Here is a 53,920-nt window from a genome sequence, read left to right as displayed (position 1 = left end):
CCCCGGCACCGGCCCCCGAAGAAACCCGCCTGCAGGACAGCCGCACGTCCTTCGCTCCCGCGGACCCCACGGCCACCACCTTCGCCGCGCTGGCCGCCGACGCCAGCGACACGGTCGTCAACAGCACCACCAGCCGCTGGGCCGGCATGCTCGGCGGGGCGCAATACCACGTCGAGGTGCCCGCCAACTGGAACGGCGAGCTGGTGATGTATGCGCACGGCTACGCCGGGGAAGGCAACGTGCTGAGCGTTTCGGAACCGTCGATCCGCCGCTACCTGATCCAGAACGGCTACGCCTGGGCGGCCTCCAGCTACAGCAAGAACTACTACGACGTGCGTGTCGGCGTGGAAGACACCAACGCGCTGGCGCTGCAGTTCACCGCCATCGCCAAGGCCAACGGCCGCAACCTGGCCCCGCCGTCGAAGACCTTCATCACCGGCCACTCGATGGGCGGCCACATCACGGCGGCCGCCATCGAGGACGAGGCCTACGCCACCGCCAACCACAAGGTGAAGTACAACGGCGCGGTGCCGATGTGCGGCGTGGTGGGCGACACCGAGCTGTTCGACTACTTCGCGGGCGCGCAGGTGGCGGCCCAGGCGCTGGCGAGCCTGCCGAAGTACCCCACCCCCAACTGGGCCGACATTGCCGCGCAGGTCGGCGCACGGCTGTTCACCAACTTCACCACCTCGCCGCCCGACATCAGCACCACGGCGACCGGCGCCAAGTACGCCTCGGTGATCCAGAACCTCACGGGCGGCCCGCGCCCGATGTTCGACCTCGGCTTCAAGTCGGGCGGCTCCTTCGCCGCCGTGTGGGGCGTGTTCGGCAGCGACGGCACGGTCACCGGCATCCTGAACAAGAACACGCTGGACACGAACCGCTTCACCTACACCATCGACGCCGACGTGCCGGGAACCAATGCGCTGAATGCCTCGGTGCTCAAGCTCACGGCGGCGACGGACGCGAACCGACTGCGCACCGACGGCCTGCGCTGGATTCCCAAGGCCAACGGCGAGTTCAGGATTCCGGTGGTCACGCTGCACACCCTGGGCGACCTGTACGTGCCCTTCAGCATGGAGCAGATCTACAACAGGCGCGTGGCTGCCAAGGGCAACAGCCAATGGCTGGTGCAGCGCGCGGTGCGCGGCATCACGCATTGCGACTTCACGGTGAAGGAACAGGTCGAGGCCTTCGACGCGATGATCCAGTGGGAGCGCAACCCAACGGTGAAGCCGGCCGGCGACGACGTGCTCACGCCGGCCACGGTGGCCGACGTGCGCTACGGCTGCACGTTCACGCGCCCGCTCGGCACGGTCGACGAAAGCCCGACGAGCTCGGCAACGCGCCCGGGCGCGGCGGCCGCGCGCCCCTGCTGAATCGGGGCGTTGGCGACTGGCACGCGAGCGGGGCCTGACGAAAGCCCGGGGCCGGCTCAGGCCCCCGCCGCACCGCCCAGCTGAAAGCGGAACACCGCGCCCTTGTCCGGCTGCTGCACCAGCCGGATGTCGCTGCCGTGCAGCTGCAGGATGCGCTTGACGATCACCAGGCCCAGCCCGCCGCTGCTGGCGCTGTCGGTGCGCGAGCCGCTCATGAACACGGGGCGCATGAACAGCGCCTTCTGCAGATCGCCGGGAATGCCAGGCCCCGTGTCGCTCACCTGCACCGCGACGCCCGCGTTCTCCTGGCGCAGCTGCACCACGATCTCGCCGCCCGCGGGCGTGTGGCGGATCGCGTTGTCCAGCAGGTTGGTCAGCACGCGCTCGATCATGCCGAGGTCGGCCGACACCACCGGCAGGCCGGGTGCGATGTCGGGCTTCAGGCGCTGGCGGCGTGCCTCGGCCGCCAGCTCGAACTTCTGGAACACGTCCTGCACGAGGTCGGCCAGCGCAAAGTTCTCCTTCTCGGGCTTGACCACGCCGTATTCGAGCCGCGCCAGCTCGAACACTTCCTGCGCCAGGCGGCCGACCTTGCGGCTCTGGCCCAGCGCAATTTCGAGGTAGCGCCGGCGCTCCGCCTCGTCCAGCGTGCCGGCCTTCAGCAGCAGCGTCTCCAGGTAGCCGTGCAACGAGGTGAGCGGCGTGCGCAGGTCGTGGGAAATGTTGGCGAACAGCTCGCGGCGCTGCTGGTCCTGCAGCGTGAGCTCGCGCCATTGCTCGGCGATGCGCCGCGTCATCTGCGTGAAGGCCTGGCCGAGTTGCGCGATCTCGTCGGTGCCTTGCGACAGGCGCTCCAGCGTGGGCGTTGCGCTCTCGAGCGACGCAATGCCCTCGGCCTCGAAGCGCTTCACCGCCGAGGTCAGTTCGCGCAGCGGGCGCGTGATGAGCCGGAACGCCGCCAGGCCGGCGAGCAGTCCGAGCAGCGCCACCAGGCCCGTCGACCAGAGCATGGTGCGCAGCACGTTGTCGGCGGCCGCGTTGGCCACCAGCACGTCGAGGTCTTCGCCCTGCAGCACCACGTACACATAGCCGGCGTCGCGCCCGCCCATGCGCAGCGGCGCCACGCTGAACACCTTCGAGCCGCCGACGCTGCGCGGGTCGTCGCCCGCGATGGGCAGCGGCGCCCCGGCCAGCAAGCGGCGAATCGGCGCCAATGCGACGCTCTCGCGCTTCAGGTGACCCGCCGGGGCGGCCTGCGCCTCGATGCGGCCGTCCGGCGCCAGCACGTACACCTCGACGCTGGGGTTGACGGCCATGAGCTTGTCGAACAGGTCCTTCACCGCCGCCTGGTCGAGCCCGCCGGGCTTCATCAGTTCGGTGTTCTCTGCGATGTGGGCCGCCAGGCCGCTCGACAGGCGCTGGATCACTTCCTGCTCGTGCAGGCCGCTGGAGCGCACCTGCAGCCACACCGACGCGCCGCAGCACACCAGCAGCAGCACCGCGAACACGGCCGAGAGCCTGCGCGAGAGCGTGGCCCAGGCGTTCACGACACGTCCTCCGCGCTGCCGGTGGCCGAGAGCTTGTAGCCCCGCCCCCACACCGTGAGGATGCGCCGCGGCTCGGCAGGGTCGGCCTCGACCTTGGTGCGCAGCCGGTTGATGTGCGTGTTCACCGTGTGCTCGTAGCCGTCGTGCTGGTAGCCCCAGACCTGGTTGAGCAGGTCGAGCCGCGAGAACACCTTGCCGGGGTTGCGCGCAAAGAAGAACAGCAGGTCGAACTCGCGCGGCGTGAGCTCGATGGGCTTGCCGTCCAGGCGCACCTCGCGCGCCAGCGGGTCGATGTCCAGGTTGCCCAGCGTGAGGCTGCCCGACTCCATGCGCGCATTGCGCGCCAGCGCGTCGGTGCGCCGCAGCAGCGCCTTCACGCGCGCCACCAGTTCCAGCACCGAGAAGGGCTTGGCCAGGTAGTCGTCCGCGCCCAGCTCCAGCCCCAGGATGCGGTGCACCTCGCTCGAGCGGGCGCTGATGATGATGATCGGCGTGTAGCGCGTCATGGCGCGGGCGCGGCGGCAGATCTCGAGCCCGTCGACGCCGGGCAGCATCAGGTCGAGCACCAGTGCGTCCCAGTTGCCGCGCTCCAGCTCGCGCAGGCCGGCGTGGCCGTCGGCGGCGTGCTCCACCGCATAGCCCTCGTCGCGCAGGTGCATGCGAAGCAGTTCGGCGATGTGGGCGTCGTCCTCGACGATCAGCACGCGTTTGGCGGTGTCCATGGGGCCGATTGTCCTGCGATACGGCTTGGGGAGTTATCACGATTAATTGAACTTTGCGTGATGAATCGGCCATGGGGTGCGCCCAACAATCCGCTCCATGAACAGCACAGCCATCGCCCCTCCTGCCGCACCGGCGGACGCACGGCCCATCCACCCGCTGTGGATGCGCATCACCCACTGGCTCAATGCACTGGCCGTGGTGATCCTGGTGACCAGCGGCTGGCGCATCTACGACGCGGCGCCGTTCTTCCCGTTCACCATCCCCACCGTGATCACCCTCGGCGGCTGGCTCGGCGGTGCGCTGCAGTGGCACTTTGCGGCGATGTGGCTGCTGGTGTTCAACGGCTTCGTGTACCTGGCGGTGAACATCGCCAGCGGCCGGCTGGCCCGCAAGTTCTTCCCGGTGACGCCGCGCGGCGTGCTGCACGACGCGCTGGCCGCGCTCAAGGGCAAGCTCTCGCACGCCGACCCGCGCCGCTACAACAACGTGCAGAAACTGGCCTACCTGTTCGTGATGCTCGACCTGGTCGTCATCGTGCTGTCGGGGCTGGTGCTGTGGAAGTCGGTGCAATTCGCGGTGCTGCGCGACCTGCTGGGCGGCTACGAATTCGCACGCCGCATCCACTTCTTCGCGATGGCGGCCATCGTGGCCTTTGTCGTCGTCCACCTCGTGATGGTGGCGCTGGTGCCACGCACGCTGCTCACCATGCTGCGCGGCCGCACGTCACAGCACCTGCCCAAGGCCTGAACCCCGCCCCCGGACCCGTCTCATGAAAATCTTCAAAGCCCCCACCCTCGCAGGCGTCGACGGTGATGCCGTGGTCCGCGAAGCCCGCACGCTGATCGCCAGGAAGCTCGACCAGCCCGCGCGCCGCGCCTTCCTGCAGCGATCGTTGACGCTCGGCGGCCTGTCGCTGCTGACAGGCTGCAGCATCAGCGACAACACCCAGGTCGAGGCCGCGCTGACGAAGATCTCGCGCTTCAACGACAAGGTGCAGGGGCTGATCTTCAGCCCCACCCAACTGGCACCGACCTACACCGAAGCCGAGATCACCCGCCCCTTCCCTTTCAACGCCTACTACGGCGAAGACGAAGTGCGCGAAGTGGACGAAGCCAGCTACAAGCTCGAAGTGACCGGCATGGTGGCCGACAAGCATGCCTGGACGCTGGCCGAGTTGCGCGCCATGCCGCAGCACGACCAGATCACCCGGCACATCTGCGTGGAAGGCTGGAGCGCCATCGGCAAATGGGGCGGCGTGCGCTTTGCCGACTTTCTGCGCCACATCGGCGCCGACACCACCGCGAAGTACGTGGGCTTCAAGTGCGCCGACGACTACTACACCAGCATCGACATGCCCACCGCGCTGCACCCGCAGACGCTGCTCACGCTGACCTACGACGGCCAGCCCTTGCCGCCCAAGTACGGCTTTCCGATGAAGCTGCGCATGCCGACCAAGCTTGGCTACAAGAACCCGAAGCACATCAAGGCGATGTTCGTCACCAACACCTACACAGGTGGCTACTGGGAAGACCAGGGCTACAACTGGTTCGGAGGGAGCTGAGGGGCTTTCACAGCCGCTCGACTGCCGAAGAAAGCACGAGGCCGAGTTCAGTGTCACTGTAACCAGGCCGATCTTTGAAACGAAATCCAAACACTACCAAGGACTCTCAATGAACAAGCTCACCGCAACCCTGCTCGCAACCTGCATGGCCTTTGCCGGCGCCTCGGCCTTCGCCGCGGACGAAATGGCCAAGGACGGCATGGCCAAGGACTCGATGTCCAAGGACGGCATGAAGAAGGATTCGATGGCGAAGGACTCCATGTCGAAGGACGCCATGAAGAAGGACTCCATGGCCAAGGATTCGATGTCCAAGGACTCGATGGGCAAGGACGCCATGAAGAAAGACGGCATGGGCAAGGACGAGATGAAGAAGTAAGCGCCCTTCCGACCGCTGCAAAACGCCATTGACGCCCGGCAGATTCGGCGTCAATGTCGTAAGAACCCGCTTTCCACTGCCCTCCCAAGGAACTCTCCCATGAAATCCATCGCACTCACTGCCGGCACGCTGGCCGCCGCCGCCCTGGTATGGCACGCGGTGCCCTCGTTTGCCGAGACCGCCCGCCGCGTGCCCGCCCCCACCGCCGACCTGACGGCACCGGCCACCGCCAGGACCGAGACCGCCGTGTTCGCAGGCGGCTGCTTCTGGGGCGTGCAGGGCGTGTTCCAGCGCGTCAAGGGCGTGAGCAACGCCGTGTCGGGCTACGCCGGCGGCGACGCCAAGACGGCGCGCTACGACGAAGTGGGCTCGGGCCGCACCGGTCATGCCGAATCGGTGCGCATCACCTACGACCCGCAGCAGGTCAGCTACGGCAAGCTGCTGCAGATCTATTTCTCGGTGGCGCACGACCCCACCGAGCTGAACCGCCAGGGCCCCGACAGCGGCACGCAGTACCGCTCCACCGTGTTCGCCGAGAACGCCGAGCAGGCCCGCATCGCCAAGGACTACATCGCGCAGCTCAACCAGGCCAAGACCTTCGGCAAGCCCCTGGCGACCACCATCGAAATGGCCAAGCCCTTCTATGCGGCCGAGGACTACCACCAGGACTACCTCACGCTGCACCCGAGCCAGCCCTACATCGCGATCAACGACATGCCCAAGATCGACGACCTGAAGAAGCTGTTCCCGGAGAACTACAAGGCGACGCCTTCGCTGGTGAAGGCGGCCAAGGCAGGTTGACCGACCGGCAGGCCCGGCAGGTCTGGAAGGTCTAGAGCAGCTTCAGCCGCTGCGCCTGCTCCGTCAGCTCGGCCCGGAAGGCCGGGTGCGCGATGCCGATCAGCTCGCGCGCGCGCTGCTTGGCCGACTTGCCGCGCAGCTGCGCCACACCGTACTCGGTGACCACATAGTTGATGTCGTTCTTGCTCGTGCTCACGTGCGTGCCGGGCGACAGCGAGGGCACGATGCGCGAGATGGTGTCGTCCTTGGCCGTCGAGGGCAGCACGATGAAGGCCTTGCCGCCGCGCGAGCGGTTGGCCGCGCGCACAAAGTCCGACTGCCCGCCCGTGCCCGAGTACGGCGCGTAGCCCAGGCTCTCGGAGCCGCACTGACCGAGCAGGTCGATCTGCATGGTCGCGTTGATGGCGACGAGGTTGTCGTTCAGCCCCGCCAGCGCCGGGTCGTTGGTGAAATTGACCGGGTGCATTTCGAGCGCCGGGTTGCGGTCCATGAAGCGGTAGAGCTTGCTGGAGCCCAGCGCGAAAGTGGCGATCGACTTGCCCGGCAGGTAGTTCTTGCGCCGGTTGGTGACCGCGCCGCTCTCCACCAGCGTGAGGATGCCGTCGCCGATCATCTCGGTGTGAATGCCCAGGTCGTGCTTGCCCGTGAGCTGCATCACCACCGCGTCGGGAATGCCGCCGTAGCCGATCTGCAGCGTGGAGCCGTCGTCGATCAGGTCGGCCACGTACTTGCCGATGGCCTCCTGCACCACGCCGATCTTGGGCAGGCCGACCTCCATCACCGGCGCCTCGTTTTCCACCAGCGCAGCCACCTGCGAGATGTGCACATGGCAGGCGCCGCAGGCAAAGGGCACGTTCGGGTTCACCTCCAGCACCACGGCGCGGGCGCGGGCGACAGCGGCCATCGTGTAGTCGGCGCCCAGGCTCAGGGCGAAGTAGCCGTGCGCGTCCATCGGCGAGGCCATGCTGAAGACCACGTCGGCCGGTATCTGCCCTCGCTCGATCTGCGCGGGAATCTCCGAGAAGTAGTTCGGCAGGAAGTCGATCCAGCCCGCCTGGCCGCCCGCGCGCGTGGCGCCGCCGAAGAACAGCGCCACGTGGCGCACATGCTCAACGGTCTCGGGGTCGATGTAGGCGTACTTGCGCATCGCCAAAATCTGCGCCACCTTCACGTCGCGAAAGTCGCGGCGCTGCTCCGACAGCGCCGTGAGCAGCGTGGGCGGCTCGCCGACGCCGGTGGGCACGACGATCATGTCGCCGTTGCGCACCTGGCGCACGGCATCGGCGGGAGCGGCCAGCTTCTGGCGGTACAGGTCCTGGGGCGTGGTCATGCGCGGTTCAATGCCTGTTATCTGTAGTCGCCGCGTCGCGCGGCCTGGTTGGCGCGGGTGCGAAGCACCAGCGCCTGCTGTGCGACCGCCACGTTGGCGGCGTCGCCCTTCCACGCATCGAGCGCTGGCTGCTGCACCGCGCGCGAGAACGAGAAGGTCAGCGCCCACGGCATGCGCGACTTGAACCTGAGGTTCATTTCGTTCAACCGGGCGGAGGCCAGCTGCGCGGACTGGCCGCCGGAAAGAAACGCGACGCCCGGCACGGCAGCGGGCACGGTGCGCAAGAGGCAGTTGACCGTGGCCTCGGCCACCGCCTCGACCGAGTCCTGCACCGCGGCCTTCTGGCCCGGCAGCACCATGTTCGGCTTCAGCAGCATGCCTTCGAGCAGCACGCCCTGTGCGCGCAGTTGCACGAAGGTCTGGTGCAGCACTTCTTCGGTGACTTCGGCGCAGCGTGCGAGCGAATGGTCGCCGTCCATCAGCACCTCGGGCTCGATAATGGGCACGATACCGGCCTCCTGGCACAGCGCGGCGTAGCGTGCGAGCGCGTGGGCGTTGACGTCGATGCAGGCGCGGCTCGGCAGGCCCGCTGCAATGGCGATCACGCCGCGCCACTTGGCAAAGCGTGCGCCCATGCCAGCGTATTCGGCCAGTCGTTCACGCAGGCCGTCCAGGCCTTCGGTAACGGTTTCACCCGGGTGGCCGGCCAGCGGCTTGGCCCCCATGTCGACCTTGATGCCGGGGATGATGCCCACGGCCTCCAGCGCCTTGGCGAAGGGCAGGCCCGCGTTCGTCGTCTGGCGGATGGTCTCGTCGAACAGGATGGCACCGCTGATGCTGTCGCCCAGCCCCGGCGCGGTGACGATCAGCTCGCGCCAGTCGCGCCGCACCGCCTCGGTCTGCGGGATGCCCAGCGCCGCGAAGCGCTTGTTGCAGGTGGCGTTGCTCTCGTCCATGGCGAGCAAGCCCTTGTCGCCGGCGACCAGCGCGCGGGCGGTAGCTGTCAGTGTCTGTGCGGTCATGTTGCGTATGCCTCTCTGGCGAGGATCGTACGCCTCGCTTCGGCCGCAGTCAGGCCACGCGCACAAGATAGTCGGGGAATTGCGGCTCGGGCAGCACTGCCAGGACCTTCAGTTGCTGCTGGGTGCGCTTGCGCGCGGCCTCCAGATGGGCCTCGAACGCCTCGGCCGCCAGCGCGAACTGCCGTGCGCAAAGATGCTCGACGATGGCCCGGTACTCATCGAGCAGCAACCGGCTCGTCGATTGCTGGAACATGCGCAAGAACGTGCGGTTGACGATCAGCGGCATCTGGCACTGCTGAAGGATGCCGAGCATCTTGGCGTTGGGATGCCTGGAGAGGCAATCCCCATGAATCTGGCTTTCGATACGCAGCAGTTCTTCCGTGCCGACGGCCTCGGGATCGCTCAGGGCGCCACGCAGGCCGAGCAGGAACTGTTCGTCGAGCTTCGGCGCGCTGTTCAGCAACGCGGCCGGCGCAAGCAGCAGCAGCACTTCGAAGTCCTGCGCGATGGCGCGCGCCGTGAGCGGGCCGGCGCGCCAGGAGGCATAGGCGCTCTTTTCGACGAGGCCGCGGTCCACCAGCCGACTCAACACCTCGCGCAGCGCCACCCGGTTCACGTTGAAGTGCTTCATGGCCCGCGCTTCGTCGATGCGAAAGTGACCGAACACCACGGCGGCGGAAATCGAACGCTCGAACTCGCCGTAGATGCGCTCGCTTTCAGAGGGGATGTAGATGGTCGCGCCCTGCGCGTCCTGCCCGAGCGAAGCTTCGTCGATGGCCAGCCGCTGGGGCTCCACCTGCTGGCCGCGCGGCGCCACCATGTAGCCGCGACCGGGAAACTTCTGCAGCAGCCCTTCTTCATGCAAAAGATGAAAGGCCTTTCGCACCGGGACGCGGCTGGTGCCGAACACGTCGGCCACCGGTCCCTCCAGCAGCACCAGCCCGGGCACGATGCGCTTGTCGGCAATGGCCTGGCGCAGCCGGTTGCGGATCACCTCGTAGCGCAACTTCCGCTCGCCGGCTTCGGCGGCCGGGGACACAGAGGGGTCGGGTTCGATGTTCGCACCCCTGTCGCTGCCTCGCGGACTCATTTGCTCTTTGTCACTGTCGTGCAGTCCTGTCTCTTGTCTCTATGGGTGGTCAGCCGCTGCGCAGGAACTCGGTCCATTTGCGCACCAGGTAGTTGTGCTCGTCCATGACGGTGTCCCAGACGGCGATGTTGCTCATTCGCTGGGTGTAGGAACCGCCGTCGCGCACGCTGCCGCGGCGGATCAGGATACTACCGTCAGGCCCCGGAAGGTCTTCGCCGGCCGGCTCGCCTTCATACCAATAACCCCACTCCGCCGCGCTCATGTGCGCGCGCGAGCGCTGCGGGTTGGAGATGTAGAAGCCCTGCCGCGCCATCGCGGCACCCGCCCAGCCCGAATGCCACCAGTTCAGGTAGCGGTAGGCCGCGTCGAGCTTCGGGCCCTGCGCGCGGCGAGCGATGCCCATGCCGCCGTACCACGCGCGGTAGCCCTCCCTCGGGCAGGCAAGCCGGTAGGCCAGCCCGGCCTTCTCGTAGGCCACGATCGACGGCGACCAGTTGCTCTGGATGGCGACGCGGGCATCGATCATCATCCGCGCGGCGTCGGCGTAGTTGGCCCAGAAACCTCGGAACAGGCCGGCCTTCTTCTTGACCATGAGCAGCGAAATCATCTGGTCGATCTCTTCGATCTCCAGGTTGCTGATGTCGCGGAACGCCATCTCGCCGCTCGCGCGCAGGGCCAGCACCGCGTCGAGCGCGCCGATGGCGGCGTCCGCCTGCAGCGCCACGCGGCCGGTGCATTGGGGCGACACCAGCCACGACCAGCTTTCCTGCGTGGTGTCGAACCACTGCGAGACCTCGCCCGGCAGATAGACGAAGCTGTCCGCGTTGTGCGTGAGCGGCAGCATGCTGATGCGTGCGCTCGGCGTGTCGCCCACGCTGCCGTCCGCCTGCACGTACAGGCGCGTGACCGGGTTGCAGCCCTGCCCGTAGCGGGAGTCCGGTGCGAGCCGGCCTGTCTTGGGCAAGGCGTTGACTTCCGGCCAGTGCGCGATGCGGTCCAGCTCGACGGCCTGCAGCGCGCCGGCCGGCCAGAGACAGTCGACGCTGTGGAACCACTGGTCATAGACGTCGAAGCTGCCCTGCTCCATCACGGCCTGGCGCTGCGCGTCGAAGCCGTCGAGCACCTCGAAATGAATGCGCAGCCCCAGGTCCGCCATGGCCCGCTTGCGCACCGCCTCGGTCAGCGTGACCGACGTGCCCAAGACACGCAGTTCGGTTCTCTTCGATGCCGGTGTGGACATGGCTACGCGCCGGCAGTGGAAGGCGCGTAGAAGCGCTCGAACGCTTGCCACGACGCGGTGACGTCCTCTTGCGACAAGCCTTGCGTGATGAAGACCAGACGAGAACGGCGGTCTTCTCCAGGCCAGGCGTCCAGGTGTTCCGGAGGGTGCATCAAGTGTCCGATCCCATGCAAGACAGTGGGTTGCCCGTGCGCAAACCCGTCGGCCGCGATGCCCAGCAGCCCCTTGATTCGAAACAGCCGATCGCCGTGACGGTGCACCAGGAGGGTCAGCCACAGGGTGAGCGTGAACCATTCTATGGGTCGCTCGAACACCATGCAGAACGAGCTTGCCTGCGTTTGCGCCATATGCCGCGCATGGTCGCCGCCAAGGCGTGCGGGCGCAAGGTCGGCGCCGGGCCGGGCCCGCAGGGTGCCCGCGCTCACGCGCGCAATCCATCTTGCGGTGTCGTCGGACGATTCATGCGCCAGGTCGTCGTGCCACGGCGTCGGCCCCGTCGGTGCTTCCAGCTGCAGCGCCAGGGGGTTGAGCCTTTCCAGCGTTTCGCGCAACGCAGCCGCCTGCTGCGTGTTCACCAGGTCTGTCTTGCTCAGCCACAGCGTATCGGCCGCCGCAACCTGCGCGATCCATTCGGGATGCGATGCCTGCTGGTGCCCGGCATGCATCGCATCGACCACCGTGGACACGAAGGCCGGCCGGAAGTGATGACGCAGCTGCGCATCGCCCAGCAGCGTGGCCAGCACCGGCCCCGGGGTTGCGAGGCCCGTGGTCTCGATCACCACGCGGCGGAACGCCGGCAGTTCCCCGCGCTGGCGGCGCGAGAAAAGGCGCATGAGCGCGTCCTTGAGCTCGCCCCTGATCGAGCAGCAGATGCAGCCGTTGTCGAGCAGCACGGTGTCGGCATCGATGGCGCCGACCAGCAGGTGGTCGAGCCCGACGTCGCCGAACTCGTTGATGAGCACCGCCGTGTCTCCGGCGCTGCCGCCGTGCAGCCAGCGCCGCAGCAGCGTGGTCTTTCCGCTTCCGAGAAAGCCGGTGAGGATGCCGACGGGCAGCACGTCGAAGGCGACTTCCGTCATGGCGTGTCCTTGTTCTGCGCCACCGGCCAGGGCATGGCCAGCGGGTCGATGGTGCGGCCCAGCAGCTGCTCGGCCGCGCCCCAGAGCGCGCTGAAGTCGGGCACCAGCACGCTCGCCCCTGTCGGCCCCAGCAGCACATACGACTGCCCATGGAAGTCCTGCAGCTCCAGCCTGAACAGCTTGAGCAACTGGTTGGCCCGCGCGATCTGCAGCAGGCGCTGGCGCCGCCCCTGCACAGAGCCGGCGGCCGCGTGGCTCCAGTGCGCCGCGCCTTGCAACAACCCGCACATTCCGCACATGGTGGTTCGCCTTTCAGGGCATCACGTCGCCGGAATTCGGACCCAGCGTCTGGCCCACGTACAGGTTGCCACCGGGGTCGGACGCGAGCAACAAGGCCGTTGGCGCCACCTCTTCCGCACGGCCGAAGCGGCCCAGGGGAAGGCTGGCTTCCTTGGCCCGCTTCCACTCGGCGCTGATGCCGTCCACCAGCGGCGTGGCAATGGGGCCTGGCGCGATGGCGTTGACCAGCACGTTGGCCGGCGCCATCTCCAGCGCCAGCGACTTGGTGAAGCCGATCACGCCCGCCTTGGCAGCGGCGTAGTGGCAGAGCTCCACACCGCCCTTGATGCCCAGCTGCGAGGCCACGTTGATCACGCGTCCCCAGCGCTGCGCGGCCATGTGGGGAATGGCCCTGCGCGCGCAGAGGAACACGCTGCGCAGGTCGACGCGCAGCATGTCGTCCCACATCTGTGTGGACATGCTCGCGCACGGCGACTGGGTCAGCATGCCCGCGTTGTTGACCAGGATGTCGATGCCGCCCAGGGCCTCCACGCAGGCGTCGACGGTGCGGTTCGCCACGGCTTCGTCGCTGATGTCGCCCACGACAACTTCGGCCCGGCCGCCGGCTTCGCGGCAATAGCGCGCCACGTCTTCCACCCGTGCGCGGTCGAGGTCGGCCAGCAACACGTGGGCGCCGGCTTGCGCATAGGCCAGCGCGATGGCGGCGCCGATGCCGCTGCCGGCACCAGTCACCACGGCACGCCGTCCTGTCAGAAGTGCTTGGTTCACAGGAAGTCCCTCGGGTTTCAGCCGGGCCAGCGCACGGTCAGGCCGCCGTCGGCGATCACCGATTGGCCGGTGATGTAGGACGCGTCGTCGCCGGTCAGAAAACGGATCAGCGCCGCCACTTCGCGCGCCTTGCCGACCCGTCCGAGCGGAATGCCGGTGGCCGCCTGCTTCAACCCCTCGGGCCCCAGCGAGTTGACGGGGTCCAGCGATTGCGGCGTCTCGATCAGCCCGGGAATCACGCAGTTGCAGCGGATGCCGCGCGGCGACAGCTCCATGGCCACCGCGCGGCACAGGCCGGTGACGCCCGACTTCGCGGCCGCGTAGTGCACATGGTTCTCCCACCCGTACACGCCGCCCGCAATCGACGACACCGCGACCATCGAGCCGCCATCGCTCATGTGGCGCGCGGCGGCGCGAAAGGTGCGCATGACGCCGCTCAGGTCGACGTTGATCACGTCCATCCATTGCACATCGCTCATGGCCGTGAGCGGCGCCTGGCGCAGCAAGCCGGCGTTGGCCACGGCATGGTCGATGCGCCCGAAGCGCTCTACCGCGACTTGTGCGAAGCGCTCGACCTGCTCGGTGTCGCCCACGTCGACCGCCACCATGGCGCAGCGGCCGCCGGCCTCGGCAACCAGGCGCTCGGTCTGCGCCGGGTCGTGCGGATCGCCCGGAAAATAGCCGCCCACCACCGCCACGCCCACCTGCGCATAAGCGACCGCCAGCGCCTGGCCGATGCCGCTCGCGGCGCCGGTGACCAGCGCCACCCTGCCCGCTCCTGATGTCGATGAAGTCATGTCGCGCGCTCCCTACTTGACGGACTTCGGATCGACGTGCGGCACCAGCATCATCACCACACCCGAAATGATGCAGGGCACCGCACCCCAGTAGACCGCGGCCTGCACCCAGTCGGCCCCGTGCGACAGCGTGTACGTCACGCCGAAGCCGGCCGCAATGGCGCCCACCTGCCCCATCGCATTGACGAACGAGCCGGCGGTTGCGCGGATGTGGCTCGGAAAGCTCTCGCCGACCAGGAACAGCACGGCGGCATACGGTCCGATCAGGAAGAACAGGCCCAGCGAGTACAGCGGCACGATGCGCCAGAAATCGCCCTGCGGCGCCTGCAGCATCATGTAGAACGCCATCCCGCCAAGAACCCAGCCGATGGCGACGGCGGTGCGGCGGCCGATGCGGTCACCCAGCCAGCCGTGGAACATGTAGCCGAGGAAGCCGGCCAGGTTCGACAGGATCAGCACCTGCAGGGCGTTGGAAAAATCGATGCCCTTGCCCGGCGTGCCGCCCGATCCGCCGAGCACCGACGTCCCCAGCACGGCGAAGATCACGATGGCGAACCAGTTGAGAAAGAAGGCCAGCGCCAGCGACAGCGTCGGCCGCAGCGAGACACCCTTGAACATCGCGGAGATGCCGGTGTGGTGCCGCGCAGCCAGGTCGATGCCTTGCGCCTGCGCGAGCCGTTGCGCCTCGCCCGTGCGTCCGCTCTGCTGCAACTGAGCGATGCGCTTGCCGGTCAGGAACTGCGGCGTCTCGACCAGCTTGCGCCCGAGGATCGCGATCACGACGGCGGGAAACATCGCGAACACGAAGGACAGCGCCCAGCCGCCGCCCATGCCGAACCAGCGCTCGCCCAGCGGGTACAGCGCCGCCACCAGCACGGCGGTGAGCACCGCGCCCACAGGCCACCCGCCCTGCACCAGCGAGTAGATGAAGCCGCGCCGCTTCGTCGCGGCCGGGTCGGTGTGCACCAGGGAGAACAGTTCGCTGAGATAGGTGGCGTTGATGCTCTGCTCGGCGTAGCCCAGGCCGGCCAGCGAGCGCACCAGGATCAGCAGCACGAAGCCCACCCCGGCCGACACGCCGATCACCCAGCCCGCAAACGCCGTCAGCCCTGAGCACAGGGCCGCGCCGGCGACGGCAATGATGATGCCCTTGCGCCGGCCCAGCCTGTCGGCGATGGGGCCGATGCCGAAGGCGACGATGACCGTGCCCAGCGTGACCCAGGTGTTGAGGTTGGTCTGCTGGTCCGCGGTCCACTTGAAATGATCGCCGAGCCTCGGCAGCAAGGTGCCGAACAGAATGAAGTCGTAGACGGCGAAGACCCAGGCGAAGAAGCACACCCAGGTGGCGTAGTTGACCTGCTGCTTGGTGACGACGGGCGGCGTCCAGGCGGTGGCGGCTGCGGCCTGGGCGGCGGCTGCTGCGGCATGAGGAGGCGTAGAGGCGTTCATGGCTGTGGTTCGCTTTCTGTAGGGGGTGCGATGCAATGCCGCTGACTCAGCCGCGCGGACTGCGGCGCAGGAAGTCGTCCGCGATCTGGTCGCAGGTCATGAAGCGCACGCCGTCGTGGGCCTTGAAATGCTCGATCAGCCGTTCGAGCATCAGCAGCACCTGCGGCCTGCCGGACACATCGGGATGGATCGTGATCGGGAACACCGCGTAGTCGTGCTCGCGGTAGACCCAGTCGAACTGGTCGCGCCACATCTGCTCGATGTCGCGCGGGTTCACGAAGCCGTGGCTGTTGGGCGACTTCTTGATGAACATCATCGGCGGCAGGTCGTCCAGGTACCAGTTGGCCGGGATCTCGACCAGCGAGGTTTCGGTGCCGCGCTCCAGCGGCTTCATCCAGGTGTCCGGGTGCTTGCTGTAGTCGATGCGGGTCCACTTGTCGCCCACGCGCACGTAGTACGGATGGAAGTCGTTGTGCATCAGGCTGTGGTCGTACTTGATGCCCTTCTTGATGAGCAGCTCGTTGGTGATGGGGCTGAACTCCCACCACGGCGCGACGTAGCCGGTCGGCGCCCTGCCCGCGAGCCGGGTGATGACGTCGATGCTCTTGTCGAGCACGGCCTCTTCCTGCTCGGGCGTCATCGCGATCGGGTTCTCATGGCTGTAGCCGTGGATGCCCAGTTCATGGCCCGCGTCGACCACGGCCTTCATCTGGTCCGGAAAGGTCTCGGCCGAGTGGCCGGGCACGAACCAGGTGGTGGTCAGGCCGTATTTCTTGAACATCTTCAGGAGGCGCGGCGAGCCCACCTCGCCGGCGAACATGCCGCGCGAGATGTCGTCGGGCGAATCCTCACCGCCGTACGAACCGAGCCAGCCGCCGACGGCGTCCACATCCACCCCGAACGTTACGAAGATTTCCTTGGTCATGTTCACTCCTTGAAGTTGAGGAAAGAAAGCACTGGCTCGAGCGGCGCACCCGCGATGAGCGAGGGCATTCCGTCTATTTTGTACTTTGATATCAAAGTACATTTTTAGGGAATGTAGGACCTTTTGCGTGCTCCTTTTTAGGTGTTAACCCTTGGTCTTCTTGCGTCAGGCAGCGCAGCGCCACCGGCGTGCATGCGGCGCCGGCCTTGGTTTCGGGAGAGGACATCCGCTCGTGCGACGCAGCTCGGTCGCAGGCGCAGTGGAGCAGCTAGATCACGTTCTTTTCGAGCAGCGGCGTGTTCTGCAGGACGCGCATGAAAGACAGCGCGGACAGATCGAGGCTGCGGTAAGCACCGAAGCAGATCAGCTCCGCCACCCCTCGCCCCGCGGCCGGACATTGCTGCAGCCCATGGCCCGAGAAGCCGTTCGCGAAGTACAGGTTGTCGCAGCTCGGATGCAGCCCGAGGATGGCGTTGTGGTCGAACACATTCATCTCGTAGTAGCCGGCCCATGCGCCCGTCATGCGGACGGCCTCGAAGGCCGGCACGCGCTCCGCCAGCGCGGGCCAGATGAAGTCGTCGAAGGCGTCGTACGCCACTTCCAGAGGCATGTCGTCGGGGTCCTGGTCTTCGGGCGGCGCGAAGCCGCAGATGAACTGGCGACCTTCCGGGCGCAGCCAGATCCCCGAGGTGTCGATGACCAGCGGGCAGCCGGGCAAGATGTGTGGGCATGAAAAGCTGAACACGCTGCGACGACGGCCACGCACCGGCAGGTCGATGCCAGCCCATTCGGCGACCTTTGCCGCCCAGGCACCTGCGGCATTGACGACGACGTCGGCCTGCAGCGCCTCGCCGTTGCCGAGCTGCACGCCGGTCACGCTGCGACCGTTGCGCAGCAGCCCGGTCGCTTGCGCCTGCACATAGCGCACGCCCTGCGACGCGGCCTTCTTGCGAAAGGCCTGCAGCAGGCTGTAGCCGTCGTACCAGCCCTCGCCCGACAGGCCGAGCGATGCCAGCGCCACGCCCTGCGTGGACATCCACGGAAATCGCGCCTTCAGTTCAGCGGGCGTCATCAGCGCCACGTCTACCGCATGCGCCTTCTGCATCGCGTGGTTCTCGCGCAGCACCTCGACGCCGCCCGGCGAGGCCAAGTAGAGGTAGCCGGGCTCGACCAGGCCGATGTCGGGCACGTTGCCACCCACACGCAAGGTCTCGCCCAGCGAGCGGAAAAACGCGATGCCGTACAGCGACATCGCGATATTGATGGCCGTGGAGAACTGCTGCCGGATGGAGCTGGCCGACAGCGCGGAGGACGCCTGCGTGTAAGAGAAATCGCGTTCCACCACCGTGACGTCGAAGGCCTCGCCCTTCGGGTCCGCGGTCAGGAAATATGCGATGGCCGAGCCGATGGCCCCGCCCCCGATGATCACCACACGACGCATGGAATGCCTTTCGTTGCTGCCCGCCCCCAGAATAGCGCCGATGAGAAAAGACATTCCCAACCTGGGCGCGTTGCAGGCCTTCGAGGCCTCGGCGCGGCTGGGGAGCTTTACCCGCGCGGCCACCGAACTGGCGCTCACGCAAAGCGCCGTCGGCCGCCAGGTGGCCATGCTCGAACAGCGCCTGGGCGTGCCGCTGTTCTCGCGCGTGCGCCGGCGACTGACGCTCACCGACGTGGGCCGCGAATATGCGGCGCGCATCCGCCACCACCTCGACCAGATCCGCCGCGACACGCTGGAGATCAGCGCCGGCCACGAGATGGGTTTCGTGCTGGAGCTGGCCGTGGTGCCGACCTTCGCCACGCAATGGCTCATTCCACGTCTGCCCGACTTCAGCCGGTTGCACCCGAACATCACGGTGAACCTGTCGGCGCGCTCGCAGCCCTTCTCGTTCCAGGAGAACGCGTACGACGCGGCCATCTACTTCGGCGACCAGTTCTGGCCGAACACGCGCGGCGGGCTGATCTTTTCCGAAGGCGAGATGGTGCCCATCTGCAGCCCCGCGTTTCGCGACGCGCACGGGCCGTGGGACGAGGCCGGCTTCGAGCGCTGCCGCCATGTACACCTGAGCACGCGCGCCCACGCATGGCGCGACTGGTACGCGCAGCAGGAATGGGAGTACACCGTGCACGCCTCGCGCGGGCCGCGCTACGAGCTCTTCACCATGGTGGTGGCGGCCACGGCGGCCGGCATGGGCGTGGGGCTGGCGCCGCGCATCCTGGTCGAGCACGAACTGCGCACCGGCGAGCTCGTGATTCCGGTGGACCGGCACCTGGACGTGCGCCAGGGCTATTACTTCGCGTACCCCGAAGGCCGGCCGGCCTCCGGGGCACTGGAGCACTTCAAGCAGTGGGTGCTGGGCCTGACACCGGCCAGGCCTGCCTGAACAGGCTCAGACCGGGTTCGGGTTGCGCTCCAGAAAGCCCTGCTGGTGCCAGTAAGGGTAGGTTCGCGGCGTCGCGCTGGCCGCGTCCAGCTCGGCGACCTGCGCGGGCGTGAGGTTCCAGCCGACCGCGCCCAGGTTCTGCCGCAGTTGGGCTTCGTCGCGCGCGCCCACCACCACGCTGGACACCGTCGGGCGCTGCAGCAGCCAGTTCAACGCCACCTGCGGCACCGTCTTGCCGACTTCGGCGCCGACCTTTTCCAGTGCATCGACCACGCGGTACAGCAGCTCGTCGGGGACCGGCGGGCCCATGTCGGCCGTCACGTGCAGGCGGCTGTTGGCGGGCAGCGGCTGGCCGCGGCGGATCTTGCCCGTGAGGCGGCCCCAGCCCAGCGGGCTCCACACCACGGCGCCCACGCCCTGGTCCTGCGCGAGCGGCATCAGCTCCCATTCGTAGTCGCGGCCCACCAGCGAGTAATACGCCTGGTTCGCCACGTAGCGCGAATAGCCGTAGCGCTCGGACACGGCCAGCGACTTCATCAAATGCCAGCCCGAGAAGTTCGACACGCCGATGTAGCGCAGCTTGCCCACGCGCACCAGGTCGTCGAGCGTGGAGAGCGTTTCTTCCACCGGCGTGCTGGCGTCGAAGCCGTGCAGCTGGAACAGGTCGATGTAGTCGGTGCCCAGGCGCTTGAGCGCGCCGTCGACCGCACGCACGAGGTGATGGCGCGACGAGCCCACTTCGTTCGCGCCCTTGCCGCTGCGGAAGGTGGCCTTGGTGGAGATCAGCAGCTGGTCGCGCGGCCGGCCCTTGATGGCCTCGCCGAGCACGGACTCGGCCGAGCCGGCCGAATAGATGTCGGCGCTGTCGAACATGTTCACGCCCGCGTCGAGGCAGATGTCGATGAGCTTGCGCGCCTCGGCCACGTCGGTGCTGCCCCACGCGCTGAAGAACTCGCCCTTGCCGCCGAAGGTGCCCGTGCCGAAACTCAACACGGGGACCTTGAGGCCCGATTTGCCCAGGTGACGGTATTCCAAAGTGGTACTCCTTCGCGCATGCGGATTCATGAAACCGGCAGGCCGACCGGCCCACCGTTGAAGGCCATTGTTTGGCGAAGCATGGAACCCTGCGCGCACGCGGGCTTTGCGGCCCGTGCTTGCGTGCTCGCGCTGCGGTGCTACTTCAGGATGCGTGCCATCGCGTCGTCGAAGGCCAGCACGTCCGATCCCACATGGGTGGAGTTGAACGACGTCTCGATGAGCTGCAGCCCCACATAGCTGCGGGCGGCCATTCGTTGGTACATCTGGCTGACCACCGGTTGATTGCAGCCGGAGGCGCAGTGCGCCAGGATCAGCGTGACCGGAAGCGGCCTGCCCGCCAGCGCATCGAACATCTTCTGCTCCAGCGCATAGAGCTCGGTCTGCTGCTGCCAGAAGGCGGCCTCGATGGAAATGAAGTAGCTGAAGACGAGGTTGTCGGGTGCCTCCAGGAAGAGCGCCGACGCCGCCAGGTTGCCGCTGGTCGACAGGCCCGTGAGCATGCGCTTCTTCGGATCGGCCCGGTACCTCGCGTCGATGTACGGAATCAGCTGCTTCACAAGGAAGGTGTGGTACGCCTCGGCGCCGGGAAAGTTGTAGTCGTCCTGGCGGCGCGCGGTGTTGCCGATGCCGATGAGGATGGCCTTTGCCGAGCGCTTGACCAGCACGTTGGACAGGTTCACGAACCGTGTCGAGTTGAGCCCGTTGGTGGCGTCCCCGTCGAGCGCATAGATGGTGGGATACGCATCGGTGTTCGCGTCGTAGCCCGCGGGAATGTAGATGCTGATCGGATAGGTCACGCCCGTGGTGCTCGACGTCAGGCTGTCGGTCACCACGCGGCTTTCAGACGAAGGCGCCGGCGCCGGCGCGGGTTGTGCCGGCGCGGTGCCGGCCGGCGGCAGTATCGGCAGCACCGCGCCGCCCCCACCGCCTCCTCCACCACCCCCGCCGCCACATGCGGACAGGCCCACGCACACCACACAGCAACCCAACACCGCGAGCGAGCGGCGAACCCATTCCAATCTCATGTCGGTCCCTCTTGTTATGCGGTGCCAGGCGCACCGAGGCGCATGCTCACAGCAGACGCGCAGGGTGTCAACCGGCCGATGACCCACGCGGCAGCCGCATCGCGCAGGCATGAAAAAAGGGCGCAGCACAAAGTGCTACTGCGTCGACCAAGCGACTTCGGTGCAGCTGCATCGGCTCAGTAATATCGGGCGATGCAGATCTCTCTTGAAAGCCCCGACCAGCCCGACGTCATCCAGCTCATCGACGACCTTGATGCGTACCAGAAGCCGCTGTACCCGCCGGAGAGCCACTACGGCATCGACATCGCGGCGCTGTCCGCCGCGAACGTGCTGTTCGCTGTCGCGCGCGATGAAGAAGGCAAGGCCATCGGCTGCGGCGCGATCGTCGTTGGCCCCGAGTTCGGCGAACTCAAGCGCATGTTCGTGCGGCCCGAGAACCGGGGGCAAGGCGTTGCCGCGAAGCTGCTGAAGTTTCTTGAAGCGCAAGCCGCAGCTGAAGGCTGCACGACGTTCATGCTGGAGACGGGCCCCAGCCAGCCCGAGGCGCTTTCCTTCTATGCACGATCCGGGTACGAACGGCGCGGGCCGTTCGGGGGGTACCGGCCGGATCCGTTCAGCGTGTTCATGGAGAAGGCGGCGGTTCGGTAGCGATCTTGTTCGGGGTGCGTGCTCAGGTTTTGGCGTTCCTTGCTCGCGGAGCCTTTGGCACCTTCTTGTTCTTCTGCTGACCGACTTTCGCGCCCGCCTCTGCCGCCCGCAGGATGCGCCTGAACTTCGGGCATTCCATGTGGCTCGGCGCTGAACACACGGCGGCATGCCGCAGGCCGTCGCGCATCACGCTCAGGTTGCGGATCGTCCTGTCGAGTTCGTCCGCCTTGGCCGTGAGCATCAGCCGGTCGATGCGCGGCTGGCCATCGGCGCCGAACATGCGCGCGATCTCCTCCAGCGAGAAGCCCGCCGTTCGGCCCAGCGCAATCAACGCCAGCCGCTCCAGCACGCCCGCGTCGAACAGGCGTCGCAGCCCGCGCCGGCCGGTCGAGACGATCAGCCCCTTCTCGTCGTAGAACCGCAGTGTGGAGGCCGGCACGCCCGAGCGCTGTGCCACCTCGCTGATATCCAGGTGCATCACCCTCTTGACCTCAAGTCGACTTGAGTTTGCATAGTGCGGTTTCCGCCTTCGCAAGGCAAGCCAAAAAAAAGGAAACGAACATGACCACCCCGCAGCCATCCGGCCACGAGCAGGCCAGACTCTGGAACGGTCCCTCCGGACACACCTGGGTCGACATGCAGGCGACGCTCGACCACCTCTTCCAACCCTTCGAAGACCTGCTGGTCGAAGCGGTCGCGGACACCGGCGCGCAGCGCGTGCTCGACGTCGGCTGCGGCACGGGCGGCACCACGCTCGCCATCTCGCGTTCGCTAGACGCCGAGGGCCGCGTCACGGGCATCGACCTCTCGCAACCCATGATCGCCACGGCCCGCGCGCGCGCCGAGCGGCAAGGCACCCCAACGACCTTCGTCTGCGCCGACGTGCAGAGCCACACCTTCGAGGCGGGCGCATTCGACATGCTGGTGTCGCGCTTCGGCGTGATGTTCTTCGACGACCCGGTGCGCGCGTTCTCGAACCTGCGGCGCGCCGCCACCGACCACGCATCGATGAAGTTCATCGCCTGGCGCAGTGCCGCCGAAAACCCGTTCATGACGACCGCCGAGCGCGCCGCCGCGCCCCTGCTCGACCTTCCCGCGCGCCAGCCCGGCGCGCCGGGGCAGTTCGCGTTTGCCGAGCGGCAGCATGTGCACGGCATCCTCCAGCAAAGCGGCTGGTGCGACATAGCCATCGTGCCCATCGACGTGCCCTGCACGCTGCCCGAGAAGGACCTGCTGGGCTACCTGAGCCGGCTCGGCCCGGTCGGGATGAAGCTTCGGGACGCGGACGAACGCACGCGCGCGCAGGTCATCGACACGGTCCGCGCGGCGTTCGATCCGTTCGTGCACGGCGACGAAGTGCGCCTTAGCGCCGCTTGCTGGTCGATCGGTGCGCGCGCGGGCAAAAGCGCCGCATGACCGAAGCGACACACCGGCCGGCACCTGTGCTCGCGATGCGTCTTGAACGCATCGCGATGGCGCGAGCCAGGCCGGCGCTCAGGGGCTATGCACAGCAGCGCCTTCAGTCAGCGCCGAGCGCATGGATTGGAGCGTGGTGTCTATCGAATCGATCCGGCGCTGCATTTCCTCGTTGACCAGGCGAATCAACGCACCCAGTTCAGTACGCGTTGGAGCCAGCAGCTCCGAGTCATCCAGCTCGAGCGGCTCGATGAGCCTCTCGAGGCATGTGTAGGCGCACAGCACCTCACGCAGGTGACCGGTGTCGTCGCAAGCTTGAATGGCGAGCGACTCGGGATTCGTGTCGGGGCAAGAAGAAGAAGAAGAAGAAGAAGAAGAAGAAGATGACGTGCACGAGCAAGCAGACCGGACCATGAATGGCCTCCATAAGGAACGCAGAGGTGCTTCGAGACGCCAATCTCGTGCACGCCAACCTCGGCGTGCGGTCGGCAGTCTACCTGCCTGACAAGAGCGGACTGGCCGATTTGAAGAGGCTCAGTGGCGATCCGGCCGCGGCGCTTTCAAAGCCGCGTTCCCAGCCAGATCACAGACTCCGTCGACGCCGCAACCACAGGCCCCGGCACCTTCGTCCACACATGGTCCGTGCGCACCTGCGACGCAGACTGGTCGTGACGCAACTGGTCCTCCTAGACGATCTGAGAGATGGCATCAACTGCCGCATGGTCCTTGTCGGCACGCCGCTCTCGTGTGTCCCTGATTCTGACGAAGCAGCAACATCAGGGAAATCCCTAGACGTCTTTCGTTGAAGCACCTGGGCGCACCCGCCTCCGAGGGAAACGACGCGCCTCCTCGTCTTTCAAGACCGCCACCGCGCTGGCCCATTCCTTGCAAACTCCACCAAAAATGACCGAAAATTTTCTTATCTGACTTATATTTGTAAACTGGTTTTCACAAAACGCACACTTTCGGGCACTCCGCACCCTTCATGAGCACCACCGTCGACACCCCAGGCACCACCGTGGCCCAGCGCATCGCGCAGGCGTTGCCGCGGCTGACGCGTTCGCACCGGCAGGTGGCCGACTACGTGCTGGAGCATCCGCTGCAGGTCGCCACGCTGCCGATCGACGAGCTCGCGACCGCGGCGGGCGTCTCTGTCGCCACGGCCAACCGGTTCGCCCGCGCGCTGAACTTCGACGGCTATGCCACCTTCCGCGCCGAGCTCGTGCGCGGCTTCGAATCGCTGGTCGCGCCGGTGGAGCGCCTGCGCGGCAACCTGGAGCACCCGACCACGGTGGCCGAGGTGTTCGCCACTGCGCTGGACGAGAGCCGACGCAACATCGAAGCCACGCGCCAGTCGCTCGACTACGCCGCCTGCGAGGCCGCAGTGGAGCGCATCGGCAAGGCGCGCTCGGTCTACATCGCGGGCTTCGGCGCGAGCGGCTGGCTTGCGGGCCTCTTGCAGCACGGGCTGGACAGCAGCTGCAGCGACGTGCGCCTGCTGCCGGGCGTGAGTGGCGTCACGCATGCAGCCCGCTCGCTCATGCATGCCGGCCCGAAGGACGTGTTCATCGGCCTGACCTTTCCGCGCTACCTCACTGACACCGTGCTGCTTGCGCAGATCGCGCGAGAGCAAGGCTGCGGCGTGATCGCGCTCACGGACAGGCCGACCTCCCCAATGGCGCCGCTCGCCGACATCGCGCTTTACTGCCAGACAGAAACCAACTACCGCCCCAATTGCGAGACCAGCGTGCTCGCGCTGGTCGAGGCGCTGACCAGCGCCGTGGCGTTGCAGGCGTCCGACCCGGTGCAGTCCGCACGCCGCACGCTGCAGGTGCTGCGGCCGTGGCTGCACGGCGCAAACGGCCTGCCACGCATTGACGGCATCGCCGCACGCACCGCCGGTACATCCAATCCCGCCGCCCTGAACGGCGCCGGCAAGAAGAAAAAGAAAGCTACCCGATGAAGAACACCACGCCCGTCATCGCCATCCACGGCGGCGCCGGCACCATCAGCGCCGCCACGACCAGCGCAGCGCAAGCCCAGGCCTACCACGACGCGCTCAAGAACATCGTGGCCGCCGCGCAAGCGGCGCTGCTCAAAGGCGCCTCCGCGCTCGACGCCACCTGCCTCGCGGTCGAGTTGCTCGAAGAGTGCCCGCTCTTCAACGCCGGCCACGGCGCGGTGTTCACGCACGACGAAACCCATGAGCTGGACGCCGCCGTGATGGACGGCGCCACGCTCGCCGCCGGCGCCATTGCCGGGGTGTGCCACATCCGTCGTCCGGTGCGCGCCGCGCGCGCCGTGCTCGAAGACGGCGCCCACGTGCTGCTGGCCGGCGCGGGCGCCGAGGCCTTCGCGCGCGAACACGGGCTGGAGATGGTCGAGCCCTCGTTCTTTTCCACCGATGCGCGCCGCGAGCAACTCTTTCGCGTGCGCGACACGGGCCGCGTGGTGACCGACCACGAAGGCGCGTCGATGGCGGCGACACCGGCCACGCCGCTCGACGAAGACAAGAAGTTCGGCACCGTCGGCGCCGTCGCGCTCGACATGCACGGCCACCTGGCCGCCGCCACGTCCACCGGCGGCATGACCAACAAGCGCGTCGGGCGCATCGGCGATTCGCCGCTGATCGGCGCCGGCACCTATGCCGACGACCGCACCGCCGCCGTGTCGTGCACCGGCAGCGGCGAAATGTTCATCCGCGTGGCGGCCGCCTACGACATCTGCGCCCGCATGGCCTACGGCGGCGCCACGCTGGCGGCGGCCACGCACGCGGTGGTGCAGCAGTCGCTGCCCGCCCTGGGCGGCACCGGCGGGCTGATTGCCGTGGACCGCCACGGCAACCTGAGCCTGGCCTTCAACACCGAAGGCATGTACCGCGGCCACGCGCGCGGCACCGAAGCGCCGCACACGGCCATCTTTGCCTGACAGCCTGACGCCGCGCGTTCTCCATTTCTCTCGCATTCCCATGTCCACCCCTTCCCTTGCCCTGCCGGACGGCCGCGTTCTCGCCGTCGACGACCTCACCGTTCGCTTCTCGACCTCCGAGCGCACGGTCGATGCCGTGAAGAAGCTGTCCTTCCACATCGACCACGGCGAAACGCTCGCGGTGGTGGGCGAATCGGGCTCGGGCAAGTCGGTCACCTCGCTGGCGCTGATGCGGCTGGTGGAGCACGGCGGCGGCCGCATCCTCGACGGCCGCATGGCGTTTCGCCGCCGCAGCGGCGAAGTGCTCGATCTGGCGCAGGCGCGCGACCAGACGATGCGCGGCATCCGCGGCGCGGACATCGCCATGATCTTCCAGGAGCCGATGACCTCGCTGAACCCGGTGTTCACCGCCGGCGACCAGATTGCCGAGGCCATCCGCATCCACCAGGGCAAGAGCAACTCGGCCGCGCGCGCCGAAGCCCTGCGCATGCTGGACCTGGTGCGCATTCCCGAGGCGCGCAACGTGCTCGACCGCTTTCCGCACCAGCTGTCGGGCGGCATGCGCCAGCGCGTGATGATCGCCATGGCGCTGTCGTGCAAGCCGCAGCTGCTGATTGCCGACGAGCCCACCACGGCGCTGGACGTGACCATCCAGGCGCAGATCCTGCAGCTCATCCGCGAGCTGCAGACGGAGATGCACATGGGCGTGCTCTTCATCACGCACGACATGGGCGTGGTCGCCGAAATTGCCGACCGCGTGCTGGTGATGTACCGCGGCGACAAGGTGGAAGCCGGCACGTCGGACGCCGTGTTCGCCGCGCCCCAGCACCCCTACACCCGCGCCCTGCTGTCCGCGGTGCCCAAGCTGGGCGCCATGCGGGGCACCGACCTGCCGGCCAAGTTCGAGCTGCTGCGCACCGAGGATTCAACCGACACCACGCCAGCCGAGGCCGCCACGCCGCAGGACACGGTGCGCGAAGGCGCGGGCCCGATCCTGCGCGTGCGCGACCTGGTCACGCGCTTCGACGTGCGCAGCGGCATCTTCGGGCGCGTGAAGCGCCGCGTGCATGCGGTGGAGAAGATCAGCTTCGACCTCTACCCTGGCGAAACGCTGGCGCTGGTGGGCGAGTCGGGCTGCGGCAAGTCGACCACCGGCCGCTCGCTGCTGCGCCTGGTCGAGAGCCAGAGTGGCGCCATCGAGTTCGGCGGCCAGAACATCCGCGAGCTGCCCACGCGCGAGCTGCAGGCGCTGCGCCGCAACATCCAGTTCATCTTCCAGGACCCGTTCGCCTCGCTCGATCCGCGCGTGACGGTGGGCTTCTCGATCATGGAGCCGCTGCTGATCCACGGCATCGCCAAGGGCGCCGAGGCGCAGCAGCGCGTCGACTGGCTGCTGCGCAAGGTCGGCCTTCCGACCGAGGTGGCGCAGCGCTATCCGCACGAGTTCTCGGGCGGCCAGCGCCAGCGCATTGCCATTGCACGCGCCCTGGCGCTCAACCCCAAGGTGGTGGTGGCCGACGAATCGGTGTCGGCGCTGGACGTGTCCATCCAGGCGCAGATCGTCAACCTGATGCTCGACCTGCAGCGCGAGCTGGGCGTGGCCTTCTTGTTCATCTCGCACGACATGGCCGTGGTCGAGCGCATCAGCCACCGCGTGGCCGTGATGTACCTGGGCCAGATCGTGGAAATCGGCCCGCGCCGCGCGGTGTTCGAAGACCCGCAGCACGCCTACACGCGCAAGCTGATGGCCGCGGTGCCGGTGGCCGACCCGTCACGCCGCCACAAGCCGCGCGCGCTGCTCGAAGGCGAGATTCCCAGCCCGATTCGCGCGGTGGGCGACGAGCCCGTCGTGCCGCCGCTGGTGCAGGTGGCGCCCGGCCATTTCGTTGCACGCCACGCCGTTGGCGGGGCCTTCTGATTTTTTACCCCCGCAGGCCCGTCCTGTTTTTTTACTCGAACCGACTGGAGTTCTTTCCATGAAGCAATCTTCTTCCTCCCTGCGATGGGCATCCGCACTGCTGGGCCTGGCCGCGTTGGCCGCTTCGGGCACGGCACTGGCCGCCAAGGACGTGGTGCTGTCGATCGGCTACCAGCCGGAAACGCTGGACCCGTACAACACCAACACCACCATCACCACGGCCGTGACCAAGACCTTCTATGAAGGCCTGTTCCAGTTCGACAAGGACCTGAAGGTGCAGAACGTGCTCGCCGAGAGCTACGACGTGTCGAAGGACGGCCTGGTCTACACCATCAAGCTGCGCAGCGGCGTGAAGTTCCACGACGGCACCGACTTCAACGCCGAAGCGGTGAAGTTCGTGCTCGAGCGCGTGCTGAACCAGGACAACAAGCTGCTGCGCTACAACCAGTTCAACCGCGTAAGCAAGGTCGAGGCGGTGAACGCCACCACCGTGCGCATCACGCTGAAGGAGCCCTTCGGCCCCTTCATCAACTCGCTGGCCCACGCCTCGGCCGCCATGATCTCGCCCACCGCGCTGAAGAAGTGGGGCAACAAGGACATCGCGTTCCACCCCGTGGGCACGGGCCCCTTCGAATTCGTCGAATGGAAGCAGACCGAAGCGGTCAAGGCCAAGAAGTTCGACGGCTACTGGAAGAAGGGCTTCCCCAAGGTCGACACGGTGTCGTGGAAGCCGGTGCTCGAGAACAACACGCGCGCGGCCATGCTGCAGACCGGCGAAGCCGACTTCGCGTTCCCCATTCCCTACGAGCAGGCCGACCTGCTGAAGAAGAGCGACAAGCTCGAAGTGGTGGCCACGCCGTCGATCATCACGCGCTTCCTGGCATTCAACATGCTCGTGAAGCCCTACGACAACCCGAAGGTGCGCGAGGCCATCGGCTACGCCATCAACAAGGAAGCGCTGGCCAAGGTCGCGTTCGGCGGCTATGCCTTCCCGGCGCAGGGCGTGCTGCCCCAGGGCGTGAAGTACGCCGAGAAGATGGCCCCCATTCCCTACGACGTGAAGAAGGCCAAGGAACTGCTGACGGAAGCCGGCTACCCGAACGGCTTCGAGTCGGTGCTGTGGAGCGCCTACAACAACACGACCAGCCAGAAGACCATTCAGTTCGTGCAGCAGCAGCTCGCGCAAGTGGGCATCAAGCTGCAGGTGCAGGCCCTCGAAGTGGGCCAGCGCACCGAGCAGGTCGATGCATGGCCCGATCCGAAGACCGCCAAGGTCCGCATGTACTACACGGGCTGGTCGTCGTCGACCGGTGAAGCCGACTGGGGCCTGCGCCCGCTGTTCGCCTCGGAAGCCTGGGCGCCCAAGCTGAACAACATGTCGTTCTACAAGAGCGACGTGGTCGACAACGCACTGGCCAAGGCACTCGTGACGGTCGACGAAGCCGAGAAGGTCGCGCTGTACAAGACCGCGCAAGAACAGATCCGCAAGGACCTGCCGCGCGTGCCGATGGTGACGGAGCAGAACCTGTCGGCGAACTCCAAGCGCCTGTCGGGCGTGTTCGTGATGCCCGACGGCAACATCAACATCGACGCCATCGCGGTGTCGAACTGACCGACAGCCGGCCTTTCGTTTTCCTGAATGACTGACTGTCCGACGGGCGGAGGCATGTCGCCCCCGCCCGTACGCGACAACCGCACCCCATGCTGAATTACTTTCTCAAACGACTGTTGGGCCTGATCCCCACACTGCTCATCGTGGCGGTGCTGGTGTTCCTGTTCGTCCACATGCTTCCCGGCGACCCGGCGCGCCTTGCCGCCGGCCAGGACGCCGACGAGCAGACCGTGGCCATGGTTCGCCAGGAGCTGGGCCTCGACAAGCCGCTGCCCCAGCAGTTCGTGAGCTTCTTCACCCACATGGTGCAGGGCGACTTCGGCACCTCGATCCGCACGCGGCGGCCGGTGTCCGCGGAAATCGGCGAGCGCTTCTTCCCCACGGTGATGCTCACCATCACCAGCATGGTGTGGGCGGTGATCTTCGGCATGGGCATCGGCATTGTTTCTGCCGTGTACCGCAACAAATGGCCCGACCGGCTGGGCATGACGCTCGCGGTCTCGGGCATCTCCTTTCCCGCATTTGCACTCGGCATGCTGCTGATGCAGATCTTCTCGGTGCAACTCGGCTGGCTGCCCACGGTGGGCGCCAGCACCTGGAAACACTACATCCTGCCCTCGGTCACCCTGGGCGCGGCCGTGGCGGCCGTGATGGCGCGCTTCACGCGGGCCTCGTTCGTCGAGGTGATCCAGGAAGACTTCGTGCGCACCGCGCGCGCCAAGGGCGTGCACGAGTCCGGCGTGATCTTCAAGCACACGCTGCGCAACGCGCTGATTCCGGTGGTGACGATGATGGGCCTGCAGTTCGGCTTTCTGCTGGGCGGCTCCATCCTGGTGGAGGCGGTGTTCAACTGGCCCGGCCTGGGCCGCCTGCTGGTGGACGCGGTGCAGATGCGCGACTACCCCGTCATCCAGACGCTGGTGCTGCTGTTCTCGCTCGAGTTCATCCTGATCAACCTGGTGGTCGATGTGCTCTACGGCTACATCAACCCCACCATCCGCTACAAGTGAGCACGCCGACATGACGCAAGCTTCCGGCGCGCCTGCCGACATCATTCTTCCGACCTCCCCGGTCGCCACCCTTCAAACCGTCGGCAAGGTGCGTACGCCCTGGGGCGAGTGCTGGCGCCGCTTCAAGAAGCAGCCCGTGGGCATCGTGGCCGCGCTGTTCGTGGCGCTGCTGGTGTTCATCGCGGTGTTCTCGCCGTGGATCGTGCCCTTCGATCCGGAGAACTTCTTCGACTACGACATGCTCAACAGCGGCCCCTCGGCCACGCACTGGATGGGCGTGGACCCGCTGGGCCGCGACATCTTCAGCCGCATCCTGGCGGGTGCGCGCATCTCGCTGATGGCGGGCTTTGTGTCGGTGCTGGTGGGCGGCTTCATCGGCACGGCCTTCGGCCTGCTGGCGGGCTACTACGAAGGCTGGTGGGACCGCATCGTGATGCGCGTGTCGGACGTGCTGTTCGCCTTCCCCGGCATTTTGCTGGCGCTGGGCGTGGTGGCCATCCTGGGCAGCAGCATGACCAACGTGGTGGTGGCGGTGTCGGTGTTCAGCGTGCCGGCCTTCGCGCGGCTGGTGCGCGGCAACACGCTGGTGCTCAAGCAGCAGACCTACATCGAGGCCGAGCGCAGCATCGGCGCGTCCGACTGGACCATCATCGTGCGGCACATCCTGCCGGGCACCATCTCGTCGATCGTGGTGTATTTCTCGATGCGCGTGGGCACCTCGATCATCACGGCGGCCAGCCTGTCGTTCCTGGGCATGGGCGCGCAGGCGCCCACGCCCGAGTGGGGCGCGATGCTCAGCGAAGCCCGCGCCGACATGGTGACCTCGCCGCACGTGGCGCTGTTCCCCAGCCTGGCCATCTTCTTCACCGTGCTCGCCTTCAACCTGCTGGGCGACGCACTGCGCGACGCGCTCGATCCGAAGATCGACCGCCAGTAAATTCCCGGTTCCCTGCTCCCATGTCTTCCAGCGCGCAGCACGCCACCCTTCCCTTCATCGGCCACCTGCTCCAGGGCGAACGCAACGCGATCACCGACGTGGCGGGCGTCACGGTCGGCCACCAGACGCTGAACGACGGCGGCGTGCAGACGGGCGTGACGGTGATCCGGCCGCACGCCGGCGACCCGTTCCGCGACAAGGTGCCGGCCGCGGCCGTGGTGCTCAACGGCTTCGGCAAGAGCGTGGGGCTGGTGCAGCTCGAAGAACTGGGCGTGCTGGAAACGCCCATCGCGCTGACCAACACCTTCTCGGTGGGCACGGTGGCCACGGCGCAGATCCGCGAGTGCGTGGCGAACAACCCCGAGACCGGCCGCGCGCTGCCCACGGTGAACCCGCTGGTGTTCGAGTGCAACGACGGCTATCTCAACGACATCCAGCGGCTGGCCGTGAAAGAGGCGGACTACCTGCAGGCACTGCAAGGCGCCAGCGCCGATTTTGCGCAAGGCTCGGTCGGCGCGGGGCGCGGCATGTCGAGCTTCCAGCTCAAGGGCGGCATCGGCAGTGCGTCGCGGCGCGTGTCGTCGCGAATAACCGGGCCCGGTTCCCCGGCTTCTCCGCGCGGCTGCCACACGGTCGGCACGCTGGTGCTGGCGAACTACGGGCGCCAGCCGCAACTGCTGCTCGCCGGCCACGCGGTGGGCGAGCGGCTGGCCGCACTGCAGGCAGCGCACCGCCCAGCGCCGTTGGACGAAGCCGAGAAGGGCTCAATCATCATCGTGGTGGCCACCGACGCACCGCTCGACGCGCGCCAGCTGCGCCGCCTGGCGCTGCGCGCGGGGGCTGGCCTGGCCCGCACGGGCTCGGTCTTCGGCCATGGCAGCGGGGACATCGTGCTGGCCTTTTCCACCGCCTACACCGTGCCGGACCGCGTCGAACGGCCGATGCCGGCCGTGGCGATGCTGCACGACGCGCTGCTCGACGGCCTGTTCCAGGCCGCGGCCGACAGCACCGAGCAGGCGATTCTTCATGCGCTGTGGCGCGCCACGCCCGTGACGGGGCGCGACGGCAACCACCGCGCCGCGCTGGCCGAGCTGCTGCCGCCCTCTTCACTCTCTTGCTGACCTCATCACCGACCGCACCGCCATGAAAGTCCTGATCTCCACCGACATCGAAGGCGTCGCCGGCGTCTACCACCCCGAGCAGGTGCGCCCCGGCAACCCCGAGTTCGAGCGCGCGCGCCTGCTGATGACGCAGGAAGCCAACGCGGCAATTGCCGGCGCCTTCGACGCGGGCGCCACCGAGGTGCTGGTGAACGACTCGCACGGGGGCTTTCGCAACATGCCGCCCGACGTGCTCGACCCACGCGCCCGCGTGGTGCAGGGCAAGCCGCGCTACCTGAGCATGGTGGCCGGCGTGGAAGAAGGCGTGGACGCGGTCTGCATGGTGGGCTACCACTCGCGGGCGCAGGGCCGCGGCATTTTGGCGCACACCATCAACAGCTTTGCCTTTGCGGGCATCGCGCTGAACGGGCAGGAGCTGGGCGAGGCCGGGCTCTACGGCGCGCTGGCCGGCGAGTACGGCGTGCCCGTGGTGATGGGCAGCGGCGACGACGTGTTCATCGCCGAGAACCGGCCGCTCTTTCCGCACGCGACCTTCGTGGAAACCAAGAAGGCCACGGGCTTCGGCAGCGGCGTCTCGCTGTCGCCCGAGCAGTCGCGCCGTGCCATCCGTGCCGGCGTGGAAGAAGCTCTGGCTGCGCATGCCAACGCCAAGCCGCTGGTCCTGGCGGGCCCGCAGACCGTGACGCTGCGCGCCCAGTCGACCGCGCTGGCCGACCTGTTCTGCCAGTGGCCGGCGTTCGAGCGCGTGGACGGCGTCACGCTGCGCTTCACCACCGAGACGGTGGAGGCGGCGGTGCGCATGCTGAACTGCTGCTCGGCGATGTCGTCGATGCTGCGCTGAGGCAGCACCCGGGCACTTCGCCCTTTCCTTACTGGAACGCGACTTCGCGCATGCCGATGCCGCGCGGCGCGTCCGACGCGAAGGCGCGCGGGGCATGGCCCAGGGCGGGAGCGCCCTGCCCCTGCTCCAGCTTGAACTGACCCACGATCTGCGACAGGCTGCCCGCCTGCTCCTGCAGCGACTGGGCGGCGGCCGAGGCTTCTTCCACCAGCGCGGCGTTCTGCTGCGTGGCCTGGTCCATCTGCGTGATGGCCTGGTTGATCTGCTCGATGCCCGAGGTCTGCTCCTGGCTGGCGGCGCTGATCTCGCCCATGATGTCGGTCACCCGCTTCACGCTGCCCACGATCTCCTCCATGGTGCGCCCGGCGTCGGCCACCTGGCGGCTGCCCTCCTCGACCTTTTCCACCGAGTCGCCGATCAGCGTCTTGATCTCCTTGGCGGCCGCGGCCGAGCGCTGCGCCAGGCTGCGCACTTCGGAAGCCACCACGGCGAAGCCGCGCCCCTGGTCGCCCGCGCGGGCCGCTTCCACCGCGGCGTTCAGCGCCAGGATGTTGGTCTGGAAGGCAATGCCGTCGATCACGCTGATGATGTCCACGATCTTCTTGGACGACGCATTGATCGAGCCCATCGTCTCCACCACCTGGAACACGACGCTGCCGCCGCGCACGGCCACTTCCGAGGCCGAGGTGGCCAGCTGGTTGGCCTGGCGCGCGTTGTCGGCGTTCTGCTTGACGGTGGAGGTCAGCTCCTCGATGGAGGCGGCCGTCTGCTCCAGCGAGCTCGCCTGCTCTTCGGTGCGCGAGGACAGGTCCTGGTTGCCGGTGGCGATCTGCGTGCTGGCGGTGGTCACGTTCATCACCACGCCGTGCACCTGCGAGAGCGAGCCCTGCAGGGCGCTGCGCATCAGGTCGAGCGCGCGCAGCAGGTGACCGGTTTCGTCCTTGGCGTAGCGGGATTGCGCGGCGCCGGTCAGGTCCATGTCGGCGATCGACTGGGCGATGGTCTCGGCGCTGCGCAGCGGAAGCACGATGCTGCGTGCCAGCATCCAGGCCAGCAGCGCACCGGCCACGAGGCTGACGGCGGAGCACACGATCAGCAGCGTGCTGGTCTGCGCGCGCAGGTCGTTGGCGCGCGCGGCGGCCGCGTCGAGCTGCTCGCGCTGCATGTCCACCACCTGCTGCACGCCGGCGATGTAGCTGACCGACGTGGGCTGGAACTGGTTGTCGAAGGCGCGGTTGGCGCCGGCCAGGTCGCCCGTCAGCTTGAGCTTGCTGACTTCTTCACGCGAGGCGAGGTAGGCCTTGCGCAGGCTGCCCACCTTTTCCAGCAAGGCCTTCTCTTCGGGCTTGACCAGCTTGCCCTCGATGAATTTCTGCAGCTCGTTGGTGTCCTTGATGGACTTGGCCGTGGCCGGCGCGAAGTAGTCGATCAGGCTCGAATCGCTGCTCTTGGCGATGGCCGCGGCGCGCTGCACGCCCGAGGTGGTGTGGCGAAGCCAGTCGGAGCCGGCGCGCTCGGTCTTCACGTTGTCCTGGATCATCGTGTCGATCTCCTGGCTCAGTTGCTGCAGCTTCAGCACCGCGGCCACGCTGGTGGCCAGGAAAAGCGCCAGGATGGCGCCCAGCACGATGGCAAGGCGCTTGCCAATTGAGACGTTGCTCAAGAACATGATCGGACTCCGGGACTCAAGGGAAATGGAAAGACGGCCGCCGAGGCACGCTCGGCGCGCATCGAATCTGAAGGAAGCGGCCAAGGCGGCCGCTCTCCTTGGCTGGATATCGGCAGTTCGGCCGAAAACTTGAGGGCCCGGCGGCAAACAGGCGCCGGCGCCTGCGAGGAACCCGTTCTGTTCCTAGAATTCCCCGGGCCGGCGACACGTTTCTGGCCCGCCCGGCTTATCCGGAATAAGCATCCAACCGTCCCGCAACCCGCATGGATACTGGTGAATAAGCTTATCCGCATAAGGCGCGAACCAAAAAATAGTTTGTTTCCATAAGGCCCCCTTTCAGAATCTCGGCTTCTTGCTGGGGCGCCCCGTTTCACGTTCGGCACCGCACTTCCTCAAGACACACGCACGCACGATGTACCAATACACAGAATTCGATCGCCAGTTCGTTCATCAACGAGCCGCCCAATTCAGAGACCAGCTCGAGCGCTGGCAAAAGGGCAAGCTGCCCGAGGACGAGTTCCGCCCGCTGCGGCTGCAGAACGGCTGGTATGTGCAGCGCTACGCGCCCATGCTGCGCGTGGCCGTGCCCTACGGCGAACTGTCGAGCCGCCAGATTCGTGTGCTGGCGCGCATCGCCCGCGAATACGACGAGCCCGAAGCCGAGGTCTACCGCAAGGCGCTGGAAATCCAGGGCGGCATGGGCAGCCACAAGCTGCCGACCCACTACGCCCACTTCTCGACGCGCCAGAACGTCCAGTACAACTGGATTCCGCTGGCCAAGTCGGCCGACGTGATGGACCTGCTGGCCTCGGTGGACATGCACGGCATCCAGACCAGCGGCAATTGCATCCGCAACATCACGAGCGACGAGCGCGCCGGCATTGCGGTCGACGAAATCGCCGATCCGCGGCCGTTCGCGGAAATCATGCGCCAGTGGAGCACGCTGCACCCTGAATTCGCCTTCCTGCCGCGCAAGTTCAAGATCGCCATCACCGGCGCCACCGAAGACCGCGCGGCCACCGGCTGGCACGACGTGGGCCTGCATGTGGTGAAGAACGAGGCCGGCGAACTCGGTTTTCGCGTGCAGGTGGGCGGTGGCATGGGCCGCACCCCCATCATCGGCACCGTGCTGCGCGAGTTCCTGCCGTGGCAGCAGATCATGAATTACCTCGAAGCGGTGATCCGGGTCTACAACCGCTACGGCCGCCGCGACAACATCTACAAGGCGCGCATCAAGATCCTGGTGAAGGCCGAAGGCCAGCGCTACATCGATGACGTGGACGCCGAGTACAAGCAGATCCTGGAGGTCGACGGCGCACCGCACACCATCACGCAGGCAGAGTACGACCGCGTGGCCGCCTCCTTCGTGCCGCCGACGCTGGCCACCCGCGTGCTGCAGAGCGCCGAGAAGACCGACGCCGAACTGCGCGCCCACGCCGCCGACGACGTGCAGTTCGCCCGCTGGCTCGCCCGCAACGTGGCGCCGCACAAGAACCCCGCGCTGCGCGCCGTCACGCTGTCGTTCAAGCGCCTGAAGCAGGCGCCCGGCGATGCGGATGCCGACCAGCTCGACACGCTCGCGCAACTGGCCGACCGCTTCTCCGCAGGCGAAGCCCGCGTGACGCACGACCAGAACGTGGTGCTGCCCTGGGTGCATGCCGAAGACCTGCATGCGCTGTGGCTCGCCGCCCGCGCCGCCGGCCTGGCCAGCGCCAACGTGCACCTGCTGACGGACATGATCGCCTGCCCCGGCGGCGACTTCTGCTCGCTGGCCAATGCGCGCTCGATTCCCATCGCCGAGGCGATCACCGAGCGCTACCAGGACCTGGACGAGCTCGACGACCTGGGCGAGATCGACCTGCACATCAGCGGCTGCATCAATTCGTGCGGCCACCACCACAGCGGCCACATCGGCATCCTGGGCGTGGACAAGGACGGCAAGGAGTGGTACCAGGTGTCGCTGGGCGGCTCCGATGGTTCCGCGCTCAGCGGCGCGCCGGTGGCCGGCAAGGCCGTGGGCCCCTCGTTCTCGGCGGCCGAAGTGCCGGGCGTGATCGAGGCCGTGCTCACCACCTACCGCGACACCCGTGTGTCGGGTGAGACCTTCATCGACACATTGCGGCGCGTGGGGCCAGACCCGTTCAAGGCCGCGGCCAACGGTGCGCGTTTCAAGGTGGAGGAAGCAGCATGAAGAAGACTCTCAACATCCTGGCTGCCGAAGACCACATCGACGACGGCGACCCCAAGGTGCTGCAGCTCGCCAACGACGCCGACCCGTTCGCGATCGAGGCCTGCCTGTCGGACATCGAGCGCATCGACCTGAACTTTCCCAAGTTCACCGACGGGCGCGCCTACAGCCAGGCCTTCCTGCTGCGCCGCCGCCTGGGCTTCACCGGCGACATCCGCGCCACGGGCGACGTGCTGATCGACCAGCTGGTGCAGATGGAACGCACCGGCTTTTCCAGCGCCGTGCTGAAAGAAGGCGTGGACGCCTCCGACGCGCAGCGCCAGTTCGACCGCTTCTCTGCCTTCTACCAGGGCGACGCGGTGAAGACCGCGCCGCACTTCGCGGCCGGCAACTGAGAGCGCAACCAGACCTTCGCCATGAGCATCGACCTCGCACGCATCAACACCGAACTCGGCCGCAACGCCGAGGGCCTGGTGGACTGGGCCATCGGCCTGGGCCAGCCCGCAATAGTCACCACCAACTTCCGGCCTTTCGAGGCCGTGATCCTGCACATGGTCACGCGGGCCAAGCGCGATGTTCCCGTGGTCTGGATGGACAACGGCTACAACACCGAGGCCACCTACCGCTTTGCCGACGAGGTGACCCGGCAGCTGGGCCTGGACCTGCACATCTACCTGCCGCGCCGCTCGCGTGCGCACCGCGAAGCGGTGGAGGGCCAGACGCCCGCGCTCGACGATCCGCGCCACGCCGCGTTCACCGAAGAGGTGAAGCTGGAGCCCTTTGCCCGCGCGCTGCGCGAGACGGCACCCAAGGTCTGGTTCACCGCGCTGCGGGCCACCGATACCGCCGTGCGCGCGCAGATGGACCCGGTCAGCGTCAACCCCGACGGCCTCATCAAGGTGGCTCCGCTGCTGCACTGGTCGTCCAAGGATCTTCACGAGTACTGCGTGAAACACGGCCTGCCCAACAACTTCGACTACGTGGACCCGACCAAGGGCGAAGACAACCGCGAGTGCGGATTGCATCTCGCGCACTGAGCGCCAACGGCTCACCGATTCCCAGCATTCAGCAAGCACCCCATCCGATGAACGCCCGTACCGAAACCGAACTGCTGCTGTCGCCGGCGCACCTGTCCAACACGCACCTCGATGCGCTGGAGGAAGAAACCATCTTCATCCTGCGCGAGGTGGCGGCCGCCTTCGAGCGCCCCACCCTGCTGTTCTCGGGCGGCAAGGACTCGCTGGTGCTGCTGAAGTGCGCGGAAAAGGCGTTCGGCGCGGGCCGCATTCCCTACCCGCTGCTGATGATCGACACGGGCCACAACTTCCCCGAAGTCACGGCCTACCGCGACCAGCGCGCGAAGGAGCTGGGCGCCGAACTCATCGTGCGCAACGTGGAAGACTCGATGAAACGCGGCACCGTGCGCCTGGCCCACCCGGACGAGTCGCGCAATGCGCACCAGTCGGTGACGCTGCTCGAGGCGATCGAAGAATTCCGCTTCGACGCGCTCATCGGCGGCGCCCGCCGCGACGAGGAAAAGGCGCGCGCCAAGGAGCGCATCTTTTCGCACCGGGACAGCTTCGGCCAATGGCAGCCCAAGGACCAGCGCCCCGAGCTGTGGACGCTGTTCAACACGCGCCTGGCCCCGGGCGAGCACTTCCGCGTGTTCCCCATCTCCAACTGGACCGAGCTGGACGTGTGGCAGTACATCGAGCGCGAGCACGTCGGCCTGCCGTCGATCTACTACACGCACAAGCGCGAAGTGGTCGAGCGCCGCGGCCTGCTGGTGCCGGTGACCGAACTGACCCCGCCGCGCGACGGCGAAACGGTGCAGGTGCGCGACGTGCGCTTTCGCACCGTGGGCGACATCACCACCACCTGCCCGGTGGAAAGCCTGGCGGCCGACGCCGCCGACGTGGTGCTGGAGACGCTGTCGGTCGACGTCAGCGAGCGCGGCGCCACGCGCATGGACGACATGACGTCCGAAGCTTCGATGGAAAAACGAAAGAAAGACGGTTACTTCTGATGAGCGCGACCACTGCAACCCCTGTCACGGCCGGCATTCACGGCGACACCGGCACCGCCCTGCGCTTCATCACCTGCGGCTCTGTCGACGACGGCAAGAGCACGCTCATCGGCCGCCTGCTGGTGGACAGCAAGACCGTGCTGCAAGACCAGCTGGCCGGCGTGCAGCGCGGCGGCGAAACCGACCTGGCCCTGCTGACGGACGGCCTCTCGGCCGAGCGCGAGCAAGGCATCACCATCGACGTGGCCTACCGCTACTTCTCGACAGCCAGGCGCAAGTTCATCATTGGCGACGCGCCGGGCCACGAGCAGTACACGCGCAACATGGTCACGGCCGCCTCGGCCGCCGACGCCGCAGTGGTGCTGGTCGACGCGACCAAGCTGGGCTGGGCCGCCGAAGTGGAAGACGGCACCGTGGTCTCGCGCGAGCTGCTGCCGCAGACGCGCCGCCACACGCTGCTGTGCAACCTGCTGCGCGTGCAGTCGATCGTGTTCGCGGTGAACAAGCTCGACGCCATCGCCGATGCCGGCCTGGCCTTCGAACGCATCTCGACCGCGCTGAACGCCTTTGCCGAAGCGGCCGGCGTGCGGGTGGCGGCGATCGTGCCGATCTCGGCGCTCAAGGGCTGGAACGTGGCCACGCGCCACGCCGACTGGGTCGGCTACGAAGGCCCGAGCCTGCTCGAACTGCTCGAAGACCTGCCGGTCACGGTGCAGGACGAGGCCGTGCCCTTCGCCTTTCCGGTGCAGTGGGTCGAGAAGTTCTCCTCGTCGGCCGACACCTCGCAGGGCCGCCGCGTGTTCTGGGGCCGCGTGGCCTCGGGCCATGTGGAACCCGGCCAGCGCGTGACGGTGCTGCCGAGCAACCAGACCGCCACCGTCGCCCAGGTGCTCAACCACACGCGCCATCCGCAGGCGGTGCATGCGGGCCACAGCGCGGGCATCGTGCTCGACCGCGAGGTCGATGTGTCGCGCGGCGACTGGCTGCTGGCGCCCGAGGCTTTCGAGCCGGTGCGCGAGATCACCGCCACCGTGGCCTGGCTGGACGACGAGCCGCTGGTCGCGGGCCGCGTGTACTGGGCGCTGCAGGGCCACCGCTGGGTCAAGGCCAAGGTGGCGCGCATCGTCGACCGGGTGAACATCACCACCCTCGAATCGGAGCCCGCGACGCAGCTGGAAGCCAATGCCATCGGCGACGTGGTGCTGGCGCTGCAGCAGCCGCTGGCGGTGCTTCCCTTCGCGCAATCGCGCGCGCTCGGCTCGCTGGTGCTGGTCGATACCGCCTCCCACAAGACCGCCGCTGCCGTGCTTGTGCAACCCGCCGCCGCAAAGGCCTAAAATCTGGGGTTTTCCCCGATCACATTGACGTCAAAAAACAAATGACCCACGTCGTCTCCGAAGCCTGCATCCGCTGCAAATACACCGACTGCGTGGACGTTTGCCCCGTCGACTGCTTCCGCGAAGGTCCCAACATGCTGGTGATCGACCCGGACGAATGCATCGACTGCGCCGTCTGCATTCCCGAATGCCCGGTCAACGCGATCTACGCCGAAGAAGACCTGCCGGCCAACCAGATCGCCTTCATCAAGATCAACGCCGAGCTGGCCGTCGCCGACGGCTGGAAGAGCATCACCAAGCGCAAGCCCGCGCTGCCTGACGCCGAAGAGTGGAAAGACAAGACCGACAAAGCCGGGGAGCTGGTGCGCTGAACCAGCCCACCGCTCCTGCCGTGGCCATCGAAACCGACGCCCTGATCGTCGGTGCCGGCCCTGTCGGGCTGTTCCAGGCCTTTCAACTGGGCCTGCTTGAAATTTCCTGCCACATCGTCGATGCACTGCCCGCCGCCGGCGGCCAGTGCGTGGCGCTGTATGGCGACAAGCCGATCTACGACATTCCCGGCACCCCCGTGACCAGCGGGCGCGACCTCGCGCAGTCACTGCTGGAACAGGTGGCGCCGTTCAAGCCGCAGTTTCACTTCGGCGAGCAGGTCGCCACGCTGGCGCGGCAAGCCGACGAGCGCCTGCTGCTGACGACCTCGGCCGGCAAGGCCTTCCTGGCGAAGACGGTGTTCATCGCGGCCGGCGTGGGCGCCTTCGTGCCCAAGCGCATCACCATCGAGGGCATCGCGCAGTTCGAAGGTTCCACGCTTTTCTATCACCCCGAATCGCTGGATCGCTTCGCGGGGCAGACGGTGGTGGTGAACGGTGGTGACGACATCGCTCTTGAAACGGCCATTGCGCTCACGTCCATCGCCAGTCAGGTCACGCTGGTCCACCGGCGCGACGGCTTCCAGGCCGACGAGGCGAACATCGCCGCGATGCGCGCCCTCGTGGCCGCGGGCCAATTGGCCTTCCGCGTCGGCCAGCCGACCGCCTTCGACGGCAAGCAACTGCAGATCACCACGCCCGATGCAACGACCCTCGACCTCCCGCTCGATGCGCTGGTCGCCTGCCTCGGCATTTCGCCCCGGCTCGGCCCCATCGCCGACTGGGGCTTGGAACTGGAGCGCAAGCAGGTGCCCGTCGACACCGAAAAATACGAAACGCGCGAGCGCGGCGTGTTCGCGGTGGGCGACATCAACACCTACCCCGGCAAGAAGAAACTCATCGTCTGCGGCTTCCACGAGGCCACGCTGGCGGCCTGGGGTGCCACCGCCATCGTGTTCCCGGGCAAGGCCGTTCCGCTGCAGTACACGACCACCAGCACGCGGCTGCACGAGCTGCTGGGCGTGACCCAGCGCAACCGAGCCTGATCAGGCGCGGGGCAGCAGCGCCCCGTATTCGCCGATGAAGCTGCCGATGGCGGCGACGAAGCGGTCGATGTCCGCATCCACCACCGGCAAGGACAGCACGACGAAACCGCGCGGCGAGGCATAGATGCCTTGCGCCAGCAGGTGGAAGAACAGCAGCTGGCGCAGCCGCCCGTCGACGCTGGCCAGGTCGTCGGAGCGAACCACCTCGCCACTCACGAAATGCGCATTCATCAGCGAGCCCAGGCCGGTGAACTGCAGCGCCACGCCCTCCTTCTCGCACAGCGCGTTGAGCCGCGCGCGCATCGCCTCGCCGCGCGCGGCCAGTGCGCCGGCCGCCTCGGGCGGGAACAGCTGTGTGAGCCCCGCGTAGCCCGCCGCCATCGTCATCACGTTGTTGTTGAAGGTGCCCGAGTGCGACAGCGGCCCGGTGCGCGGGTCGAACAGCGCCATCACGTCGGCGCGCCCGCCGAAGGCGCCGAAGGACATGCCGCCGCCGATGTACTTGCCCAGCGTGGTCAGGTCCGCGCGAATGCCCAGCTGGTTGGCCAGCCCGTGCGGCGCGAGCCGCGAAGTCATCACCTCGTCGAATATCAGCAAGGCGCCCACGCGCGTGGCCGATTCGCGCAAGGCCTGCAGGAAGTCGAGCCGCCCCGGAATGCAGCCGCTCGCGCCCTGCATCGGCTCGACCAGCACCGCCGCCACGTCGGCGCCGTGTTTGTCGATCTGCTCGCGCGCCGCCTGCGCGTCGTTGTAGGGCAGCACCAAAAAGTCGAACGGCACCGTCGTCGGCAGCGGCTGGGCGCCGAAGCCCAGCACGCCGCCGTGGTAGCCGCCCGAGAACACCACGATCTTGCGGCGGCCCGTGAAATGCAGCGCCGCGGTGAGCGCCATCAGGTTCGCCTCGGTGCCCGAGTTGGTGAAGCGCAACTGCTCGATCTGCGGAAAGCGCTCGCAGATGAGCTGCGCCAGCCGGCCTTCGAGCAGGTTGTGGCCCGTGAGGTTGATGCCGCTCTTCATCGCCTCGACGACCGCGTCGCGGATCTCGGGTGCGGAGTGGCCGTAGACGCCGGCCGTGTACTCGGCGATGAAGTCCGCATAGCGGTGGCCGTCGGCGTCCCACAGCGCGGCGCCCTCTCCCCTGGCGATGGTCAGCGGGAACGGGGCGTAGAACAGCACCGAGCGGCTGTTGGCACCCGGCATGTAGCGCGACTGTTCGTCGAACTGGCGGCGGCTGGCCGGGTTGCGGTCCGCGAAGCGTTGGTGGGCTTCGTGGACAGCCTGGTCGATGGCGGCATGCGTCATGGGAAATGCTCTCCGGGCAAGCGTTTACAGGTCATCGATCACCAAATTAATTGATCGATGCTCAATTAATATTATTTATACAGCCAATTCAGCTGCCGCACAATGCAGCGGATGCCGACACCGACAAAGAAGAAAGCGCCTGCCAAGGCCAGAGCCGAGCCCGGACCCGAGCCCAGGACGGCCGGTCGCCCCGCTGGCAGCGCGGCCCTGACCAAGCAGCGCATCGCCGAAGCCGCGCTCGAGCAGATCGACGAGTTCGGCCTGGGCGCCTTCAGCATGCGCGAGCTGGCGGCCCGGCTGGGCGTGTACCCGGCCACGGTGCACTGGCACGTGAGCACGCGCGAGGCGCTGCTGGCCGAGGTGGCCGCCGCCGTCATGGCGGAGGTGGCGCCGCCGCCGGGCAAGCTGGCCTGGCAGGCATGGATCGCCGAACTGTTCCGCCGCAGCCGCGCCGCCGTGCGCCGCCACCCCAACGTGGCGCAGCTGCTGGGCGCGCAGCTGGTGTCGAACGGCAGCCTGCCGATCGAGCTGGTCGAAGGGGTGCTCGCGGCGCTCACCGAAGCCGGCTTCGAAGGGGAGCCGCTGCTGGAGGCCTACAACTGCGTGATCGCGGCGATGCTGGGCTTCCTGACGATGGAGTTCTCGCCCCTGCCCGCCGACAACACCCAGGCCTGGGCGGAAGAGTTGCGCGAGCGCGTGCACACCATTCGCCCGCTCGACCATCCGGTGCTCACGCGCAACCTGCCGCTGATGGCCAACAAGGCCTTCATCCTGCGCTGGGACAACGGCACCACCGTGCCGCTGGACGGCAGCTTCGAGCGGCACATCCAGATCACCGTCGACGGGCTGGAGGCGTTCGCGCGCAGGGTCAGGGCGGGCTGAGCTCGAGCAGTTCGTAGAGCACCATGCGCGTCTGCCGGCCGCGCAGTTCGGCCAGCTCGTCGATGCGCCGGGTCGCGAGCCGCCCGCCGAGCCCTTCGAAGGTCGCCTGCGAAATGAGCGTGCGCGTGCCCAGGTCCTTGTTGGCGCCCTCGATGCGGCTGGCTACGTTGATCACGTCGCCCACGGCCGTGTACGACAGCCGGTCGCTGGAACCCAGCACGCCCGCGATCGCCATGCCGGTGTGAATGCCGATGCGGGTGCGGAACTCGCGCATGCCTTCGGCGCGCCACCGGGTATTCAACGCGTTCATCTCGGCATGCAGTTCCAGCGCGGCCGTGCAGGCGCTGTACTCCGCGTCTTCCAGGTCCGAGGGCGCGCCCCACAGCACCATGATGCCGTCGCCCATGAACTTGTCGACCACGCCGCCGTGCCGAGCGAAGATGCGCGCCGCCAGGTTGAAGTACTCGGTCAGCTGCTTCACGAGCACGTCGGCGTCCAGCGATTCCGAGATGGAGGTGAAGCCCTCCACGTCGGTGAACATCGCGGTGATGCGGCGCGGCGAGCCGCTGGGCGCAAGCGCATGGCCCTCGGCGATGAGCTGCTTGATGAGGTCCACCGGCACGAACTTGCTGAAGGCCTTGAGGCTGCGCGCGGAATCGTCGAGCGCCTGGTTCAGGTGCTGGATCTCCAGCACCCGGCTCGATGCGAGCGGTAGGTTGTCCAGCTCCAGCCGCCCGATGCGGCGCGCCACGCGCGCGAGGTTCTCGATCGGCAGGGTCACGAGCTTGGACAGCCGCAGCGCGATGAACAGCGCCACCGCCAGGAAGCTCAGCGTCAGCAGCAGCGCCAGCGCCAAGGCGCGCTGCAGGCCGCCGAGCAGCACGTCCTCGTGCTCCCAGCTCACCAGCAGCCAGCCCGTGGGCGCGATGCGCGAGGTCTGCGCCATGTAGCGCTCGCCGTCGTGCACGAACGAAAAGGCCGAGTCCTCGGCGCCGCCCACCGTGCCGTCGGCCAGGATGTGCGCGTGCAGCGCGCCCAGCACGCCGCTGTCGGGCTGCGCCAGGCGACGAACCGGGTCGGGGTGGTCGCTGCGTGCGAGCACGTGGTCGTCGGCGCTCAGCAGGGCGCTGTCGCCGTGGCCCGTGCCGCCGAACACGCGCACCAGGCGCGACAGGTGGCCCAGCGACACATCGGCGCCCAGCACCAGCGCCTGCACGCGGCCCTCGTCGTCGCGCCGCAGGCTGGGCAGTGCGTAGGTCATGTTGAGTTCGCCGCTTTCGGCATCGACGAAGGGCGCGGTCCACAGCGCGCGGCGTACCGCCAGCGCCTGCACGACCCAGTCGTTGCGCGCGGGGTCGTGGTTGCTGCGGAAGGCCTCGATGCGGGTGGTGGCGTAGCGCTCGCGCGGGTCGCCGTCGCCCACGGTGTCGGGCGTCGGCTTGAACTCCCAGGTCTCGGTGCTGAAGGCGGCATCGCGCAGCACCTGCCACACCGCGGACACGGGATAGCGCTCGGCCATCATCTGGTGCCCGTCGTCGCTCACCACGCCGATGCTGTCCAGCTCGGGCGTCTGCTCCAACGCCGCCCAGAGCAGCTCGGCCGTCTGCTCACCGTCCTGGCCCGCGGGGTGCAGGCCGGGCGTGTGGCCGAGGGCGCGCACCAGCGCCTCGGTCTTGGCCAGAAAGGCGAGCACGTTGTCCTCGACCCGGTCGTGGTTGACCTTGTGCGCCGATTCGCCCACGCGCGACACCAGCCGCTGCGCGCCCCAGTACCCGAAGGCCACCAGCAGCAGCGACTGCACCAGTGCGACCAGGCAGATGATGGTGCCGACGTCGACCCTGAAGCGCCGCATGCGCGCAGGTGGGGATGAAGAAGCCGGCGATGCCGCCCTTTCGTCCGGATGACTCAAATCGTCAGCCATGGCAGTTCCTCTCTCGTGCACCAGCGTGCCCGCCCCGTTTCTTGTCCGCTTCCTGCAGGCAGCCGATGACTGCCGCGACCGAAGATGGGCGCCATTCTGGCCCCGATCCGGCGGGGGCCGACGCATTGCAGGGCGCGTTTTGCGGCAGGGGATAAAATCCGGCCCGCACCGCAGTTCGCCGCGGTGCATTGCTAGGGGTGTCGAGCCGGAACGCGTTCCGGGGCTGACTGAGAGAGTCCCTTTGAACCTGACTGAGGTAATCCTCGCGCAGGGAAGCTGGTCCGGCGGCCTGTCGCGTTGTCTCGCGCGACGGCCGAGCCGCTGGAGCCTCGCCCACCTGCCAAACCTTTTGCACTGGAGCAAACGGATGGCACACGACAACAACGGATCCTTCCCCGCCAACGAGGCGCTCACGCCACTGCCCGCGTCGCAACGCGTGTTCGGCTGGCACGACCACGCCTCGCTGTGGTTCAGCCTGGGCGTGGGCCTGCTGGTGATGCAGATCGGCGCCTACCTGGTGCCGGCCGTGGGCACGCGCGACGCGGCCCTGGCGATCGTGCTGGGCTCCTGCCTCGGCGCCGGCCTGCTGGCCTGGACCGCGCGGCTGGGCTGCGAAAGCGGCCTGGCCAGCGCAGGCCTGATGCACGCCACCTACGGCAGCGCCTTCGCGCGACTGCCGGTGCTGCTGAACATCGTGCAGCTGGTGGGCTGGACCACCTTCGAGCTGGTCATCATGCGCGAGGGCACGCAGGCCATCGGCCAGGCGGCATTCGGCCCTTCGCTGGGCACGGCATGGGGCGGCGCGCTGACCACGCTGCTGTGGGGTGCGGTGCTGCTGGCGCTGCTCGCGGGCTCGATGGTGAAGCTGGTGCGCCGCTTCGTGAGCCGCTTCGGCCTGCCGCTGGTGGTGCTGTCGCTGCTGTGGCTCAGCTGGCAGTTCGCCACCCGGCTTCAGGCCAAGGGGCTGGACGCCTTCTGGGCGCGGCCCGGCGACGGCAGCATGGGGCTGTTCGGCGCGCTGGACCTGGTCATTGCCATGCCGGTGTCGTGGCTGCCGCTGGTGGCCGACTACGCGCGGCACGGCAAGCGCAGCGCGGGTGCACTGGGCAGTGCCTTCAGCGGCACGTGGATCGGCTATGCGCTGGCCAACGTCTGGTGCTACGCGCTGGGCGTGATGGTGGTGAGCGTCGCCGAGCCGGGCACGGAACTCGTGATGGCGCTGCTGCTGGCCCAAGGCGGGCTGGTGGCGCTGGGGCTGATCCTGATCGACGAGCTCGACAACGCGTACGGCGATGTCTACTCCGGCTCCGTTTCCACGCACAGCCTGTTGCCGCGCTGGAGCGTGAAGCGCTGGGGCCTGCTGCTGGCCGCGCTGTGCATCGCACTGGCACTGGTGCTGCCGATGCACACGCTGGAGCCCTTCCTGCTGCTGCTGAGCTCGGTGTTCGTGCCGCTGTACGGCGTGATCATCGGGCGCATGGGCAGCGGCCGTTCCGTATCGCTGGCAGCCGGGCGCAAGGTCGACGTGCTTGCAGCGCTGATCTGGATCGCGGGCATCGCGGCGTACCACGCGCTCGCCAAGTGGGCGCCGCAGTTCGGCTCGGCCCTGCCGACGCTGGCGGCGACCTTCGTGCTCGCCTGGCTCAGCCGGCCGAGGCCGATGGCGACCACGGCAGGCGGTGCATCGGCACTGGCGCGAAACCGTGGTTGAGCGGGCCATGACCGGCACCGACCTTCACGCCCGCACCGGCCGCCATGGCGCCGAGGATGTAGGCGCGCGCCCGCTCGACCGCGTCGGGCAGCGTCGCGCCCAATGCCAGGTGCGCGGCAATGGCGGACGACAGCGTGCAGCCCGTGCCGTGCAGGTTGCGGCTGGCGATGCGCCTGGAAGCCAGGCGCTTTCTTTCGCCACCGGCTTGCAGCAGCACGTCGACCACGTCGTCGCCGGGCAGGTGGCCGCCCTTGAGCAGCACGGCCTTCGCGCCGAGCGCCAGCAGTTCGTCGGCTGCGGCGTCGAGCGCGTCGATGCCGTCGATGGCATGGCCGATCAGCAGGGCCGCTTCGTCGAGGTTGGGCGTGACGACCAGCGCGCGCGGGAACAGCTCGCGCACCAGCACCTGCACCGTTTCGGCCGCGATCAGGCGGTCGCCGCTGGTGGCGACCATCACGGGGTCGAGCACCACGTTCTTCAGCTGGTAGCGGTCGATGGCCCAGGCCACCACCTCGACCACTTCGGGGGCATGCAGCATGCCGAGCTTGACGGCATCGACGCCGATGTCTTCCACCACGGCCTGGATCTGCGCCTTGAGGAACTCGGGCGGCACGCCGTGGATGCCCGACACGCCCAGCGTGTTCTGCGCGGTGAGCGCGGTGATGGCCGTCATGCCGTAACAGCCGAGGGCCGCGAAGGTCTTCAGGTCGGCCTGGATGCCGGCGCCGCCGCCGCTGTCGGAGCCGGCGATGGAGAGCACGCGTGCGTAGCGCTGGGTGGGTGCATGGGTCATGCTGAAAATTATCGGCGACTGTTTTCCCTTTCTTGCTCCCTCCCCTCCCGGGGGAGGGCTGGGGTGGGGGCAAGCGGCGTACCTGGTGGGCGCTCTGCCCGCCCCCATCCCGGCCTTCCCCCAAAGGGGGAAGGAGCAAGACCATGACGCTTCCCTTTCAATCGGCCGCCATCCTCGGCGCAGGCCTCATGGGCCGGCTGCTGGCCGTCACGCTCGCGCAGGCCGGCTGCAAGGTCGACCTGTTCGAAGCCGGCAGCCCCGAAGCCGAAGGCGCGGCGGCGCGCGTGGCGGCCGCGATGCTCGCGCCGCTGGCGGAATCGGCCGTGGCGCCGGTGCCGGTCGTGCGCATGGGGCAGCATGCGCTGTCGCGCTGGCCCGAGCTGCTCGCGCCGCTGGCGCAACCCGTGTTCTTCCAGCGCGAAGGCACGCTGGTGCTCTGGCACCGGCAGGACGCCGCCGAAGCCGCGCGGCTGGCGCGCGTGCTCGCGAACACAGGCACGCAGGTGCCCGAACTCGCGCCGATGCGCACGCTCGACGGCCAGGCCATCGCCGCGCTGGAGCCTTCGCTGGGCCAGCGCTTCGCGCAGGGCCTGTTCCTGCCCGGCGAAGGCCAGCTCGACAACCGCGCCTTGCTGGCCGCGCTGCTCGCCACCCTGCAGGCCGACCCTCGCGTGTCGCTGCACTGGCAGTCGCCGCGCGCACCGTCCGACTTCGCGCCCGGCACGGCGGGCCAGCCCGACTGGGTGGTCGACTGCCGCGGCCTCGGCGCCAAGCCCCAATGGAGCGCGCTGCGCGGCGTGCGGGGCGAGGTGATCCGTGTGCATGCGCCCGAAGTGAGCCTGCGGCGCCCCACCCGCCTCGTGCACCCGCGCTATCCGCTCTACATCGCGCCCAAACCCGACCACCTGTTCGTGATCGGCGCGACCGAGATCGAGTCGGACGACATGTCGAGCGCCAGCGTGCGCTCCACGCTCGAACTGCTGAGCGCCGCCTACGCGGTGCACAGCGGCTTTGCGGAAGCACGCATCGTGGAAATCGCCACGCAATGCCGCCCCACGCTGCCCGACAACCTGCCCGCCGTGCGCAGGCCGCAACCGCGGGTGATGCAGATCAACGGGTTGTACCGCCACGGTTTCATGATCGCGCCCGCACTGCTCGACGTGGCGATGGAACTGCTCACGACCGGTCGTTCCGCCCTCGCGCAGGGCTTCGGCATGGAGGCCCCGGACACATGACGATGAACATCCTGATCAACGACAAGCCCTTCGCGTTGCCCGACAACGCTCTGCTGACCGACGCATTGGCAGCGCTGAACGCCACGCCGCCCTTCGCGGTGGCCGTGAACCGCGAGTTCGTGCCGCGCTCGGCCTATGCCGCGCGCGCGCTGCAGCCCGACGACCGCATCGAAGTGATCCGCCCCGTGACGGGCGGCTGAATGATGGAGACGACCCCCATGACGACGAACGACCCGCTGGTTCTCTACGGCGAAACCTTCCAGAGCCGCCTGCTGCTGGGCACCGCGCGCTACCCCTCGCCCGACCTGCTCGAAGCGGCGGTGAAGCGCGCGAAGCCCGCGATGCTCACCGCCTCGCTGCGCCGCCAGACCGCCCACCAGGGGTCCGGTGGCAACGACACCGGCAACGGCTTCTGGGCGCTGTTGCGCGAGCTCGCCGTGCCGGTGCTGCCCAACACCGCCGGCTGCCACAGCGTGCAGGAGGTGGTCGCCACCGCGCAGATGGCGCGCGAGCTGTTCGACACGCCGTGGATCAAGCTCGAGCTCATCGGCGACGACTACACACTGCAGCCCGACACGCTGAACCTGGTCGATGCCGCCTCGCAACTGATTCGCGACGGCTTCAAGGTGCTGCCGTATTGCACCGAAGACCTGGTGCTGTGCCAGCGGCTGGTCGACATCGGCTGCCAGGCCGTGATGCCCTGGGCCGCACCCATCGGCACGGGCCGCGGGCCGGTCAACCCCTACGCATTGCAGGTGCTGCGCGACCGGCTCAAGGTGCCGATGCTGGTCGACGCGGGACTGGGCCTGCCGTCGCATGCCTGCCAGGTGATGGAGTGGGGCTACGACGGCGTGCTGCTCAACACGGCAGTCGCCCTGGCGCAAGACCCGGTTGCGATGGCCGGCGCCTTCGCCGACGCGGTGCAGGCCGGCCGCACCGCGTACCGCGCCGGCGCCATGGCCGCGCAGGACGCCGCGCAGCCCAGCACGCCCGTGCTCGGCACGCCCTTCTGGCACCACGCACCATGAGCACCCCCCTCGACCCTCGCGCCATTGCGCAAGCCATCGTCGCGACCCACGGCCTGCGCTTCGGCGCCATCGTTTCCGCGCCGGTCAGCGCGCCGGTCTTCTCGTCGGACGACCCGGTCTACCGCGGCGCCAAGCAGGGCTGCACGGCGCTCGGTTTCATCGAGATCGATGCCGAATGCCTGGCCCTGGCCTGGCGCGCGCAGACGCAGCGCCTGAGCAACTTCGACGCCGCGCTCTGGCCCGACGCACCGGAAGACTTCGGCCTGCGGGCCTTTCCCCCGGCCGCGCGCGCCGATGCGTTTCCGCCCTGCCCCGAACGCCTCGGCCTCTACGCCGTGCTGCCCGATGCGCAGTGGGTCGGCCGCATGGCGCGCGCCGGCGTGCCGACCGTGCAACTGCGCTTCAAGTCCGACGATGCGACGGCCGTCGAACGCGAGGTGCAGGCCGCCGTCGATGCGGTGCAAGGCACGGGCGCCCTGCTCTTCATCAACGACCACTGGCGAGTCGCCATCGCGGCCCGCGCCTACGGCATCCACCTCGGCCAGGAAGACCTCGACGCGCTTGCGCCCGACGAGCTGGCGCAGTTGCGCGCCAGCGGCCTGCGGCTGGGCATCAGCACGCACGGCTATGCGGAAATGGTGCGCGCCGACCGGGTGAGCCCGAGCTACATCGCGATGGGCGCGGTGTACCCGACCACGCTCAAGAAGATGGCGACCGCGCCGCAGGGCGTGGCCCGGCTCGGCGCCTACGCGCGCCTGCTGCGCGGCTACCCGCAGGTGGGCATCGGCGGCATCGACGCCGTGCGGCTGCCCGAGGTGCTGGCCACCGGCGTCGGCGCCGTCGCCGTGGTGCGCGCGCTGGTCGCGGCCGAAGACCCCGAAGCCACGGCCGCGCAATGGATGGCGGCGATGCGTGCCGAAGCTGCACGCAACTGAACCCAATGAAACAACACACTCTTTCGCCTCTCTCCTGCGCCGTCGCGGCCGCGCTTCTTGCAGCCGCCTGGAGCGCCCAAGCGCAGCAGGCCGCGCTGCGTGAAGTCACCGTCAACGACGCGGCCGCCGCGCCACAGGCCGACATCAGCGGCTTCGGCGACGTGCCGCTGCGCGAGCTGCCGATCTCGGCCACCGTGGTCGACAGCAAGCAGCTGCGCGACAGCGGCGCACGCCGGCTCGCAGACCTCACGCAGTTCGACGCCTCGGTCACCGACGCCTACAACTCCGCCGGCTACTGGGACTACCTCACGGTGCGCGGCTTCGTGCTGGACAACCGTTTCAACTACCGGCGCGAAGGCCTCCCGGTCAGCGCGGAAACCTCGATTCCGCTGGACAACAAGGAGCGCGTGGAAATCTTGCGTGGCACCAGCGGCATCCAGGCCGGCACCAGTGCGCCGGGCGGGCTGGTCAACTACGTCGTGAAGCGGCCCACCGAGCAGGACCTGCGCACGGTGCGCATCGAGACCACGAGCCGAGGCAGCGTGCTGGGCGCCCTCGACCTGGGCGGGCGCTTCGGCGAGAACCGCGAGTTCGGCTACCGGCTCAACGTGGCGAGCGAAAACCTCAAGCCGCTCACGCACAACCTCGACGGCAACCGCAACCTGTTCTCGCTGGCGGCCGACTGGCGCATCACGCGCGACTCGGTGCTGGAGCTCGAGGTCGAGCAAAGCCGCAAGACACAGCCGAGCCAGAACGGCTACAGCCTGCTGGGCAGCGTGCTGCCCGCGCCGGTGGACCCGCGCATCAACCTGAACAACCAGCCGTGGTCGCAGCCTTCGGTGTTCAAGGCGCTCACGGGCACGGTGCGCTTCAGCCAGGCGCTGAACGCCGACTGGCGCTGGAGCGCGCAAGTAGGCCAGCAGCGCCTGAAGAGCGACGACCGGCTGGCCTACGCCTTCGGTTGCAGCGCCGAAGGCAACTACGACCGCTACTGCTCCGACGGCACCTTCGACGTGTACGACTTTCGCAGCGACAACGAGCGCCGCACGCAGACGGCGGGCAGCCTGAACCTCAAGGGCAACGTGACGACGGGCAGCGTGAAGCACGAGCTGGGTTTCGGGCTGCTGCAAAGCCGTGTGCGCAACCGGTTCGAGAACCAGGCCTACAACTATGCGGGCACGGGCAACATCCGGGGCACCGCCATCGTGCCTGCGAACCCGGACGCCACCACGCCGCAAACCAACCGCGACGAGCGCTCAACCGAGCTGTCGGTGCAGGACGCGATCCGCTGGAACGACCGCTTCACCACCTGGCTCGGCGTGCGACATACGCGGCTGGACCGCAGCAGCATCGGCAACGACGGCTCCAATCCGACGGGCTACAGGCAAGGCGTGACCACGCCCTGGCTGGCCGCCAGCTACACGGTGCAGCCTGGGCTGCTGGCGTATGCGAGCTGGGGCCAGGGTGTGGAGTCGCAGGTGGTGCCGAACCGGGCCGACCAGTACGGCAACGCAGGACAGGCCTTGCCCGCGTTGCGCTCGCGCCAATGGGAGCTGGGGCTGAAGGGCGGCACCGACGCGTTCAACTGGCAGCTTGCGTACTTCGACATCTCGCGCCCGATGACCAACATCGACCAGTGCGGCGAATTCTGCGACGTGCGCAACGACGGGCGTGCGGTGCATCGCGGCCTGGAGGCCGGCGCGCAGTGGATGCAGGGGCCATGGCGCCTCGGCGGCAGCGTGACGCTGATCGATGCGAAGCGCCGCGACAGCACGGCGAACCCGGCGCTCAACGGCCAGTCGCCCACCAACGTGCCCAAGCAGGTGCTGCGTGCCCAAGCCGCCTACCGCGTGGCGGGGGTGCCGGGCCTGGAGCTCGCGGGGCAGCTGTCGTACGAAGGCCGGCGCAACGTGCTGCCGGACGGCTCGGTCACGCTGCCTTCATGGACGCGCGTCGATGCGGTGCTGCGCTACGACACCAGGCTGCGCGGCGTGAATACGACCTGGACGCTGGCCGTGGACAACCTGTTCGACCGTCGCTACTGGAAGGAATCGCCCTACCAGTTCAGCCACGTCTACCTGTTCCCGGGCGCGCCGCGCACGCTGCGCCTCGGGCTGACCGTGGCGCTTTGAGCCTTGCGAGGCTCGCAAATTTGGCGAGGCTTTGATCGGCGGTTGAGAAGGCCCAAAAAATCACGCTATAATCTAAGGCTTG

The 53,920-nt window shown here is 67.9% G+C and carries 51 protein-coding genes; 30 read left to right on the top strand and 21 right to left on the bottom strand.

The window, feature by feature from the left end; genetic code table 11:
* Window positions 1-1,379: alpha/beta hydrolase family protein (locus AC0IYU_RS08615; RefSeq protein ID WP_472115209.1), on the top strand; the 1,379-nt coding region annotated here is incomplete at its 5' end.
* A 56-nt stretch (window positions 1,380-1,435) separates the two neighbouring features.
* On the opposite strand, the gene AC0IYU_RS08610 is transcribed toward AC0IYU_RS08615, so the two are convergent.
* Both AC0IYU_RS08610 and AC0IYU_RS08605 read right to left on the bottom strand, forming a co-directional pair.
* On the bottom strand, window positions 1,436-2,926 hold the full coding sequence (locus AC0IYU_RS08610) for a sensor histidine kinase (RefSeq protein WP_472115206.1): 1,491 nt from the start codon (window positions 2,924-2,926) through the stop codon (window positions 1,436-1,438).
* A complete protein-coding gene (locus AC0IYU_RS08605) occupies window positions 2,923-3,648 on the bottom strand; it encodes a response regulator transcription factor (RefSeq protein WP_435438211.1) in 726 nt (241 codons plus the stop codon). The genes AC0IYU_RS08610 and AC0IYU_RS08605 overlap by 4 nt, the downstream gene beginning before the upstream one ends.
* Window positions 3,649-3,745: 97 nt before the next feature.
* On the opposite strand from AC0IYU_RS08605, the gene AC0IYU_RS08600 reads away from it, so the two are divergent.
* The 4 genes from AC0IYU_RS08600 (at window position 3,746) to msrA (ending at window position 6,387) form a co-directional block, all read left to right on the top strand.
* On the top strand, window positions 3,746-4,396 hold the full coding sequence (locus AC0IYU_RS08600; RefSeq protein WP_435483833.1) for a cytochrome b/b6 domain-containing protein: 651 nt from the start codon (window positions 3,746-3,748) through the stop codon (window positions 4,394-4,396).
* Between the two features lie 22 nt (window positions 4,397-4,418).
* A complete protein-coding gene (locus AC0IYU_RS08595; RefSeq protein ID WP_435483834.1) occupies window positions 4,419-5,210 on the top strand; it encodes a molybdopterin-binding protein in 792 nt (263 codons plus the stop codon).
* Window positions 5,211-5,319: 109 nt separating this feature from the next.
* Window positions 5,320-5,586, top strand: a complete 267-nt coding sequence (locus tag AC0IYU_RS08590; RefSeq protein WP_472115203.1) for a pentapeptide MXKDX repeat protein — start codon at window positions 5,320-5,322, stop codon at window positions 5,584-5,586.
* A gap of 99 nt (window positions 5,587-5,685) precedes the next feature.
* Window positions 5,686-6,387 (top strand): peptide-methionine (S)-S-oxide reductase MsrA, encoded by a 702-nt coding sequence (msrA, locus tag AC0IYU_RS08585; protein ID WP_472115201.1) that lies wholly within the window; start codon window positions 5,686-5,688, stop codon window positions 6,385-6,387.
* A 31-nt stretch (window positions 6,388-6,418) separates the two neighbouring features.
* On the opposite strand, the gene AC0IYU_RS08580 is transcribed toward msrA, so the two are convergent.
* The 11 genes from AC0IYU_RS08580 to AC0IYU_RS08530 form a co-directional block, all read right to left on the bottom strand.
* Window positions 6,419-7,717, bottom strand: coding sequence for an acetyl-CoA hydrolase/transferase family protein (locus AC0IYU_RS08580; protein WP_472115198.1), 1,299 nt, complete (start codon window positions 7,715-7,717; stop codon window positions 6,419-6,421).
* A 17-nt stretch (window positions 7,718-7,734) separates the two neighbouring features.
* On the bottom strand, window positions 7,735-8,739 hold the full coding sequence (locus AC0IYU_RS08575; RefSeq protein ID WP_472115195.1) for a class I fructose-bisphosphate aldolase: 1,005 nt from the start codon (window positions 8,737-8,739) through the stop codon (window positions 7,735-7,737).
* A gap of 49 nt (window positions 8,740-8,788) precedes the next feature.
* Entirely contained in the window at window positions 8,789-9,778 is a 990-nt protein-coding gene (locus AC0IYU_RS08570) for a GntR family transcriptional regulator (protein ID WP_472115192.1), read from the bottom strand.
* A gap of 100 nt (window positions 9,779-9,878) precedes the next feature.
* Window positions 9,879-11,069, bottom strand: a complete 1,191-nt coding sequence (locus AC0IYU_RS08565) for an ABC transporter substrate-binding protein (protein ID WP_472115189.1) — start codon at window positions 11,067-11,069, stop codon at window positions 9,879-9,881.
* A 2-nt stretch (window positions 11,070-11,071) separates the two neighbouring features.
* Complete coding sequence (locus tag AC0IYU_RS08560) at window positions 11,072-12,148, bottom strand: CobW family GTP-binding protein (RefSeq protein ID WP_472115186.1); 1,077 nt, start codon at window positions 12,146-12,148, stop codon at window positions 11,072-11,074.
* Window positions 12,145-12,447: a hypothetical protein gene (locus tag AC0IYU_RS08555; RefSeq protein ID WP_472115183.1), complete on the bottom strand. Its 303-nt coding sequence runs from the start codon at window positions 12,445-12,447 to the stop codon at window positions 12,145-12,147. Before AC0IYU_RS08555 ends, AC0IYU_RS08560 begins: the two co-directional genes overlap by 4 nt.
* A 13-nt stretch (window positions 12,448-12,460) precedes the next feature.
* A complete protein-coding gene (locus AC0IYU_RS08550) occupies window positions 12,461-13,216 on the bottom strand; it encodes an SDR family NAD(P)-dependent oxidoreductase (protein ID WP_472115180.1) in 756 nt (251 codons plus the stop codon).
* Between the two features lie 17 nt (window positions 13,217-13,233).
* Window positions 13,234-14,013, bottom strand: a complete 780-nt coding sequence (locus AC0IYU_RS08545) for an SDR family NAD(P)-dependent oxidoreductase (RefSeq protein WP_472115177.1) — start codon at window positions 14,011-14,013, stop codon at window positions 13,234-13,236.
* Window positions 14,014-14,025: 12 nt separating this feature from the next.
* Window positions 14,026-15,462 (bottom strand): MFS transporter, encoded by a 1,437-nt coding sequence (locus AC0IYU_RS08540; RefSeq protein ID WP_472115174.1) that lies wholly within the window; start codon window positions 15,460-15,462, stop codon window positions 14,026-14,028.
* A gap of 46 nt (window positions 15,463-15,508) precedes the next feature.
* Complete coding sequence (locus AC0IYU_RS08535) at window positions 15,509-16,387, bottom strand: polysaccharide deacetylase family protein (protein ID WP_013541066.1); 879 nt, start codon at window positions 16,385-16,387, stop codon at window positions 15,509-15,511.
* Between the two features lie 268 nt (window positions 16,388-16,655).
* Window positions 16,656-17,828 (bottom strand): NAD(P)/FAD-dependent oxidoreductase, encoded by a 1,173-nt coding sequence (locus tag AC0IYU_RS08530; RefSeq protein WP_472115171.1) that lies wholly within the window; start codon window positions 17,826-17,828, stop codon window positions 16,656-16,658.
* A gap of 40 nt (window positions 17,829-17,868) precedes the next feature.
* On the opposite strand from AC0IYU_RS08530, the gene AC0IYU_RS08525 reads away from it, so the two are divergent.
* The gene (locus tag AC0IYU_RS08525; RefSeq protein ID WP_435438195.1) at window positions 17,869-18,771 is read left to right on the top strand and encodes a LysR substrate-binding domain-containing protein; all 903 of its coding nucleotides are present in this window, start codon (window positions 17,869-17,871) and stop codon (window positions 18,769-18,771) included.
* A 6-nt stretch (window positions 18,772-18,777) separates the two neighbouring features.
* On the opposite strand, the gene AC0IYU_RS08520 is transcribed toward AC0IYU_RS08525, so the two are convergent.
* Window positions 18,778-19,806: an aldo/keto reductase gene (locus AC0IYU_RS08520; RefSeq protein WP_472115168.1), complete on the bottom strand. Its 1,029-nt coding sequence runs from the start codon at window positions 19,804-19,806 to the stop codon at window positions 18,778-18,780.
* A 140-nt stretch (window positions 19,807-19,946) separates the two neighbouring features.
* Window positions 19,947-20,834, bottom strand: a complete 888-nt coding sequence (locus AC0IYU_RS08515; RefSeq protein ID WP_472115165.1) for an alpha/beta hydrolase — start codon at window positions 20,832-20,834, stop codon at window positions 19,947-19,949.
* A 192-nt stretch (window positions 20,835-21,026) separates the two neighbouring features.
* Between AC0IYU_RS08515 and AC0IYU_RS08510 the strand changes: the two genes are divergently transcribed.
* Window positions 21,027-21,482 carry a GNAT family N-acetyltransferase gene (locus tag AC0IYU_RS08510; protein ID WP_472115162.1) on the top strand — a complete coding sequence of 152 codons (456 nt, stop codon included), beginning with the start codon at window positions 21,027-21,029 and terminating at the stop codon, window positions 21,480-21,482.
* A gap of 22 nt (window positions 21,483-21,504) precedes the next feature.
* Here AC0IYU_RS08510 and AC0IYU_RS08505 read toward each other — a convergent pair whose 3' ends face one another.
* Window positions 21,505-21,963: a helix-turn-helix domain-containing protein gene (locus AC0IYU_RS08505; protein ID WP_472115159.1), complete on the bottom strand. Its 459-nt coding sequence runs from the start codon at window positions 21,961-21,963 to the stop codon at window positions 21,505-21,507.
* Window positions 21,964-22,043: 80 nt separating this feature from the next.
* Between AC0IYU_RS08505 and AC0IYU_RS08500 the strand changes: the two genes are divergently transcribed.
* A complete protein-coding gene (locus tag AC0IYU_RS08500) occupies window positions 22,044-22,898 on the top strand; it encodes a class I SAM-dependent methyltransferase (RefSeq protein WP_472115156.1) in 855 nt (284 codons plus the stop codon).
* A gap of 78 nt (window positions 22,899-22,976) precedes the next feature.
* Here AC0IYU_RS08500 and AC0IYU_RS08495 read toward each other — a convergent pair whose 3' ends face one another.
* A complete protein-coding gene (locus AC0IYU_RS08495) occupies window positions 22,977-23,312 on the bottom strand; it encodes a hypothetical protein (protein ID WP_472115153.1) in 336 nt (111 codons plus the stop codon).
* A 571-nt stretch (window positions 23,313-23,883) separates the two neighbouring features.
* On the opposite strand from AC0IYU_RS08495, the gene AC0IYU_RS08490 reads away from it, so the two are divergent.
* The 8 genes from AC0IYU_RS08490 to AC0IYU_RS08455 all read left to right on the top strand — a co-directional run bounded on the left by AC0IYU_RS08490 (window position 23,884) and on the right by AC0IYU_RS08455 (window position 33,265).
* Window positions 23,884-24,861, top strand: coding sequence for a MurR/RpiR family transcriptional regulator (locus tag AC0IYU_RS08490; protein ID WP_472115150.1), 978 nt, complete (start codon window positions 23,884-23,886; stop codon window positions 24,859-24,861).
* Window positions 24,858-25,826 carry an isoaspartyl peptidase/L-asparaginase family protein gene (locus AC0IYU_RS08485; RefSeq protein WP_472115147.1) on the top strand — a complete coding sequence of 323 codons (969 nt, stop codon included), beginning with the start codon at window positions 24,858-24,860 and terminating at the stop codon, window positions 25,824-25,826. The genes AC0IYU_RS08490 and AC0IYU_RS08485 overlap by 4 nt, the downstream gene beginning before the upstream one ends.
* 40 nt (window positions 25,827-25,866) lie before the next feature.
* On the top strand, window positions 25,867-27,744 hold the full coding sequence (locus AC0IYU_RS08480) for a dipeptide ABC transporter ATP-binding protein (RefSeq protein WP_472115144.1): 1,878 nt from the start codon (window positions 25,867-25,869) through the stop codon (window positions 27,742-27,744).
* Between the two features lie 58 nt (window positions 27,745-27,802).
* Window positions 27,803-29,356, top strand: coding sequence for a glutathione ABC transporter substrate-binding protein GsiB (gene gsiB / locus AC0IYU_RS08475; RefSeq protein WP_435438187.1), 1,554 nt, complete (start codon window positions 27,803-27,805; stop codon window positions 29,354-29,356).
* A gap of 89 nt (window positions 29,357-29,445) precedes the next feature.
* Window positions 29,446-30,366: a glutathione ABC transporter permease GsiC gene (gene gsiC, locus AC0IYU_RS08470; RefSeq protein WP_472115142.1), complete on the top strand. Its 921-nt coding sequence runs from the start codon at window positions 29,446-29,448 to the stop codon at window positions 30,364-30,366.
* A 10-nt stretch (window positions 30,367-30,376) separates the two neighbouring features.
* On the top strand, window positions 30,377-31,303 hold the full coding sequence (gene gsiD, locus AC0IYU_RS08465; RefSeq protein ID WP_472115140.1) for a glutathione ABC transporter permease GsiD: 927 nt from the start codon (window positions 30,377-30,379) through the stop codon (window positions 31,301-31,303).
* A 20-nt stretch (window positions 31,304-31,323) separates the two neighbouring features.
* The gene (locus AC0IYU_RS08460) at window positions 31,324-32,424 is read left to right on the top strand and encodes a P1 family peptidase (RefSeq protein WP_472115137.1); all 1,101 of its coding nucleotides are present in this window, start codon (window positions 31,324-31,326) and stop codon (window positions 32,422-32,424) included.
* Between the two features lie 22 nt (window positions 32,425-32,446).
* On the top strand, window positions 32,447-33,265 hold the full coding sequence (locus AC0IYU_RS08455; RefSeq protein ID WP_472115134.1) for a M55 family metallopeptidase: 819 nt from the start codon (window positions 32,447-32,449) through the stop codon (window positions 33,263-33,265).
* A 28-nt stretch (window positions 33,266-33,293) separates the two neighbouring features.
* On the opposite strand, the gene AC0IYU_RS08450 is transcribed toward AC0IYU_RS08455, so the two are convergent.
* Window positions 33,294-34,934 (bottom strand): methyl-accepting chemotaxis protein, encoded by a 1,641-nt coding sequence (locus AC0IYU_RS08450; protein WP_472115132.1) that lies wholly within the window; start codon window positions 34,932-34,934, stop codon window positions 33,294-33,296.
* 412 nt (window positions 34,935-35,346) lie between these two features.
* Here AC0IYU_RS08450 and AC0IYU_RS08445 point away from each other — a divergent pair, with 412 nt between their 5' ends.
* The 7 genes from AC0IYU_RS08445 to AC0IYU_RS08415 are packed head-to-tail and all read left to right on the top strand — an operon-like array spanning window position 35,347 to window position 41,899.
* The gene (locus AC0IYU_RS08445; RefSeq protein WP_435483858.1) at window positions 35,347-37,125 is read left to right on the top strand and encodes a nitrite/sulfite reductase; all 1,779 of its coding nucleotides are present in this window, start codon (window positions 35,347-35,349) and stop codon (window positions 37,123-37,125) included.
* Window positions 37,122-37,517: a DUF934 domain-containing protein gene (locus AC0IYU_RS08440; protein WP_435438180.1), complete on the top strand. Its 396-nt coding sequence runs from the start codon at window positions 37,122-37,124 to the stop codon at window positions 37,515-37,517. Before AC0IYU_RS08445 ends, AC0IYU_RS08440 begins: the two co-directional genes overlap by 4 nt.
* Window positions 37,518-37,538: 21 nt before the next feature.
* Entirely contained in the window at window positions 37,539-38,159 is a 621-nt protein-coding gene (locus AC0IYU_RS08435; RefSeq protein ID WP_472115129.1) for a phosphoadenosine phosphosulfate reductase domain-containing protein, read from the top strand.
* Window positions 38,160-38,206: 47 nt separating this feature from the next.
* Window positions 38,207-39,148 carry a sulfate adenylyltransferase subunit CysD gene (gene cysD, locus AC0IYU_RS08430; protein ID WP_472115126.1) on the top strand — a complete coding sequence of 314 codons (942 nt, stop codon included), beginning with the start codon at window positions 38,207-38,209 and terminating at the stop codon, window positions 39,146-39,148.
* Window positions 39,148-40,485 (top strand): sulfate adenylyltransferase subunit 1, encoded by a 1,338-nt coding sequence (locus AC0IYU_RS08425; RefSeq protein ID WP_472115124.1) that lies wholly within the window; start codon window positions 39,148-39,150, stop codon window positions 40,483-40,485. The genes cysD and AC0IYU_RS08425 overlap by 1 nt, the downstream gene beginning before the upstream one ends.
* 41 nt (window positions 40,486-40,526) lie before the next feature.
* Window positions 40,527-40,856, top strand: a complete 330-nt coding sequence (fdxA, locus tag AC0IYU_RS08420; RefSeq protein WP_435438176.1) for a ferredoxin FdxA — start codon at window positions 40,527-40,529, stop codon at window positions 40,854-40,856.
* Complete coding sequence (locus AC0IYU_RS08415; protein WP_472115235.1) at window positions 40,853-41,899, top strand: NAD(P)/FAD-dependent oxidoreductase; 1,047 nt, start codon at window positions 40,853-40,855, stop codon at window positions 41,897-41,899. Before fdxA ends, AC0IYU_RS08415 begins: the two co-directional genes overlap by 4 nt.
* On the opposite strand, the gene AC0IYU_RS08410 is transcribed toward AC0IYU_RS08415, so the two are convergent.
* Entirely contained in the window at window positions 41,900-43,201 is a 1,302-nt protein-coding gene (locus AC0IYU_RS08410) for an aspartate aminotransferase family protein (RefSeq protein WP_472115121.1), read from the bottom strand.
* Between the two features lie 111 nt (window positions 43,202-43,312).
* Between AC0IYU_RS08410 and AC0IYU_RS08405 the strand changes: the two genes are divergently transcribed.
* Complete coding sequence (locus AC0IYU_RS08405; protein ID WP_472115118.1) at window positions 43,313-44,083, top strand: TetR/AcrR family transcriptional regulator; 771 nt, start codon at window positions 43,313-43,315, stop codon at window positions 44,081-44,083.
* Here the strand turns inward: AC0IYU_RS08405 and AC0IYU_RS08400 are convergent.
* The gene (locus tag AC0IYU_RS08400) at window positions 44,070-46,004 is read right to left on the bottom strand and encodes an adenylate/guanylate cyclase domain-containing protein (protein ID WP_472115114.1); all 1,935 of its coding nucleotides are present in this window, start codon (window positions 46,002-46,004) and stop codon (window positions 44,070-44,072) included. The genes AC0IYU_RS08405 and AC0IYU_RS08400 overlap by 14 nt on opposite strands.
* Window positions 46,005-46,371: 367 nt before the next feature.
* Between AC0IYU_RS08400 and AC0IYU_RS08395 the strand changes: the two genes are divergently transcribed.
* The gene (locus tag AC0IYU_RS08395; protein ID WP_472115111.1) at window positions 46,372-47,715 is read left to right on the top strand and encodes a purine-cytosine permease family protein; all 1,344 of its coding nucleotides are present in this window, start codon (window positions 46,372-46,374) and stop codon (window positions 47,713-47,715) included.
* Here the strand turns inward: AC0IYU_RS08395 and thiD are convergent.
* Window positions 47,648-48,508, bottom strand: coding sequence for a bifunctional hydroxymethylpyrimidine kinase/phosphomethylpyrimidine kinase (thiD, locus tag AC0IYU_RS08390; protein WP_472115108.1), 861 nt, complete (start codon window positions 48,506-48,508; stop codon window positions 47,648-47,650). The genes AC0IYU_RS08395 and thiD overlap by 68 nt on opposite strands.
* Before the next feature lie 143 nt (window positions 48,509-48,651).
* Here thiD and AC0IYU_RS08385 point away from each other — a divergent pair, with 143 nt between their 5' ends.
* The 5 genes from AC0IYU_RS08385 to AC0IYU_RS08365 are packed head-to-tail and all read left to right on the top strand — an operon-like array spanning window position 48,652 to window position 53,838.
* Entirely contained in the window at window positions 48,652-49,743 is a 1,092-nt protein-coding gene (locus AC0IYU_RS08385; RefSeq protein WP_472115105.1) for an FAD-dependent oxidoreductase, read from the top strand.
* Complete coding sequence (gene thiS, locus AC0IYU_RS08380) at window positions 49,740-49,943, top strand: sulfur carrier protein ThiS (RefSeq protein WP_472115102.1); 204 nt, start codon at window positions 49,740-49,742, stop codon at window positions 49,941-49,943. Before AC0IYU_RS08385 ends, thiS begins: the two co-directional genes overlap by 4 nt.
* Window positions 49,944-49,961: 18 nt before the next feature.
* Window positions 49,962-50,771 (top strand): thiazole synthase, encoded by an 810-nt coding sequence (locus AC0IYU_RS08375; protein WP_435483874.1) that lies wholly within the window; start codon window positions 49,962-49,964, stop codon window positions 50,769-50,771.
* Window positions 50,768-51,706, top strand: coding sequence for a thiamine phosphate synthase (locus AC0IYU_RS08370; RefSeq protein ID WP_472115099.1), 939 nt, complete (start codon window positions 50,768-50,770; stop codon window positions 51,704-51,706). The genes AC0IYU_RS08375 and AC0IYU_RS08370 overlap by 4 nt, the downstream gene beginning before the upstream one ends.
* Window positions 51,707-51,711: 5 nt before the next feature.
* The gene (locus tag AC0IYU_RS08365; RefSeq protein ID WP_472115096.1) at window positions 51,712-53,838 is read left to right on the top strand and encodes a TonB-dependent siderophore receptor; all 2,127 of its coding nucleotides are present in this window, start codon (window positions 51,712-51,714) and stop codon (window positions 53,836-53,838) included.
* Window positions 53,839-53,920: the final 82 nt, after the last annotated feature.

The organism is Variovorax sp. AC103 (genome assembly GCF_979254005.1).
The sequence above is the reverse complement of the archived record's forward strand: the minus strand, read 5'-3'. Positions and strand labels throughout refer to the sequence as shown.

Coding starts and splice junctions, on each gene's coding strand:
- AC0IYU_RS08605 (WP_435438211.1), bottom strand. CDS start 3,648: ATGGACACCGCCAAACGCGTGCTGATCGTCGAGGACGACGCCCACATC.
- AC0IYU_RS08600 (WP_435483833.1), top strand. CDS start 3,746: ATGAACAGCACAGCCATCGCCCCTCCTGCCGCACCGGCGGACGCACGG.
- AC0IYU_RS08595 (WP_435483834.1), top strand. CDS start 4,419: ATGAAAATCTTCAAAGCCCCCACCCTCGCAGGCGTCGACGGTGATGCC.
- AC0IYU_RS08590 (WP_472115203.1), top strand. CDS start 5,320: ATGAACAAGCTCACCGCAACCCTGCTCGCAACCTGCATGGCCTTTGCC.
- msrA (WP_472115201.1), top strand. CDS start 5,686: ATGAAATCCATCGCACTCACTGCCGGCACGCTGGCCGCCGCCGCCCTG.
- AC0IYU_RS08580 (WP_472115198.1), bottom strand. CDS start 7,717: ATGACCACGCCCCAGGACCTGTACCGCCAGAAGCTGGCCGCTCCCGCC.
- AC0IYU_RS08575 (WP_472115195.1), bottom strand. CDS start 8,739: ATGACCGCACAGACACTGACAGCTACCGCCCGCGCGCTGGTCGCCGGC.
- AC0IYU_RS08565 (WP_472115189.1), bottom strand. CDS start 11,069: ATGTCCACACCGGCATCGAAGAGAACCGAACTGCGTGTCTTGGGCACG.
- AC0IYU_RS08560 (WP_472115186.1), bottom strand. CDS start 12,148: ATGACGGAAGTCGCCTTCGACGTGCTGCCCGTCGGCATCCTCACCGGC.
- AC0IYU_RS08555 (WP_472115183.1), bottom strand. CDS start 12,447: ATGTGCGGAATGTGCGGGTTGTTGCAAGGCGCGGCGCACTGGAGCCAC.
- AC0IYU_RS08545 (WP_472115177.1), bottom strand. CDS start 14,013: ATGACTTCATCGACATCAGGAGCGGGCAGGGTGGCGCTGGTCACCGGC.
- AC0IYU_RS08540 (WP_472115174.1), bottom strand. CDS start 15,462: ATGAACGCCTCTACGCCTCCTCATGCCGCAGCAGCCGCCGCCCAGGCC.
- AC0IYU_RS08535 (WP_013541066.1), bottom strand. CDS start 16,387: ATGACCAAGGAAATCTTCGTAACGTTCGGGGTGGATGTGGACGCCGTC.
- AC0IYU_RS08530 (WP_472115171.1), bottom strand. CDS start 17,828: ATGCGTCGTGTGGTGATCATCGGGGGCGGGGCCATCGGCTCGGCCATC.
- AC0IYU_RS08525 (WP_435438195.1), top strand. CDS start 17,869: ATGAGAAAAGACATTCCCAACCTGGGCGCGTTGCAGGCCTTCGAGGCC.
- AC0IYU_RS08515 (WP_472115165.1), bottom strand. CDS start 20,834: ATGAGATTGGAATGGGTTCGCCGCTCGCTCGCGGTGTTGGGTTGCTGT.
- AC0IYU_RS08510 (WP_472115162.1), top strand. CDS start 21,027: ATGCAGATCTCTCTTGAAAGCCCCGACCAGCCCGACGTCATCCAGCTC.
- AC0IYU_RS08500 (WP_472115156.1), top strand. CDS start 22,044: ATGACCACCCCGCAGCCATCCGGCCACGAGCAGGCCAGACTCTGGAAC.
- AC0IYU_RS08495 (WP_472115153.1), bottom strand. CDS start 23,312: ATGGTCCGGTCTGCTTGCTCGTGCACGTCATCTTCTTCTTCTTCTTCT.
- AC0IYU_RS08490 (WP_472115150.1), top strand. CDS start 23,884: ATGAGCACCACCGTCGACACCCCAGGCACCACCGTGGCCCAGCGCATC.
- AC0IYU_RS08485 (WP_472115147.1), top strand. CDS start 24,858: ATGAAGAACACCACGCCCGTCATCGCCATCCACGGCGGCGCCGGCACC.
- AC0IYU_RS08480 (WP_472115144.1), top strand. CDS start 25,867: ATGTCCACCCCTTCCCTTGCCCTGCCGGACGGCCGCGTTCTCGCCGTC.
- gsiB (WP_435438187.1), top strand. CDS start 27,803: ATGAAGCAATCTTCTTCCTCCCTGCGATGGGCATCCGCACTGCTGGGC.
- gsiC (WP_472115142.1), top strand. CDS start 29,446: ATGCTGAATTACTTTCTCAAACGACTGTTGGGCCTGATCCCCACACTG.
- gsiD (WP_472115140.1), top strand. CDS start 30,377: ATGACGCAAGCTTCCGGCGCGCCTGCCGACATCATTCTTCCGACCTCC.
- AC0IYU_RS08460 (WP_472115137.1), top strand. CDS start 31,324: ATGTCTTCCAGCGCGCAGCACGCCACCCTTCCCTTCATCGGCCACCTG.
- AC0IYU_RS08455 (WP_472115134.1), top strand. CDS start 32,447: ATGAAAGTCCTGATCTCCACCGACATCGAAGGCGTCGCCGGCGTCTAC.
- AC0IYU_RS08450 (WP_472115132.1), bottom strand. CDS start 34,934: ATGTTCTTGAGCAACGTCTCAATTGGCAAGCGCCTTGCCATCGTGCTG.
- AC0IYU_RS08445 (WP_435483858.1), top strand. CDS start 35,347: ATGTACCAATACACAGAATTCGATCGCCAGTTCGTTCATCAACGAGCC.
- AC0IYU_RS08440 (WP_435438180.1), top strand. CDS start 37,122: ATGAAGAAGACTCTCAACATCCTGGCTGCCGAAGACCACATCGACGAC.
- AC0IYU_RS08435 (WP_472115129.1), top strand. CDS start 37,539: ATGAGCATCGACCTCGCACGCATCAACACCGAACTCGGCCGCAACGCC.
- cysD (WP_472115126.1), top strand. CDS start 38,207: ATGAACGCCCGTACCGAAACCGAACTGCTGCTGTCGCCGGCGCACCTG.
- AC0IYU_RS08425 (WP_472115124.1), top strand. CDS start 39,148: ATGAGCGCGACCACTGCAACCCCTGTCACGGCCGGCATTCACGGCGAC.
- fdxA (WP_435438176.1), top strand. CDS start 40,527: ATGACCCACGTCGTCTCCGAAGCCTGCATCCGCTGCAAATACACCGAC.
- AC0IYU_RS08410 (WP_472115121.1), bottom strand. CDS start 43,201: ATGACGCATGCCGCCATCGACCAGGCTGTCCACGAAGCCCACCAACGC.
- AC0IYU_RS08405 (WP_472115118.1), top strand. CDS start 43,313: ATGCCGACACCGACAAAGAAGAAAGCGCCTGCCAAGGCCAGAGCCGAG.
- AC0IYU_RS08400 (WP_472115114.1), bottom strand. CDS start 46,004: ATGGCTGACGATTTGAGTCATCCGGACGAAAGGGCGGCATCGCCGGCT.
- AC0IYU_RS08395 (WP_472115111.1), top strand. CDS start 46,372: ATGGCACACGACAACAACGGATCCTTCCCCGCCAACGAGGCGCTCACG.
- thiD (WP_472115108.1), bottom strand. CDS start 48,508: ATGACCCATGCACCCACCCAGCGCTACGCACGCGTGCTCTCCATCGCC.
- AC0IYU_RS08385 (WP_472115105.1), top strand. CDS start 48,652: ATGACGCTTCCCTTTCAATCGGCCGCCATCCTCGGCGCAGGCCTCATG.
- thiS (WP_472115102.1), top strand. CDS start 49,740: ATGACGATGAACATCCTGATCAACGACAAGCCCTTCGCGTTGCCCGAC.
- AC0IYU_RS08375 (WP_435483874.1), top strand. CDS start 49,962: ATGACGACGAACGACCCGCTGGTTCTCTACGGCGAAACCTTCCAGAGC.
- AC0IYU_RS08370 (WP_472115099.1), top strand. CDS start 50,768: ATGAGCACCCCCCTCGACCCTCGCGCCATTGCGCAAGCCATCGTCGCG.
- AC0IYU_RS08365 (WP_472115096.1), top strand. CDS start 51,712: ATGAAACAACACACTCTTTCGCCTCTCTCCTGCGCCGTCGCGGCCGCG.